The sequence below is a fragment of the Herminiimonas sp. genome, from assembly GCF_030655415.1.
This window is the reverse complement of the sequence record NZ_JAURVN010000015.1, coordinates 55848-113518: the sequence shown is the minus strand read 5'-3', so window position 1 is coordinate 113518 and position 57671 is coordinate 55848. Positions and strand designations below refer to the sequence as shown.

Annotated in this window: 57 protein-coding genes and 1 tRNA gene (2 of these 58 cut by a window edge); 12 read left to right on the top strand and 46 right to left on the bottom strand. The window is 50.9% G+C overall.

Annotation, left to right across the window (positions count from 1 at the left end):
- From Q7T66_RS14850 to Q7T66_RS14865, 4 genes are all read left to right on the top strand, one after another.
- Nucleotides 1-147 carry the 3' portion of a Tex family protein gene (locus Q7T66_RS14850; protein WP_304933874.1) on the top strand. The gene continues 2205 nt to the left of window position 1, outside the view, so 147 of the gene's 2352 nt are visible here — the last part of the coding sequence; the start codon falls outside the window, past its left edge; the stop codon is at nt 145-147.
- 59 nt (nt 148-206) lie between these two features.
- Entirely contained in the window at nt 207-521 is a 315-nt protein-coding gene (gene grxD / locus Q7T66_RS14855; RefSeq protein WP_304933873.1) for a Grx4 family monothiol glutaredoxin, read from the top strand.
- Between the two features lies 1 nt (nt 522).
- A complete protein-coding gene (locus tag Q7T66_RS14860) occupies nt 523-1158 on the top strand; it encodes a UbiX family flavin prenyltransferase (protein WP_304933872.1) in 636 nt (211 codons plus the stop codon).
- 146 nt (nt 1159-1304) lie between these two features.
- Nucleotides 1305-2513, top strand: coding sequence for a PA0069 family radical SAM protein (locus Q7T66_RS14865; protein ID WP_304933871.1), 1209 nt, complete (start codon nt 1305-1307; stop codon nt 2511-2513).
- 263 nt (nt 2514-2776) lie between these two features.
- On the opposite strand, the gene Q7T66_RS14870 is transcribed toward Q7T66_RS14865, so the two are convergent.
- Nucleotides 2777-3742 carry a tripartite tricarboxylate transporter substrate binding protein gene (locus Q7T66_RS14870; RefSeq protein ID WP_304933992.1) on the bottom strand — a complete coding sequence of 322 codons (966 nt, stop codon included), beginning with the start codon at nt 3740-3742 and terminating at the stop codon, nt 2777-2779.
- Nucleotides 3743-4036: 294 nt separating this feature from the next.
- Between Q7T66_RS14870 and msrB the strand changes: the two genes are divergently transcribed.
- Nucleotides 4037-4651, top strand: a complete 615-nt coding sequence (gene msrB, locus Q7T66_RS18040) for a peptide-methionine (R)-S-oxide reductase MsrB (protein ID WP_370691652.1) — start codon at nt 4037-4039, stop codon at nt 4649-4651.
- A 42-nt stretch (nt 4652-4693) separates the two neighbouring features.
- Nucleotides 4694-5416: a peptide-methionine (S)-S-oxide reductase MsrA gene (msrA, locus tag Q7T66_RS14880; protein WP_304933870.1), complete on the top strand. Its 723-nt coding sequence runs from the start codon at nt 4694-4696 to the stop codon at nt 5414-5416.
- 47 nt (nt 5417-5463) lie between these two features.
- On the opposite strand, the gene Q7T66_RS14885 is transcribed toward msrA, so the two are convergent.
- The 7 genes from Q7T66_RS14885 to petA form a co-directional block, all read right to left on the bottom strand.
- Nucleotides 5464-6663 carry a cation:proton antiporter gene (locus Q7T66_RS14885; RefSeq protein ID WP_370691651.1) on the bottom strand — a complete coding sequence of 400 codons (1200 nt, stop codon included), beginning with the start codon at nt 6661-6663 and terminating at the stop codon, nt 5464-5466.
- A 202-nt stretch (nt 6664-6865) separates the two neighbouring features.
- Nucleotides 6866-6941: transfer RNA gene (locus tag Q7T66_RS14890), tRNA-Thr, on the bottom strand.
- A gap of 28 nt (nt 6942-6969) precedes the next feature.
- A complete protein-coding gene (locus Q7T66_RS14895; RefSeq protein ID WP_304933868.1) occupies nt 6970-7479 on the bottom strand; it encodes a ClpXP protease specificity-enhancing factor in 510 nt (169 codons plus the stop codon).
- Between the two features lie 119 nt (nt 7480-7598).
- Nucleotides 7599-8210: a glutathione S-transferase N-terminal domain-containing protein gene (locus Q7T66_RS14900; protein WP_011872413.1), complete on the bottom strand. Its 612-nt coding sequence runs from the start codon at nt 8208-8210 to the stop codon at nt 7599-7601.
- Nucleotides 8211-8291: 81 nt separating this feature from the next.
- Nucleotides 8292-9056: a cytochrome c1 gene (locus Q7T66_RS14905; RefSeq protein ID WP_304933867.1), complete on the bottom strand. Its 765-nt coding sequence runs from the start codon at nt 9054-9056 to the stop codon at nt 8292-8294.
- A gap of 22 nt (nt 9057-9078) precedes the next feature.
- The gene (locus tag Q7T66_RS14910; RefSeq protein ID WP_304933990.1) at nt 9079-10485 is read right to left on the bottom strand and encodes a cytochrome bc complex cytochrome b subunit; all 1407 of its coding nucleotides are present in this window, start codon (nt 10483-10485) and stop codon (nt 9079-9081) included.
- A complete protein-coding gene (gene petA / locus Q7T66_RS14915) occupies nt 10485-11093 on the bottom strand; it encodes a ubiquinol-cytochrome c reductase iron-sulfur subunit (RefSeq protein WP_304933866.1) in 609 nt (202 codons plus the stop codon). The genes Q7T66_RS14910 and petA overlap by 1 nt, the downstream gene beginning before the upstream one ends.
- A 274-nt stretch (nt 11094-11367) precedes the next feature.
- Here petA and mscL point away from each other — a divergent pair, with 274 nt between their 5' ends.
- Entirely contained in the window at nt 11368-11778 is a 411-nt protein-coding gene (gene mscL, locus Q7T66_RS14920; RefSeq protein WP_304933865.1) for a large conductance mechanosensitive channel protein MscL, read from the top strand.
- Nucleotides 11779-11824: 46 nt separating this feature from the next.
- On the opposite strand, the gene Q7T66_RS14925 is transcribed toward mscL, so the two are convergent.
- Together Q7T66_RS14925 and Q7T66_RS14930 are read right to left on the bottom strand one after the other, a co-directional pair.
- The gene (locus Q7T66_RS14925; RefSeq protein WP_304933864.1) at nt 11825-12556 is read right to left on the bottom strand and encodes a response regulator transcription factor; all 732 of its coding nucleotides are present in this window, start codon (nt 12554-12556) and stop codon (nt 11825-11827) included.
- Between the two features lie 159 nt (nt 12557-12715).
- Nucleotides 12716-13483 carry a Nif3-like dinuclear metal center hexameric protein gene (locus Q7T66_RS14930; protein WP_304933863.1) on the bottom strand — a complete coding sequence of 256 codons (768 nt, stop codon included), beginning with the start codon at nt 13481-13483 and terminating at the stop codon, nt 12716-12718.
- 13 nt (nt 13484-13496) lie between these two features.
- Between Q7T66_RS14930 and Q7T66_RS14935 the strand changes: the two genes are divergently transcribed.
- Together Q7T66_RS14935 and Q7T66_RS14940 are read left to right on the top strand one after the other, a co-directional pair.
- Nucleotides 13497-14672 carry a Do family serine endopeptidase gene (locus Q7T66_RS14935; protein ID WP_304933862.1) on the top strand — a complete coding sequence of 392 codons (1176 nt, stop codon included), beginning with the start codon at nt 13497-13499 and terminating at the stop codon, nt 14670-14672.
- Between the two features lie 39 nt (nt 14673-14711).
- Nucleotides 14712-15374 (top strand): DUF2461 domain-containing protein, encoded by a 663-nt coding sequence (locus tag Q7T66_RS14940; protein ID WP_304933861.1) that lies wholly within the window; start codon nt 14712-14714, stop codon nt 15372-15374.
- Nucleotides 15375-15378: 4 nt separating this feature from the next.
- On the opposite strand, the gene tatC is transcribed toward Q7T66_RS14940, so the two are convergent.
- From tatC to Q7T66_RS15095, 31 genes are all read right to left on the bottom strand, one after another.
- Nucleotides 15379-16125: a twin-arginine translocase subunit TatC gene (gene tatC, locus Q7T66_RS14945; RefSeq protein ID WP_304933860.1), complete on the bottom strand. Its 747-nt coding sequence runs from the start codon at nt 16123-16125 to the stop codon at nt 15379-15381.
- Nucleotides 16126-16242: 117 nt separating this feature from the next.
- Nucleotides 16243-16743 carry a Sec-independent protein translocase protein TatB gene (gene tatB / locus Q7T66_RS14950; RefSeq protein ID WP_304933859.1) on the bottom strand — a complete coding sequence of 167 codons (501 nt, stop codon included), beginning with the start codon at nt 16741-16743 and terminating at the stop codon, nt 16243-16245.
- 70 nt (nt 16744-16813) lie between these two features.
- Complete coding sequence (tatA, locus tag Q7T66_RS14955; protein WP_304933858.1) at nt 16814-17044, bottom strand: Sec-independent protein translocase subunit TatA; 231 nt, start codon at nt 17042-17044, stop codon at nt 16814-16816.
- A 47-nt stretch (nt 17045-17091) separates the two neighbouring features.
- Complete coding sequence (locus Q7T66_RS14960; RefSeq protein ID WP_304933857.1) at nt 17092-17466, bottom strand: histidine triad nucleotide-binding protein; 375 nt, start codon at nt 17464-17466, stop codon at nt 17092-17094.
- Nucleotides 17467-17520: 54 nt separating this feature from the next.
- Nucleotides 17521-17862, bottom strand: a complete 342-nt coding sequence (locus Q7T66_RS14965) for a phosphoribosyl-ATP diphosphatase (protein WP_304933856.1) — start codon at nt 17860-17862, stop codon at nt 17521-17523.
- Nucleotides 17863-17904: 42 nt separating this feature from the next.
- Nucleotides 17905-18309 (bottom strand): phosphoribosyl-AMP cyclohydrolase, encoded by a 405-nt coding sequence (gene hisI, locus Q7T66_RS14970; RefSeq protein ID WP_304933855.1) that lies wholly within the window; start codon nt 18307-18309, stop codon nt 17905-17907.
- On the bottom strand, nt 18306-19070 hold the full coding sequence (gene hisF, locus Q7T66_RS14975; protein ID WP_304933854.1) for an imidazole glycerol phosphate synthase subunit HisF: 765 nt from the start codon (nt 19068-19070) through the stop codon (nt 18306-18308). The genes hisI and hisF overlap by 4 nt, the downstream gene beginning before the upstream one ends.
- On the bottom strand, nt 19067-19852 hold the full coding sequence (gene hisA, locus Q7T66_RS14980; RefSeq protein ID WP_304933853.1) for a 1-(5-phosphoribosyl)-5-[(5-phosphoribosylamino)methylideneamino]imidazole-4-carboxamide isomerase: 786 nt from the start codon (nt 19850-19852) through the stop codon (nt 19067-19069). The genes hisF and hisA overlap by 4 nt, the downstream gene beginning before the upstream one ends.
- Before the next feature lie 54 nt (nt 19853-19906).
- Nucleotides 19907-20545, bottom strand: coding sequence for an imidazole glycerol phosphate synthase subunit HisH (gene hisH / locus Q7T66_RS14985; protein ID WP_304933852.1), 639 nt, complete (start codon nt 20543-20545; stop codon nt 19907-19909).
- 53 nt (nt 20546-20598) lie between these two features.
- Nucleotides 20599-21195 (bottom strand): imidazoleglycerol-phosphate dehydratase HisB, encoded by a 597-nt coding sequence (gene hisB, locus Q7T66_RS14990; protein ID WP_304933851.1) that lies wholly within the window; start codon nt 21193-21195, stop codon nt 20599-20601.
- 264 nt (nt 21196-21459) lie between these two features.
- Nucleotides 21460-22278, bottom strand: a complete 819-nt coding sequence (locus tag Q7T66_RS14995) for a site-specific DNA-methyltransferase (protein WP_304933850.1) — start codon at nt 22276-22278, stop codon at nt 21460-21462.
- Between the two features lie 19 nt (nt 22279-22297).
- The gene (hisD, locus tag Q7T66_RS15000) at nt 22298-23614 is read right to left on the bottom strand and encodes a histidinol dehydrogenase (RefSeq protein WP_304933849.1); all 1317 of its coding nucleotides are present in this window, start codon (nt 23612-23614) and stop codon (nt 22298-22300) included.
- Between the two features lie 49 nt (nt 23615-23663).
- On the bottom strand, nt 23664-24353 hold the full coding sequence (gene hisG, locus Q7T66_RS15005) for an ATP phosphoribosyltransferase (RefSeq protein WP_304933848.1): 690 nt from the start codon (nt 24351-24353) through the stop codon (nt 23664-23666).
- Nucleotides 24353-25603, bottom strand: coding sequence for a UDP-N-acetylglucosamine 1-carboxyvinyltransferase (murA, locus tag Q7T66_RS15010; protein ID WP_304933847.1), 1251 nt, complete (start codon nt 25601-25603; stop codon nt 24353-24355). Before murA ends, hisG begins: the two co-directional genes overlap by 1 nt.
- A 58-nt stretch (nt 25604-25661) precedes the next feature.
- A complete protein-coding gene (locus tag Q7T66_RS15015) occupies nt 25662-25898 on the bottom strand; it encodes a BolA family protein (protein WP_304933846.1) in 237 nt (78 codons plus the stop codon).
- Between the two features lie 57 nt (nt 25899-25955).
- On the bottom strand, nt 25956-26711 hold the full coding sequence (locus Q7T66_RS15020; protein ID WP_112990669.1) for an ABC transporter permease: 756 nt from the start codon (nt 26709-26711) through the stop codon (nt 25956-25958).
- Nucleotides 26708-27619 carry an ABC transporter ATP-binding protein gene (locus tag Q7T66_RS15025; protein WP_304933845.1) on the bottom strand — a complete coding sequence of 304 codons (912 nt, stop codon included), beginning with the start codon at nt 27617-27619 and terminating at the stop codon, nt 26708-26710. Before Q7T66_RS15025 ends, Q7T66_RS15020 begins: the two co-directional genes overlap by 4 nt.
- Nucleotides 27620-27797: 178 nt before the next feature.
- Nucleotides 27798-28085 (bottom strand): lipid asymmetry maintenance protein MlaB, encoded by a 288-nt coding sequence (locus Q7T66_RS15030; protein WP_304933844.1) that lies wholly within the window; start codon nt 28083-28085, stop codon nt 27798-27800.
- A 6-nt stretch (nt 28086-28091) separates the two neighbouring features.
- On the bottom strand, nt 28092-28739 hold the full coding sequence (locus tag Q7T66_RS15035) for a phospholipid-binding protein MlaC (protein ID WP_304933843.1): 648 nt from the start codon (nt 28737-28739) through the stop codon (nt 28092-28094).
- A gap of 145 nt (nt 28740-28884) precedes the next feature.
- Entirely contained in the window at nt 28885-29679 is a 795-nt protein-coding gene (locus tag Q7T66_RS15040) for a VacJ family lipoprotein (RefSeq protein ID WP_304933842.1), read from the bottom strand.
- Nucleotides 29676-30149: an outer membrane lipid asymmetry maintenance protein MlaD gene (gene mlaD, locus Q7T66_RS15045; RefSeq protein WP_304933989.1), complete on the bottom strand. Its 474-nt coding sequence runs from the start codon at nt 30147-30149 to the stop codon at nt 29676-29678. Before mlaD ends, Q7T66_RS15040 begins: the two co-directional genes overlap by 4 nt.
- 144 nt (nt 30150-30293) lie before the next feature.
- A complete protein-coding gene (gene mlaE, locus Q7T66_RS15050) occupies nt 30294-31073 on the bottom strand; it encodes a lipid asymmetry maintenance ABC transporter permease subunit MlaE (RefSeq protein WP_304933841.1) in 780 nt (259 codons plus the stop codon).
- Nucleotides 31070-31873, bottom strand: coding sequence for an ABC transporter ATP-binding protein (locus tag Q7T66_RS15055; protein ID WP_304933840.1), 804 nt, complete (start codon nt 31871-31873; stop codon nt 31070-31072). The genes mlaE and Q7T66_RS15055 overlap by 4 nt, the downstream gene beginning before the upstream one ends.
- A 154-nt stretch (nt 31874-32027) precedes the next feature.
- Nucleotides 32028-33491, bottom strand: a complete 1464-nt coding sequence (locus Q7T66_RS15060; RefSeq protein WP_304933839.1) for a glutamate synthase subunit beta — start codon at nt 33489-33491, stop codon at nt 32028-32030.
- Between the two features lie 78 nt (nt 33492-33569).
- Nucleotides 33570-38258 (bottom strand): glutamate synthase-related protein, encoded by a 4689-nt coding sequence (locus Q7T66_RS15065; protein WP_304933988.1) that lies wholly within the window; start codon nt 38256-38258, stop codon nt 33570-33572.
- A 174-nt stretch (nt 38259-38432) separates the two neighbouring features.
- The gene (locus Q7T66_RS15070) at nt 38433-39146 is read right to left on the bottom strand and encodes a transposase (RefSeq protein WP_304933838.1); all 714 of its coding nucleotides are present in this window, start codon (nt 39144-39146) and stop codon (nt 38433-38435) included.
- Between the two features lie 74 nt (nt 39147-39220).
- Nucleotides 39221-40738, bottom strand: a complete 1518-nt coding sequence (locus Q7T66_RS15075; RefSeq protein ID WP_304933837.1) for an HDOD domain-containing protein — start codon at nt 40736-40738, stop codon at nt 39221-39223.
- Between the two features lie 23 nt (nt 40739-40761).
- A complete protein-coding gene (locus Q7T66_RS15080) occupies nt 40762-42456 on the bottom strand; it encodes a bifunctional diguanylate cyclase/phosphodiesterase (protein WP_304933836.1) in 1695 nt (564 codons plus the stop codon).
- A 479-nt stretch (nt 42457-42935) separates the two neighbouring features.
- The gene (locus tag Q7T66_RS15085; protein ID WP_304933835.1) at nt 42936-44630 is read right to left on the bottom strand and encodes a methyl-accepting chemotaxis protein; all 1695 of its coding nucleotides are present in this window, start codon (nt 44628-44630) and stop codon (nt 42936-42938) included.
- 398 nt (nt 44631-45028) lie between these two features.
- Nucleotides 45029-45520, bottom strand: coding sequence for a single-stranded DNA-binding protein (gene ssb, locus Q7T66_RS15090; RefSeq protein WP_304933834.1), 492 nt, complete (start codon nt 45518-45520; stop codon nt 45029-45031).
- A gap of 14 nt (nt 45521-45534) precedes the next feature.
- The gene (locus tag Q7T66_RS15095; protein WP_304933987.1) at nt 45535-46728 is read right to left on the bottom strand and encodes an MFS transporter; all 1194 of its coding nucleotides are present in this window, start codon (nt 46726-46728) and stop codon (nt 45535-45537) included.
- A gap of 172 nt (nt 46729-46900) precedes the next feature.
- On the opposite strand from Q7T66_RS15095, the gene uvrA reads away from it, so the two are divergent.
- The gene (uvrA, locus tag Q7T66_RS15100) at nt 46901-49765 is read left to right on the top strand and encodes an excinuclease ABC subunit UvrA (RefSeq protein ID WP_304933833.1); all 2865 of its coding nucleotides are present in this window, start codon (nt 46901-46903) and stop codon (nt 49763-49765) included.
- Nucleotides 49766-49832: 67 nt separating this feature from the next.
- Here uvrA and Q7T66_RS15105 read toward each other — a convergent pair whose 3' ends face one another.
- From Q7T66_RS15105 to Q7T66_RS15125, 5 genes are all read right to left on the bottom strand, one after another.
- Nucleotides 49833-50750 (bottom strand): AEC family transporter, encoded by a 918-nt coding sequence (locus tag Q7T66_RS15105; RefSeq protein ID WP_304933832.1) that lies wholly within the window; start codon nt 50748-50750, stop codon nt 49833-49835.
- Between the two features lie 140 nt (nt 50751-50890).
- Entirely contained in the window at nt 50891-52417 is a 1527-nt protein-coding gene (locus tag Q7T66_RS15110) for a glycosyltransferase family 39 protein (protein ID WP_304933831.1), read from the bottom strand.
- A gap of 9 nt (nt 52418-52426) precedes the next feature.
- Nucleotides 52427-52804 (bottom strand): EamA family transporter, encoded by a 378-nt coding sequence (locus Q7T66_RS15115; RefSeq protein ID WP_304933830.1) that lies wholly within the window; start codon nt 52802-52804, stop codon nt 52427-52429.
- Nucleotides 52801-54315, bottom strand: a complete 1515-nt coding sequence (locus Q7T66_RS15120; protein ID WP_304933829.1) for a UbiA family prenyltransferase — start codon at nt 54313-54315, stop codon at nt 52801-52803. The genes Q7T66_RS15115 and Q7T66_RS15120 overlap by 4 nt, the downstream gene beginning before the upstream one ends.
- A gap of 181 nt (nt 54316-54496) precedes the next feature.
- Nucleotides 54497-56485, bottom strand: coding sequence for a monovalent cation:proton antiporter family protein (locus tag Q7T66_RS15125; RefSeq protein WP_304933828.1), 1989 nt, complete (start codon nt 56483-56485; stop codon nt 54497-54499).
- 126 nt (nt 56486-56611) lie between these two features.
- Between Q7T66_RS15125 and Q7T66_RS15130 the strand changes: the two genes are divergently transcribed.
- Nucleotides 56612-57640 carry an SIS domain-containing protein gene (locus Q7T66_RS15130; protein WP_304933827.1) on the top strand — a complete coding sequence of 343 codons (1029 nt, stop codon included), beginning with the start codon at nt 56612-56614 and terminating at the stop codon, nt 57638-57640.
- Nucleotides 57640-57671 carry the 5' end (the start) of an HAD family hydrolase gene (locus tag Q7T66_RS15135; protein WP_304933826.1) on the top strand. It continues 529 nt past the right edge of the window, so only the first 32 of its 561 coding nucleotides appear in the window; it begins with the start codon at nt 57640-57642; the stop codon falls past the right edge of the window. Before Q7T66_RS15130 ends, Q7T66_RS15135 begins: the two co-directional genes overlap by 1 nt.

Sequence of the window (57671 nt, the reverse complement as noted above, 5' to 3'; positions counted from 1 at the left end):
GCCGCACCAGTGGCTGGCAGCAAACCTGAGCAACGCGCAGATCGTAACGATAGCAAGCGCCTGTCGCAGCATCAGAACCAACAAGGACGGCAAGCGGAGTCCGGTAGTAGCGCGATGGCAGCGGCTTTTGCCAAACTCAAGGGATAAGCAGCAGAAGCGGCCGGTTTTTCTTATAATGACGCATTAACTTACACAGCGAGGCAGTAATGAGCGACGACGTACAATCCTGGATCAAAGAAACCGTAACCCAAAATGAGGTTGTTTTATTCATGAAGGGCACGGCACAATTTCCACAGTGTGGCTTCTCAGGCAAAGCGATTGCATTGCTGAAAGAAAGCGGCGTAACGGATCTGATCACCGTCAACGTATTGGATGACGCAGAAGTTCGCCAGGGCATCAAGGATTACTCCCAATGGCCTACCGTTCCTCAGTTGTATGTCAAAGGTGAATTCATCGGCGGCTCCGACATCATGAACGAGATGTTCGCGTCCGGCGAACTGCAAACTTTGTTGAAAGCTTAATGTGACTGCGTCTGCTGACGCACTCTCATTAGCGCAGCCGCAAGCACCGCGCCGGAAGCGATTAATCATCGCGATCACCGGTGCGACCGGTGTCATCTATGGCGTGCGGCTGCTGCAAGTTTTACGCGATCATGCAGAGGTAGAAACGCATCTGCTGATCTCTGAAGCTGGCATGCTGAATCTGCATCAAGAACTCGACATGAAGCGCAAAGACGTCGAAGCGTTGGCAGATGTCGTGCATAACGTGCGTGATGTGGGCGCATCGATTGCCAGCGGCTCTTTTCAATCTGACGGCATGATCGTCGCGCCCTGCTCGATGAAAACGCTGGCTGCCGTCGCGCATGGCTTGTCCGACAATCTGATCACGCGCGCGGCTGATGTGGTTTTAAAAGAGCGCCGCCGTTTGGTCTTGATGGTGCGTGAAACCCCATTCAATCTGGCGCATCTACGCAATATGACTGCTGTTACCGAAATGGGCGGCATCATTTTTCCACCTCTCCCCGGTTTTTATCATCGCCCTGCATCGATTGCAGATATGGTCGATCACACCGTTGGTCGCGTACTGGATTTATTCGAGATACAGCATGCGTTGACGCCACGCTGGCAAGGCTTGAAAGTTAAGCCGGACGCGCAATAATCTGCGTGTTTTTTTCTAAACTTCCTCAGTTTCATTCCGCAATTTAAATCTACCAAGCATCCGCAAACGATTGGGATTTCCTGATTGATCGCATGGCTTCCTGCGCATAATATACTGTACATAAACACAGTATTTATGAGGAAGAAATGTCCGATGACGACTTCAGTAATGAAACGCAGCCGCTGGTGCAGATGCCCACAGCGCGTAAAGGTCGCGGTGCTGTTTCCAACCTGCAAGGCCGTTATGAAATGCAGGCGCGCGAACGGTTTGATGACGGCTGGCTGAATGATAGTTGCGGCAATGGATCTGATGAGAATGGTGATCACCTATTCAACGAAGATGGAAGCAATAACACTGCGCCGCCTACCTGGAAAACTTATGTCACTGAAGAAAAAGCGAAAAGCATCCTGACGCGCAATGCGTCACCTGATATTCCGTTCAGCGTTTCGCTTAATCCGTATCGCGGGTGCGAACATGGTTGTATCTACTGCTTTGCGCGGCCCACGCATAGTTATCTGGGACTTTCGCCCGGCCTGGATTTTGAAAGTCGAATTTTTGCGAAGATCAACGCCCCAGAATTATTGCGTCAGGAGCTAGCCAAATTTTCGTATGTCGCGCAGCCCATCGCGCTCGGCGTCAACACCGATGCCTATCAACCTTGCGAGCGTGAATACCAATTGACCCGACGCGTGCTCGAGGTATTGCACGAGTGCGAACATCCGGTGGGCTTGATCACCAAATCATCATTGATCGAGCGCGACATCGACCTGTTATCCGCAATGGCCGCCAAGCGACAAGCGGCCGTAGCGATCACCATCACAACGCTCGATCCCGCCATCGCACGCACGCTGGAACCCAGAGCCGCGGCACCAGTGCGACGCTTGCGCACGATACGCACGCTGACAGATGCCGGCATTCCGGTCAGCGTCAGTATCGCGCCCGTGATCCCCTTTATTACCGAACCGGATCTGGAACGCGTACTAGCCGCAGTCGCGGAGGCAGGTGCCATCAGTGCGCATTACATCGTGCTACGTTTGCCGTGGGAAGTTAGTCCCTTGTTCCAGCAATGGTTGCAGACGCATTTCCCGGATCGCGCGCAACGCGTCATGAATCACGTGCGGGAAATGCGTGGCGGCAAAGATTACGATGCCAATTTTGGTACCCGCATGCGCGGCGAAGGGATTTGGGCCGACCTGATTCGGCAACGCTTTGAGAAAGCGGCAAAGCGGTTAGGCCTCACTGGACATTCACATCGTTTTCACGCGCTCGATGCTTCACGCTTTCGCCGGCCCTTGCATATTCCGGCGCAGGCAAAATCAAATGGCAAGGCTTGCGATCAGCAAGATCTTTTCTAAACAGAGAATGCCGCGCGCAAGAAAAAACCCTCCGCAACTTTCGTGGCTGAGGGTTTTTAGTGTGGAGCCGGCCGTCTGTTTCGAGCTGGCTAGCTGCTGATTACATCAGCACAAGCATCCATTCCGAAACGTTCATGCCGATATGAACAACCTCCCGACACCTATAAAAATATGCCCTTAAAGCTTTTTCCTGCATAAATTATTTCCAGGGCGACGATGCGCACAGCCGGCATCTCATGCTCAGTCGGCAGTGTGCTCTTGCCCTATTCCAGCTTGACGCCGGAGCTCTTGACAACCTCCGCCCAGCGCGCCATTTCGGACGAGATCATCGCGGTGAATTCCGCCTGTGACATGTTCGGAATATCCGAGCCGGCACTCGTCCAGTTTCGCTGGATCTCCGGGGACGCCAGCGCTTTCTTCACTTCTTCGGTCATGCGCTCGACCACCTCGGGTGGGGTGCCCTTGATTGCCCACAGACCGTACCAAGTGGATACTTCATAGCCTGGCACACCGGCTTCCGCAGCCGTCGGAACGTCGGGAAAGCCAGGTGCGCGCTTGGCAGATGCGACGGCAAGTGCCTTGATGCGGCCGCTCTTTACATGACTGGCCGAGGAACCGAGTCCGTCGAACATGAGATCGAGCTGCCCCCCGATCAAGTCCTGTAGCGCCGGACCTGCGCCGCGGTATGGAATATGGGTAATGAAGGTCTTGGTTTGGATCTTGAATAGCTCACCCGCCAAATGATGCGAGGTGCCGTTACCGGCCGAGCCGAAATTCAGCTTGCCAGGATTCTTTCTTACGTACTCCAGCAAACCTTTTAGATCCTGCACCGGAACGCGCTGCGTGTTGACCACGATCACCTGTGGCGGTGTGGCAATGACGGTAATCGGGATGAAATCTTTTTGGAGATCGTAAGCGAGCTTTGAATACAGCGCCGGTGCAATCGCATGATGCGCTGCGCCAACGAAAAACGTGTAGCCATCAGGTGCTGACTTCGCTGCTACGCCCGCACCAAGAGTGCCACCTGCGCCACCGCGATTATCGATGATGACCGCCTTTCCGAGCTGTTTGGTCAGCTGCGCCGCCAACGGGCGTGCAAAGGCGTCGGTTCCGCCACCCGGAGGGAACGGCACGATCAACGTCACCGGTCTCGTGGGCCAGGTCTGCGCAAATGCACTGACGGATAGGCAAAGTCCAGCGATCACCAAGAGGGGGATTCTAAGTTTCATCATCTTGTCTCCAAAATTGTATTTTTTATATTAAAGAGTATTCTGCATACAATATAACCATTTTTTGTATACAAGCACCTCTTAATGCGCAGGATTATATTTATGGAAACGTTTGTCAAGCTAATTCGCCATAAATCCGGCACACCCATATACCAGCGACTATTTATCGTTGACCATCCGTAACCTTTTTCGCTGTACGACGAAATAACAGGTGAAAGCGAATCCGTTGATGCTCGCGGAACGTATACATCCATACGAGCGCGAATTTTTCGCATGCTTTATCAAGGAGACAAGATGATCAAAGATGGACCTAGCGTCAGCGGGACTAAGAAGCCTGATGATGAAACCAGTTCGCGCCGTACTTTATTGAAAGGCGGCATCGCGGCTTTGTTCAGCGGCATCTTTTCACGCGAAGTTGTTGCTGCGAGCACTGCGAAGGAATCTGCAGCCAAACCAAGTGAAGTATCGGTGGAGATTTTTTCAGCGTCCGGCAAGAGCGAAAAAATTGTGACGATCCCAAAAGTCATCAAGGCCGATGAGCAATGGAGCAAGCAGTTGTCTGTGCAAGCGTTCAAAGTCGCACGCAGAGCCGGCACTGAACGCGCATTCAGCGGCGAGTATGCGAAGAGTCATGGCGACGGCTTGTATCGGTGCATTTGCTGCGCCAACGCCTTGTTCGATTCCAAAACCAAGTTTGAATCTGGCACCGGCTGGCCTAGCTTCTGGCAGCCGATCTCTGCGTTAAATGTGAGCAAGAGTTCTGATCGCAGCTTCGGCATGCAGCGCGATGAAATTTCTTGCTCGCTGTGTGACGCACATTTGGGCCACGTCTTTAACGATGGTCCGAAACCTACTGGTTTGCGTTATTGCATGAATTCCGTGTCGCTGAATTTTGTGCCTCGCGGATAAATAACAGATCGTTTTTGTACGCTGTATCTTCAGGAGCATTCAATGAAATCAAGCAACAGAATACTCAGCGCTAAAATTGCTTTTCTATCCTTGCTGACACTAGGGGGTTTCGCATCCCCAATACTGCAAGCGGCCGAAGCACCGGTAGTAATCGCGCGCCCGGCAATCGACAATGCCAAAGCCAAGGGCGCTTTGCAAACGGCGGTGTTTGCAGGTGGATGTTTTTGGGGAGTGGAAGGCGTATTCGAACATGTGCGCGGCGTGCGCAATGTGGTGTCGGGCTATGCGGGCGGTGACAAGGCGAATGCAAATTACAATCTGGTGAGTCGCGGCAGCACCGGCCATGCCGAGGCAGTGCAAATCACTTTTGACCCAGCGGAAGTATCGTACGGTGAGTTATTGCAGATATTCTTCTCTGTCGCGCACGACCCAACGCAATTGAATCGTCAAGGGCCAGACAGCGGAACACAGTATCGCTCTGCGGTTTTTTATACTGATGACGCACAGCAAAAAGTAACGGATGCGTACGTCGCGCAATTGAATCAGGCGCATGTTTTTCGCAGCAACATCGTTACGCAAATCACGCCGCTGAAAGAGTTCTATCCAGCGGAGGAATATCATCAGAACTTCTTACAGCGTAATCCGCGGCATCCTTATATCGTCTATAACGATCTGCCGAAAATCAGCAACTTGAAGCGGATATTCCCTGCTGTATATGTGGACGAGCCGGTAGCCTCGAACAAGGCACAGCAAATGAAATTCTGATTTTGATGAAATGCGAGCACATGCTATGTGCTCGCATCGTAAGCAGCTCAGTTCGACTTGAAAATCAGTGACTTCAATTTTTGCAATTTTGGATACACGATAGGTACCGTAAGCATCGTGCTAGCCACCGCCATCAGTAACAATGCGGTAAATGTTTCATTGGTGATGATCTGCTTATCCAGCAGAATATTAGCGAAGATGATCATGATCAGCGCTTTGGTCTGCAACAACCATCCGATAATCGAAGCTTCACCTTTTTCCCACTTAAGAATTTTACCGGCGGCATGAATGCCCGCCAGCTTGCCGAATACGGAGGCAATCAGCAATACTGCCGCCGCCGCAAATACCGCGATCCCACCGACATCCCAGTTTGTTCTCAAGCCTGTGCTCAGAAAGAATACCGGCATAATGGTCAGCAGCACGTGATGTCGCAACAGGTCCATCTTCTCCTGATTAAACCAGTGCGCGTCCATCACTGCGCCAGCGAGGAAGGCGCCAACCATGAAGTGCAAGCCAGCCCAATCAGCCGCAAAACTGCAGACCGCTAACCAGATCAAGCTTACATACCAGCGGTCACTTTCTTCCAGCTTGACCATGAGCCGGCGAAACAGGAATGTAGCCACTGCAAATGCCAGCAAAAATCCGACCTGCCTGCCGACGCGTGTCCAGTCTAGCAAGATGATTGCGAGGACGCCCCATATCGCGATGTCGTCCAAGCTGGCGTAACGCAAGATGCGTTGGCCGATCGGCTGCCGCAAAATATTGAGTTTTTCCATCAGCAAAATAAGAATCGGCAATGCTGTTACCGCGCATGCCATGCCTACGCCCAACACAAATTGCCAGGTCATTGCTTTGGGACCGATCCAACCGCTGTACATCAGCATGCCCGCAGCAGCGATGCAGCCGAAGAACAAGGGACTACCTAATGCCAAGCCAGCTGTAATACAGCTTTCGCGTCGATGCTCCCAAGCCTTTTTCAAATCAAGCTCGATACCGGCAATCATGACAAACAACATGACCGCCCACCAGGCAATGCCGTTCAGCGATTGAATAACCGGTGGCGTAAATACGAATTTGTAATAGTCAGGGAAAACTGCGCCGAGGATGCCGGGCCCGAGCAAAATGCCGGCAATGATTTGCACCACGACGAGAGGCGCGTAGTAATCGGTTTTGAAAATGCGCCAGATCAGGTACGGCACACTGAAAATCAGCAGCATCGCGATCAGGAAAATTTCAGTAGTGGTCATTGCATGCATATAAGTCTGCCTTAGTGGGTAGATAGTCCGTTGCAACCGCGCTAACAGTCAAAACCCAGCGAGTGTAAATAACTTCCCTAGTCTAGCCAAGCCTATTCGCTTGCGACCGAATTAGGGCTGTCGCAAATTGCAGACGCGATGCGAGCAGGCAAGAAAAAACCCTCTGCAACTTTCGTTACAGAGGGTTTTTATTTGGTGCCGACTGCCGGTTTCGAACTGGCCACCTGATGATTACAAATCAACTGCTCTACCAAATGAGCTAAGTCGGCGAAACTTTTTCGCAGCGCGTATTCTACGCTATTTAATCCGAGTTAGTGTAGGTCTTCCACCTTTTTTTGGTGGATCAGGCTCATCGTCCGATTCAACCGCCACATTTTTTTCATTTGGCTTGGGTGCGGTAGGCACCGAAGTCAATGCAGGCCCTGATGAAGACTGGATAGGCTGGGCTGAAGAATCTTCAGCTTGCTCGTCCGCGCCCTCTGCATCGTCTGACTTGACAGTCGCCTCGAACGCCATGCCCTGCCCGTTTTCGCGTGCATAGATGGCAACAACATTATCGACAGGAACCGAAATGTCGCGAGAGACGCCGCCAAAACGCGCACTGAAACGAACCAGATCGTTGTCCATCTTCAAGCCACTCGTGGCGCTGAAGCTGATGTTGAGGACGATCTCGCCGTTCTTGACGAATTCCATAGGCACGCGTGTGCCCGCGTCGACTACCGCGGCCATGTACGGTGTATAGCCGTTGTCCGTGCACCATTCGTAAATGGCACGTAACAGATAAGGTTTGGTAGAAGTTTCAGACATGATGCCTATCGATGCGATGCAGGTAAAAAGTGTGCCATGAAATGTAGACAATGTCGTTGAATGAAGTACAAGATAGAAATCAGGCTTTCACTCAACGACCTTGATGCATGGCGCAAATTTTAACGACGCATGACCTTTTCAGATGGGGTCAACGCTTCGATGTAAGCAGGACGCGAGAAGATGCGTTCTGCGTACTTCATCAACGGTGCAGCAGTTTTCGACAATTCGATACCGTAGTGATCCAAACGCCACAGCAATGGAGCGATCGCGACATCCAGCATCGAGAATTCATCGCCCAGCATGTATTTGTTTTTCAGGAACAATGGTGCCAGCGTGGTCAGGCGATCGCGGATTTCATTGCGTGCTTTTTCCTGCGCTTTTTCACCGCTGCGGCCTTTGTCGTTTTCCAACACGTGGACGTGGATGAACAATTCTTTTTCAAAATTGAACAACATCAAACGAGCACGAGCACGCATCAATGGGTCAGCCGGCATCAATTGTGGATGCGGGAAACGCTCATCGATGTATTCATTGATGATATTGGATTCGTACAAAATCAAATCGCGCTCAACCAGAATCGGCACTTGGCCGTACGGGTTCATTGTCGAGATGTCTTCTGGTTTGTTAAACAGATCCACATCGCGTACTTCAAAGTCCATGCCTTTTTCAAACAGGACCAGGCGGCAGCGTTGCGAAAATGGGCAAGTGGTGCCCGAATAGAGAACCATCATTTTTATAGTTCCTTAGAAACAAAGGGGTGAGACGCAGGCGGCTCACCCCAAAACAAATGCCCGCAGAGTACGGGCAACAAATTACTTGATATCTTTCCAGTAGGAAGCGTTCAAGCGCCAGGTGATTACGATAAATACACCCAGGAACATCAATACCCAAGCGCCTAGGCGTTTGCGGGTATTTTGAGCAGGCTCAGCCATCCAGGTCATGAATGACACCAGATCAGCAACGGATTTATCGTATTCAAGTGCAGTCAGCGTGCCAGGAGTAATTTGCTCAAAACCAGCAAATTTATGGATCACCTTGCTCGCATCATGCGGATCTTTTTCGTCGACGAACTTGGCTGCACGTGTACCTTGCAACTCCCACAATACGTGCGGCATTGCCACGTTAGGGTAAGTCAGGTTATTCCAGCCAGTCGCGCGCGTATCGTCTTTATAGTAGGTACGCAGATAGGTATAGAGCCAATCCGGTCCCGAACCTGCGCTGGATGCTTTGGCACGGGCGATCACCGATAAATCCGGTGGCGCTGCGCCAAACCATTCCTTCGCATCTTTCGCCGTCATCGCAATCGTCATCATGCTGCCGACCTTGTCGGACGTGAACAGCAAATTGGTCTTGATTTGTTCTTCGGTCAGACCCAAGTCTTGCAACTTGTTGTAGCGCAAAGAGGATGCCGAATGACAGTTCAAGCAATAGTTAACAAAGAGCTTGGCGCCGTTCTGCAAAGCCGCGAGGTCTTTGGTGTGGTCTGGCGCTTTATCCAGTGGGAAGCCACCTTCCGCGGCCAATGCCAAGCCTGGTAAAAGTACTAGCGTCGCAATCAGTTTTTTCATCAAGTTCATGATTCTATTATCCCTTTGCGGCTTAGTGCGGATGGAAAACGACGCGATCCGGCACAGGCTTGAACGTTCCCATCGAACTCCACCATGGCATCAGCAGGAAGAAGCCGAAGTAGATGAAGGTACCAATCTGCGAAACCGCAGTACCGATAGGTGTAGGCGCTTGCACACCAAGATAACCGAGGACGACGAACATAATGCCGAAAACGATATAAATGTATTTGTGCCAGCTTGGGCGATAGCGTATCGATTTAACCGGCGACACATCAAACCATGGCAGACCGAACATGATCATGACCGATACGCCCATCAACACCACGCCCCAGAATTTTGCATCGGTAACAAACATCGCTACGATGACAAGCAGACCGATTACCGCAGCGGCAGCTTTGAACTTGGTCGCCAAACGCGTTTTCAAAATGATCAGCGCGACGTATGCGGCGACACCTGCAGCCAGCCACACCATGAAGTCTGAAGTAACCGCACGCAGAATCGAATAGAAAGGCGTGAAGTACCAGACCGGAGCAATATGCGGCGGCGTTTTCAGCGGGTCAGCTGGAACGAAGTTGTTGTACTCGAGGAAGTAACCACCCATTTCCGGCGCGAAGAACACCACACTGGTGAACACGAACAGGAAAATCGTCACGATGAAAATATCGTGCACCGAGTAGTAAGGATGGAAAGGAATGCCGTCGCGCGGAACGCCTTTTTCATCCAATGTTTCCTTGATTTCAACGCCATCCGGATTGTTCGAACCTACTTCGTGCAAGGCAACGATGTGCGCCACAACCAGGCCGATCAACACTAATGGAATCGCGATCACGTGGAACGCGAAGAAGCGGTTCAAGGTTGCATCGGAAACGACATAGTCACCACGAATCCACAGCGACAGATCAGGGCCGATGAAAGGAATCGCGCCGAACAAGTTAACAATAACCTGCGCACCCCAATACGACATTTGGCCCCAAGGCAGCAAGTAACCGAAGAACGCTTCAGCCATCAGGCACAAGAAAATACCGACGCCGAACAACCAGACCAATTCACGTGGCTTGCGATACGAGCCGTACAACAGGCCGCGCAACATATGAATATAGACCACCACGAAAAACGCTGAAGCACCAGTCGAATGCATGTAGCGCACCAACCAGCCCCAAGGCACATCACGCATGATGTATTCAACCGAAGCGAATGCCAGAGCGGCGTCCGGTTTGTAATGCATCACGAGGAAAATACCGGTAACGATTTGAATCACCAGCACCAACAATGCCAGCGAACCGAATACGTACAGGAAGTTGAAGTTTTTCGGCGCGTAGTACTCGGACAGATGCGCTTTATAAGTAGACGACAGCGGGAAACGCGCGTCGACCCAGTTCAATGCTTTTTCTGCAATAGGTGCGTCGGCAGGAAGTTGTTTTTCGTGGAAAGCCATGATTACGCCTCGCCTTTCTCGTCTTTACCGATGACCAGTTTGGAATCACCCACAAACATGTGACGTGGTACTTCGAGATTGTCGGGCGCAGGTTTGTTTTTGAATACACGACCAGCCAGATCGAAGGTCGATCCGTGGCATGGGCACAAGAAGCCGCCATGCCAATCATCTGGCAGCGAAGGCTGTGCGCCGGTCTGGAAGCGGGTTACAGGCGAGCAGCCGAGATGAGTACAGATACCAACCGCAACCAGGATTTCTGGCTTGATGGAGCGATATTCATTGCGAGCATATTCCGGTGTCAATTCATCCGGCTTGCGTTCCGAGTTCGGATCGGCCACTTCACCGTCAACCTGTTTGATACCTGCCAGCATTTCGGGCGAACGTTTCAAGATCCAGACTGGCTTACCGCGCCATTCCACGGTCTTGAGTTCGCCTGGTACCAGAGAACTGATGTCAACTTCGACAGGTGCACCGGCAGCTTTCGCACGTTCCGAAGGCTGAAATGTAGATACTAAAACGCCTGTTGTAGCCAACCCAGCCACACCGCCTGCTGCGCACGTGGCGACGAGCAAGCCACGTCGACCGGAATCGACCTGCTTTTCGTTACTCATACCAACCCCAATCGTCAAAATGCGAAATCTGTACGAAACTTCTAGCAACCTTTGATTATATCGAAGGCAACGTCCGTTTTGAAGAGAATCGCTGTCTCAAAGCCCATTTTGCTGAACTTTTATAATAATTCTGTTGTTGTATCTACTTATTTGCGACGCATTATCCATCGAATTTGCCTGAAATAGCGGAAATTTAATTTGACGTTTAAGCCCCCTAAATCTAGGATACGCTGGCGCATTGCACTTTTACAAACATGTTAAACGGAGAATTGCCATGGGCATGATGCAGGAATTTAAAGCTTTTGCAATAAAAGGAAACGTTGTTGATTTGGCAGTTGCGGTCATTATCGGCGGAGCATTCGGCAAAATTGTCGATTCGGCGGTTAAGGACATCATCATGCCTATCGTCGGCAAAATTTTCGGCGGACTCGATTTCGCCAATTATTATTTACCATTGAATAATCAAGATCCAAGCCTGCCGTTGGTAGAGGCGCAGAAGCTTGGCGCTGTTTTCGCATACGGTAACTTCATCACGATTTCGATCAACTTCCTTATTTTGGCATTCATCATTTTTCAGATGGTACGCATTCTGAATAAATTGAAAAAAGATGAGCCTGTAGTGGAAGCTGCAACACCAGAAGATATTGTGTTGCTGCGCGAAATTCGCGACTCACTGAAAAAATAAATAAAAAGCCGCCAGATTTGGCGGCTTTTTATTTGATACCTCTACATCAAGCATCACGCTTGGATTTAAGCTGATCCATCTGCAGCAAACCACGACGATTGGCTTCATACACGGCTTCGCCGCGCGAATGCACAGACAGCTTGTCGTAAATATTTTTAATATGCGTCTGCACGGTGCCGACTGACAAGGTCAGCTGTTTGGCGACATCACCGTAACTATCGCCACATGCGATCAAATCAAGAATAGCCGCTTCACGCTTGGTCAAAAATACTTGCGGACCGGTTTCCTTATCGACTTGCTCAGACGCCGCATCGGTCACTTTTTTATCATCGCGCATGCGTGACAAAAGCTTGCGGGCAATCGTTGGACTAATAGGCGAACCGCCGGTATGCAGTTCCAGCAAAGAACGTCCGATATCAAGTTGACCCGCATCTTTTAAAACATATCCGGATGCGCCGGCTTCTATGCTGTCGACTACGCTGTCTTGATCGCTGGAGGTGGTGATAACCATGATGTTGCAGTCGGGATAGCGCTCGGCGCAAAAACGTATGATGTCTATCCCCGAGCCGTCTGGCAAACCCAGATCAACCAGCAAGACATCTGGCTGTTGTTGCAGTAACCAGCTCAATGCTGACTTCACACTATCGAGTGCGTCCAGCAATTTGAATGCAGGTTCTTTTTCTATCCCTAAACACAATGCGCGCCGTGTTACCGCGTCGTCTTCAACAACTAAAACTGTGATGGGCTTAGACGGCGTATCCGTTATCGGTTGCGACATGATTATCGGTATCCCTGTCTCTGGCACGCATACGATGCGCGCTCTGTCTATTTTCGAATTGGTAGTTATACCATAGCAATTTATAGATTTGTCATACGTACCGTGTTGAAACGAATCAATGCGCGAATTAATAAACACATCTATATACACGTCAATAAATCACACTGGATTATCAATGTCGATAAAGTGATGGGCGATGCCGAATTGTGCAGCCAGATGTTCGCCCAAAGCCTGCACGCCATAACGCTCGGTGGCGTGATGCCCGCATGCAAGATAAGCGACGCCACTCTCACGCGCCAAATGTACTGTTGGTTCGGAAATTTCACCGCTTAAATATACGTTGGCACCAGCGGCAATCGCATCGCCCAACAAACTTTGCGCAGCGCCCGTGCACCAGGCAATCTTGCCTAGCTTTTGTGCGGGATCGCCAATCACCAGCGGCCTGCGGCCTAATTGGCGTTCGACTTGCTGCGCCAAATCCGCTACCGATGTAATCGAGGCATCGTTCATTGCGCCCAACCAGCCCAGATCATCTTCACCAAAACGGGATTCAGCTTGCAAGCCCAGGCGTCGCGCGAGCTGTGCATTGTTGCCAAACTCTGCATGCATATCGAGCGGCAAATGATAGGCGAATAAATTGACGTCATTTGCCAGCAACAATTTCAAACGCTTGTGTTTTTGTCCGATCACGCGGGCATCTTCGCCGCGCCAGAAATAACCGTGATGCACCAGAATTGCATCGGCACCGTTTTCAATCGCTGCCTCAAGCAAAGCCTGACTCGCAGTCACGCCACTCACCAGTTTTTTAATTTCTTTACGACCTTCAACCTGCAAGCCGTTTGGGCAAAAATCTCGAAAACGAGTAATATCAAGCGTTCTCGCCAGATATTTGGCAAGATCATCTCTATCTATCATTTTCTGACTCATTTTCCCTACCTTTATGCGACGTCTCTGGCTGTTGTTTGCGCAAACCGTAACTGTCGGTTTAGCAATTTTGTTTATTGTAACGACCTTGAAGCCCGAGTGGGCAGGTGGCGTATTAGGCGGCGGGCAAAAAATCCGCAGCGCGACATCGGTGCCGATGCTGGAGGCGCCGCCAAATGCCGCAGCAACGCAAGGCTCATTTCGCGATGCTGCCAAAATAGCGATGCCGTCGGTAGTTAACATTTTCACCAGCAAAACTGCCGCGCCTTCGCAAAATCCATTCATGGACGATCCGTTTTTCCGGAAGTTTTTCGGTGATCGTTTTGATGATCAACAAGAAAAACAAGTCAGCCTCGGCTCAGGCGTGATCGTCAGTGCACAAGGTTACATCCTCACCAACAATCACGTGGTTGAAGCGGCGGATGAAATCGAAGTTGCGCTGGCTGACGGCCGCAAAGCAATTGCCAAAGTGGTTGGCGCCGATCCAGAAACTGATCTGGCCGTCGTCAAAATCGATCTGGATAATCTACCTGCCATCACGCTTGGTCATGTAGAAGATGCGCGCGTCGGCGATGCAGTACTGGCAATCGGCAATCCATTCGGCGTGGGCCAAACGGTCACGATGGGTATTATTTCTGCCCTGGGCCGCAATCATCTGGGCATTCTGGATGCGTTTGAAAACTTCATTCAAACCGACGCGGCGATCAATCCGGGCAACTCTGGCGGTGCATTGATCGATGCCAACGGCAATCTGCTCGGCATCAACACCGCAATCTATTCACGTAGTGGAGGCTCGCTAGGCATAGGCTTCGCGATCCCAGTCACCACCGTCAAATCGGTGATGGATGCAATCATCAAGAACGGTCAGGTAGTCCGCGGGTATATCGGCGTCGAGCCGCAAGACATCACACCTGAACTGGCAGAAAGCTTTGGCCTGAAGAAAACCAATGGCGCCATTATTGCCGGCGTATTGAAAGGCGGCCCAGCAGATAAAGCGGGGATGCAGCCGGGAGATATTCTGGTTTCCGTGGAAGACAAAGCGGTAACGGATATGGCGGATATGCTGAACCAAATCGCGCAACTTTCGCCAGGCAAAAAAGCCAAAATGGTCGTGTTGCGCAGGAATCAGGAAACTACGCTAAACATCACAATTGGTATGCGTCCGAAAGCGCCGCCACGCACCGCTGAATAATATCCAAAAAGATAGACGCACTTAATCAGACACACCTTTATGCATATTCGCGACCTCACACAATTCCTGGCCGAGTTATCGGAAAACAATAATCGCGCATGGTTTGTCATGAACAAACCACGCTACGATATTTTGCGCGCTGAATTTTTGGAGTTGGTAACTGGCTTGATCGCGGACATTAGCAAGTTTGATCCAGCAGTTGCAGGCTGCAATCCAAAGAAAGCCTTGTTCCGCATCAATCGCGATATGCGTTTTTCGAAAGAGAAGATTCCGTACAAGACGCACTTCTCTGCAGCGATCAATGCCAGCGGCTTGAAGAAGCCCAGTCAAGGCGGCGGCCCGACTTATTACTTCCACATTGATCAAACTGGAACATTGCTGATTGCAGGTGGCGAATGGATGCCGCCAGCTGAGCGCTTGCGCGCGATACGTGAATACGTCATCGCCGATGCAACGGGATTTTCAAAGCTATTGAAAAACAAGAAGTTGAAAGAGACTTACGGCGATTTGCAGCAGGAAGGGAAATTGACGCGCCCACCAAAAGGTTTTGACGCCGATGTGCCGCATCTTGAATACATCAAGTTGAAAAGCTTCATCGTATGGAAAGAAGTCGACATCAAGAAAGTGACGGACCTGGAAAAGACCTTGGCATCCGAATTCAAGGATGCCTATCCGCTGATTACCTGGCTGCGCCAGGCTTAGTGATTCAGGTCGATTCGGATTCTTTAGGCGCCTGCGTGATCTTCACGAACAGCGGCGCCAACAGCAAACCTACTTCGTACAAAATACACAAAGGAACGGCCAGCAATAACTGGCTCATCACGTCCGGCGGCGTCACCACCGCTGCGATCACAAATGCACCGACAATCACGTAAGGACGTATCTGTTTGAGTTTCTCCACAGAGACCAGTCCCATGCGCACCAGCACGATCACAATCACCGGCACTTCAAACGTCAGGCCGAAGGCGATGAACATCGTCATCACAAAGCCGAAGTAGCTATCGATATCCGGCGCGACAGAAATCGACTTAGGTGCAAAGTTATTGATGAAATGAAAAATGACGCCGAACACAAAGAAATAACAGAAGGCAACGCCGATCATGAACAAGGCTGACGACGATATCACCAGCGGGGCGATCAACTTCTTTTCGTGCGTATACAAACCTGGCGCAACGAAAGCCCATAGCTGATACAGCACCCACGGCAACGAGATAATAAAGGCCACCAGCATCGTGACCTTGACCGGGATCAGGAATGGTGTGATCACGCCGGTCGCGATCATCTTGCTACCTTCGGGCAATGCCAACATCATCGGACGCGCGAGGAAGTCGTAAATGTCGCCGGCCCAAGGCATCAGGCAAAGAAAAATCACAATCACGACGATAGACGCCTTCATCAAGCGACTGCGCAACTCGACTAAATGTGAAATGAATGAATCTTCGTTACCTAGCATGTCTTTATCTTCATTCAGTGTGCTGCAGCGTTGCAAGCACCGGAGAGAATAATTAATTATTCAAATTAAACGGCTGCGCAAACATATTTGCTGCGACCGTTTATTTTTATCGGTGCATCAATTGAAAAAAGGCGTGGACTTGCGCGCACTCGCCGGACGAAATTTTGCCATGCGTGCCGCACCAGAAATGACGCGCGATTTTTGTCCGCTTTGACGTTTGTACCAGGAAGGCACTGCAGAAGTCGCAGCCAGTTTTTTCTTGCGAAAATTTTTCGATTTGTCTGATGACTGATCGTAGGTCGGCGGCTCCATCAAAGGATTGATGTCGGTATCCGAACCTTCCCACGCAGAATGCAAACCACTGTCTGCTGCGGATATATTTTTCGTAATACTGCGCTCAACATCGCTGGCCGCATCCTGCACATCCTTGTGCATCTTGCGCAGCTCATCCAGCTCCATCTCGCGACTTACTTCGGATTTGACGTCATTGATATAGCGTTGCGCACGACCAAACAAAGTGCCGGCCATGCGCGCTACTTTAGGCAATTTTTCCGGCCCGATGAACACCAGTGCCGCAACACCAATGATCGCAAGTTTGGAGAAGGCAATATCGATCATAGGATGGACGATAGGCTAAATGATTTGTGAGCAGCGTCATGGCGATAGCCGTTACGCAACGCACAAGACATCAGCTGTTCGACTTCTCTTTCACTTCAACATCAACAGTACCTTTGTCTACAACTTGTGTAGGCGCAGCGTTCTGGGCAGTAGGTTTTTCATCTTCACCTTTCATGCCATCCTTGAATCCTTTGACTGCTTTGCCGACGTCGGTACCCATGCTGCCGATTTTTTTGGTGCCGAAAACCAGTGCAACAATAACCAGTACGATCAACCAGTGCCAGATACTAAATGAACCCATTATTTTCTCCTCAAAGGACGCTGTCGTCCGGAATTCAGAATCGTTCGTTAAGCCAGTGAGCGCTGCCACGGACGCGGACCGCCTATCACATGCATATGCAGATGGTACACCTCTTGCCCACCATCAGGCCCGGTATTGAATAGTGTTTTAAAACCACCTTGCGGCGCACCGTTCGCATCCACGCTGTAACCGCAACCAAGCTCTTTTGCCAACTTGGGAGCAAGCAAGGATATTTTACCCAACAAAGCGGCATCGCTTTCATTGCAATCTGCCAAAGTTGCCAGATGTTTTTTTGGAATGATCAGGAAGTGAATAGGCGCAGCCGGATTGATGTCGTTGAATGCGAGCACATCGTCGTCTTCGTAAATAATTTGCGCAGGAATTTGTTTGGCGGCAATTTTACAAAAAATACAATTATCCAAATGAATCTCCGTGGGGGCTATGATCAAATCAGGCGCAAGTAAATGCAACGCATGTCAGTCGGCTTTGCGACTGGCCTTTTCGGCTATACCGGAAATGCCTTCGCGGCGCGCCAGTTCGTTGAGTACATCTTGTGGCTTCAGATCAAATTGCGCGAGCAACACTGCGGTGTGAAACCAGAGGTCGGCACATTCATACAGCACATGCGATTTATCGCCATCAACACGCGCATCTTTTGCTGCCATGACCAACTCTGTCGCTTCTTCGCCGATTTTTTTTAAAATCGCGTCGTCGCCTTTGACGAACAGTTTGGCCACATACGATTTTTCCGGGTCACCACCATTCGCTGGTTTGCGCGACTCTAGTACATCGGACAAACGTTTCAGTGTTTCACTCATGACGAGTTTGCCTTGTTTTATTTTTAAACTTATTTTTAAATTTTATTTGTAAAACGTCTTCGGGTCTTTCAGCACCGGCTCTACCGTTTGCCATTCGCCCTCTTTTACATCGCCTTCAAATTTCTGGAAGAAGCACGAGTGACGTCCGGTGTGGCAAGCAATCTCACCGACCTGCTCCACTTTTAGCAAGACCACATCTTCGTCGCAATCGAGGCGCACTTCATGCACTTTTTGTGTGTGACCGGATTCCTCACCCTTGTGCCACAACTTCTTGCGCGAGCGGCTCCAGTAAATTGCTTCGCCGGAGGTGATGGTTTTTTCCAATGCTTCGCGATTCATCCACGCAAACATCAATACATCGTTAGTACCAACTTCTTGTGCGATGACCGGCACTAGGCCGTGCTCATCCCACTTCACTTTATTCAACCATTTTGCGCTGCCGCTCATACCAACCTCATCGCAATACCTTGTTCGGCCATGAAGCGCTTGGCTTCCTGCACTGTGTGCTGACCGTAATGAAAAATACTCGCTGCCAATACAGCATCGGCACGACCTATTTTTACACCGTCTGCCAAATCCTGCAGACCACCGACGCCGCCCGATGCGATCACCGGAATACTGATCGCATCCGATACCGAACGCGTCAAGTCAAGATCAAAACCAATCTTGGTGCCGTCTCTGTCCATGCTGGTCAGCAGGATTTCACCCGCGCCCAGGCTTTCCATTTTCTTGGCCCATTCGATCGCATCCAGACCGGTTGCCTTGCGGCCGCCATGTGTAAAAACTTCCCAACGGCCATCCGATGCTTTCTTCGCATCGATGGCGACGACTATGCATTGCGAACCATACTTTTGCGACGCGTCGAATACCAGTTGTGGATTGCTGATCGCTGAACTGTTAATACCAACTTTGTCTGCGCCGGCATTCAACAAACGCCGCACATCGTCGACGGCGCGCACGCCACCACCAACCGTCAATGGAATAAATACCTTCGATGCGACAGCTTCGATAATGTCGAGTATCAGGTCGCGGCCATCCGAGGTCGCGGTGATGTCGAGAAAAGTAATTTCGTCCGCGCCCTGATCATCGTAACGTTTGGCGATTTCTACCGGATCACCGGCGTCGCGCAATTCCAGAAAATTGACACCCTTGACGACGCGACCAGCAGTCACATCCAGACAAGGGATGATGCGTTTTGCCAATGTCATTCGTCTGCTTCCGGTTCGAAACCGCTCAATTCGTCTGCCCTGTCCTGCGCTGAGCGCAGATCCAATGTGCCTTCGTAAATCGAACGGCCACAGATCACGCCTTCAATGCCTTCGTCCTGCACTGCACACAAGGATTCAACGTCCTTGATATTGTGCACGCCGCCGGATGCGATCACCGGAATTGTCATGCTTTGCGCCAGCTTGACCGTCGCTTCGATGTTTACGCCGCCCATCATGCCGTCGCGGCCGATGTCGGTGTAGATGATCGATTCGCAACCGTAATCTTCAAATTTTTTCGCCAGGTCGATCACTTCGTGACCGGACAATTTGCTCCAGCCGTCAGTTGCGACTTTGCCGTCCTTGGCATCGAGGCCGACAATGATCTGGCCCGGGAAAGCGCTGCATGCATCGTGCAAAAAGCCAGGATTCTTGACCGCAGCGGTGCCGATGATGATGTAGCTCAAACCATCGTCGAGGTAACGTTCTATCGTATCCAAATCACGGATCCCACCGCCGAGCTGAACCGGGATTTCTTCAATCCCGTTTTTCTCTGCGTATTCGCGGACTGCTTGCAGAATGGCTTTGACTGCGGGCTCATTCTTAGGCTTGCCGGCGAACGCGCCGTTCAAATCAACCAGATGCAGGCGACGTGCACCTTGCTCCAGCCAGTGGCGCGCCATATCGGCTGGGTCTTCGGAGAATACGGTAGCTTGTTCCATATCGCCTTGTTTCAGGCGAACGCAGTGACCGTCTTTGAGATCGATGGCAGGTATGAGCAGCATGGATGCGTTGAGTTTAAAAAGTTAGTTAGAGAAATGAAGCTTGCCGATGAGTGCTTAAGGCTTCCAGTGAACAAAGTTTTTATACAGTTGCAAACCGGCGCTTGCGCTTTTTTCCGGATGGAATTGCGTTGCAAAAATATTGTCGCGAGCAATCGCACTACAAAACGGTGCGCCATATGGCGTTTCACCAACGATGTGCGCACGATCTGTAGGGACTGCGTAATAACTATGCACGAAATAAAAATAGCTGTCATCGGCAATCCCGTTCCACAAAGGATGGGACAAGGATTGATGCACGCGGTTCCAACCCATTTGCGGGACTTTGAAGCGCGAGCCGTCTTCCTGCAGGCGATCTTCGAAACGGAACTTGATGACCTTGCCGGGGAATAGACCCAAGCCTGGCGTATCGCCTTCTTCGCTCCAGTCGAACATCAATTGTTCGCCTACGCAGACGCCGAATAATGGTTTATTGGCAGCCGCTTCCAGCACCGCCTCTTTCAAACCGGATTCCTGCAGCGAACGCATGCAATCCGGGATTGCGCCTTGCCCTGGCAACACAATGCGGTCAGCAGAACGGATATCGGCAACCTCGCCAGAAATACGTACATCTGCTTCCGGCGCGACTTGGCGCAGGGCCTGCGCCACTGAACGCAAATTGCCCATTCCGTAATCCACTACAACTATTTTGTTCATACCGATGATTCAGATTTCAGTGAATTGAAACATTCTTGTTCGCAAACAACAGCTTACAGGCTGCCTTTGGTCGATGGAATCGTGCCAGCGGAACGCGGATCCAGCTCTGCAGCCATGCGCAATGCGCGGCCGAATGCCTTGAATACGGTTTCACACTGATGATGCGCGTTTACGCCGCGCAGATTATCAATGTGCACGGTCGCCAACGCGTGGTTTACGAAGCCATGAAAGAATTCGCTGGTCAGATCGACGTCGAATGCACCGATCATCGAGCGCGTAAATGGCACGTTGAATTCCAAGCCTGGACGACCGGAGAAATCGATAACGACGCGTGACAGCGCTTCATCCAGCGGTACATAGGCATGGCCGTAGCGACGGATGCCTTTTTTATCGCCTAGCGCTTTGGCAAAAGCCTGGCCGAGCGTGATGCCGACGTCTTCCACCGTGTGATGCGCATCGATATGCAAATCGCCTTTGGCTTCAATATCCAGATCGATCAGACCGTGACGTGCAATTTGATCCAGCATGTGATCGAGGAAAGGCACGCCGGTGTTCAGATTTTGTTTACCTGTACCGTCGAGATTGATCGCAACGCGGATTTGCGTTTCGTTGGTATTACGGGTGATTTCTGCGGTGCGTGGCGTAGACATATTCGATTGACCGTTACGATGAGAATGAGGTTTTAAAACCGTCGAGGTGTAGATATTTCCTGATGTTGCTAGGCCAAACCGAAAGCGTTTTCTGACAATACATGCATTTTACCCATATTTTCAGCAAGCACTTTGCGTTCCAGCGACTGAATCTGCCTATCTCCGCATTTTTTACATTTGCGAGTGGTAATGCGGATGCAAAAACAGCGTTAAACGACTCGTGGCTCTTCTTCAGAGCAACTAATGAATCCGATAAGAAGCTTGTCAGATCTCTTCTGGGACAGATTTTCCTTGATCGTCGAGGATGACCACCGCTTCGTCATCTTTTACATCAAGCGCTGCCAGCCGTTTTGCTATCAAATCGCAATATTCGGTATTCAGTTCGAAACCAACAAAATGGCGGCCGCAGCGTTTGGCCGCCACCGCCGTGGTTCCGCTGCCCATGAAAGGATCCAGTACCACGCCGTCTGGCGGACACGATGCTTTCAACATGCGCTCGATAATTTCCAGCGGCTTTTGGGTTGGATGATCGGCGCGTTCTTTATGCTCTTTATGCAGACGCGAAACGCTCCACACATCTTTCGGGTTGTAACCCAGTTCCAGCCATTTTGCGCCAACGAAAATCGAACGCGAACGGGCTTTCTTGGTTACCGCGTCGTAGGGAATGCGTATCGCGTCGAGGTCGAAGTAATAATCCTTGGCTTTGGCAAAGAATCCGACTGTGTCGTGCACCGATGAAAATCGGCGTGTACTGCCGCCCATCGATGGCACGCGTCTGTCCCAGATAATTTCATTGACCATCGTCATGCGCTTCTTCAGCATGACAAATACTTCCGGCGAATAGCGCCACGTCAGGAAAATATACAGGCTGCCGTTGGGCTTAAGCTTGGGCAATGCTGCATCGACCCATTGCTCCATCCATAACAGATAAGCATCGGCATCGAGCTTATCTGAATCGTTACCGTAATCCTTGCCCAAACCGTAAGGCGGATCCGCGATGATCAAATCGATAGCGCCATCGGGAATACGCGCCAGGCCTGCCAGCGCATCTTCGCAAAAAATGCGATCGCGCCATTCCGTCATTGCGGGGCCTGGAAGCACGTCATTTTTTCAGCCGATATTCAGCTGAACGAGCGTGTGCCTGCAAACCTTCACCGTAGGCAAGTTCTGCTGCGACTTTGCCTAAAGTCTGTGCCCCGCCTTCACTTACTTGCAACATACTGGAACGCTTTTGAAAATCATAAACGCCGAGAGGGGATGAGAAACGCGCAGTGCGCGAAGTAGGCAACACGTGATTTGGACCCGCGCAATAATCGCCTAAAGATTCGGACGAAAAACGACCAAGGAACATCGCGCCTGCGTGACGAATCTTGTCTGCCCAATGTTGTGGATTTTCTGTAGAAATTTCCAGATGTTCAGCAGCAATCGAATTCGCGATCTCGCACGCTTCATCCATATCGCGTACTTTGATCATCGCACCGCGATTGGTCAGCGAAGTCGCGATCACATCCTTGCGCGGCATCCCGGCCAATTGGCGATTGATACTATCTGCAACGGCCTCGATGTAAGCAGCATCAGGGCAAATCAAAATCGATTGCGCCAATTCATCGTGCTCGGCTTGCGAAAAAAGATCCATCGCGATCCAATCAGGATCCGTGGTGCCATCGCAGATCACCAAAATTTCCGATGGACCTGCAATCATGTCGATACCGACTGTGCCAAACACGCGACGTTTAGCGGCTGCCACATATGCGTTGCCAGGACCGACGATTTTATCGACTTGCGGAATCGTTGCGGTGCCGTACGCGAGTGCGCCTACGGCCTGCGCGCCACCAATCGTGAACACGCGATCAACGCCCGACATCGCAGCGGCGGCCAACACCAATTCATTCTTCACCCCATTCGGCGTCGGCACTACCATGATGACTTCTTGCACGCCTGCCACTTTGGCGGGAATCGCATTCATCAATACCGATGATGGATACGCAGCTTTACCACCAGGAACGTAAATGCCGACGCGATCCAGCGGCGTAACTTTTTGTCCCAATACTGTGCCGTCCGCCTCGGTATAACTAAAACCGTTAGAACCGATTTCAGCCTTTTGACGTTCGTGATACGCACGCACGCGATCTGCTGCGGTTTGTAACGCAGCGCGACGGACTGGCGACAGGTTATTCAGCGCAGCTTGCAATTCGTCTTGTGAAATTTCCAGCGCGCTCATATCCGCAGCGGCTACATGATCGAACTGCTGTGTATATCGCAATACCGCTGCATCACCTTCGCGCTTTACATGATCCAGAATCAGCATGACGCCGCGATCTATCGCTTCGTCTTCGCTCGCCTCGAATGCCAACACATCGGCGAGTTGCGCCTTGAAGTTAGGATGAGTGGAATCAAATTTTCGGATTTGTATGGACATCATTGTTCTCTATCTAGTCATGTAGAAATGAAGTTGCTGGTTCATTATTTCAAGACTGGCGTTTCGACGCCTTTTCAAATGCTTCAAGTATGGGCTGCAAACGTTCACGCTTCAATTTCAATGCGGCCTGATTCACGACCAGGCGCGATGAAATTTCCATGATGTGCTCGACTTCAACCAGATGATTCGCGCGCAAGGTGCTGCCAGTGCTGACCAGATCGACGATCGCGTCAGCAAGACCAACCAGCGGGCCGAGCTCCATCGAGCCGTACAGTTTAATCAAATCAACGTGCACACCTTTAGCGGCGAAATGTTCCCGCGCAGTCTGTACATATTTAGTCACGACGCGCAAACGTGCGCCTTGACGCACTGCACTGGCGTAATCAAAGCCGTCTTCCACCGCGACTGACATACGGCATTTTGCGATATTCAAATCGATGGGCTGATACAAACCTTCGCCGCCGTGCTCAAGCAAGACATCCTTGCCTGCCACGCCGAAGTCGGCAGCACCGTATTGCACGTAAGTCGGCACGTCGGATGCCCGCACGATAATCACGCGCACATTTGCGTCGTTGGTTTGCAAAATCAATTTGCGCGAAGTTTCTGGATCTTCGGTGACCTTGATGCCGGCAGCTTCCAGCAGCGGCAAGGTTTCTTCAAAGATGCGGCCCTTCGACAAAGCCAGCGTCAGTTGCTGCGGATTATTTTGTGCATCCACTTTTAAATCTGATTGCGTCATTATTTCACTCGCTGAATATGTGCACCGACTGCGGACAGTTTGACTTCCATGCGATCGTAACCGCGATCCAGATGATAAATCCTGTCGATCAAGGTTTCGCCTTCGGCTGCCAATGCAGCAATCACCAGCGAAGCGGAGGCACGCAAATCAGTCGCCATCACAGGCGCACCCACCAATTTTTCGACGCCATTCACAATCGCTGTATGGCCTTCAATCGTAATCGATGCGCCCAGACGATTCATTTCCTGCACATGCATGAAGCGATTTTCGAAAATCGTTTCGATCACGCGGCTGCTACCTTCGGCGATACAGTTCATCGCCATGAATTGCGCCTGCATGTCGGTCGGAAAACCCGGGTATTCGGTGGTACGGAAACTCACTGCTTTAGGACGCGACGACATTTGCACGCGTATCCAATCATCCGCCGAAGTCAAAATTGCACCCGCTTCACGCAACTTGTCGAATGCCACATCCAGCGTATCGGTGCGCGCCTTGCGCAAGGTAACGTCGCCACCAACCGCGGCCACCGCACACAGGAAAGTCGCGGTTTCGATCCGATCAGGAATCACTGCATGCGATGCGCCGTGCAAACGTTCTACACCTTGAATCACTAAGCGATCGGTACCGATGCCGGCAATTTGTGCGCCCATCGCCACCAGCAGATTCGCAAGATCAGTGACTTCTGGTTCGCGTGCAGCGTTTTCCAAAATCGTTTCGCCATCTGCCAGCACAGCCGCCATCAACAGATTCTCAGTACCAGTGACGGTAATCATGTCGGTGACGATACGTGCGCCTTTCAGACGCTTTGCTTTTGCATGAATGTAGCCAGCTTCGATCGTGATCTCTGCGCCCATCGCCTGCAAACCTTTGATGTGCTGATCGACAGGACGCGAACCAATCGCGCAACCGCCAGGCAAAGATACTTTAGCTTCGCCGAAACGTGTCAGCAATGGACCGAGCACCAAGATAGATGCGCGCATGGTTTTCACCATTTCGTACGGTGCTTCCAGCTTGTCGATGCCGCTGCCATTCAAGGTGACGTTCTCGCCATCTTGCTCGATCTGCAAACCCATTTGGCGCAGCAACTTCAACATCGTCGCCACGTCTTGCAGCAAAGGTACATTGCTGAGCTGAACAGAGTCAGCAGTCAACAGGCCTGCGCACAAAATAGGCAAAGCAGCGTTCTTCGCACCGGAGATGTCGATGTCGCCGGAAAGACGATGACCGCCTTGAATTAAAAGCTTATCCATTTAAAGCTTGTCCATTAATGAGTTGGTTTAAGTAATGCATGCAAACTCTGCAAGCGTATTACTTTTGGAATTCTTCCGGCGTCATTGTCTTCATCGACAAGGCGTGGATTTCTTCACGCATGCGATCGCCGAGCGCGGCGTAGACCAATTGATGACGCTGGATCAAACGCTTGCCGGCAAATGCATTCGATACGATTACCGCTTCGAAATGCGCGCCGTCGCCACTTACTTCTACGTGCGTGCAATCCATGCCTGCAGCGATATAACTTTTAACTAATTCTGGTGTGGGCAACATGATTTTGCCTTTTAATATTGAATGATAAGTGAATAAATAAAAGCGTCACGCGAACGATCAATGACGCAGCTTGTAACCATTTTTCAGCAACTGAACTGCCAAACCTGAAAGCAGCAACAGAAAGAACGCAACAGCCAGACAGCTGATTAAAGGATCAACGTCTGATTGACCGAAGAAGCCATAACGGAAGCCATCGATCATGTAAAAGAATGGATTGAGGTGCGACACGGTTTGCCAAAACGGCGGCAAGGAATGTACCGAATAAAAAACGCCAGACAAGAAAGTCGCCGGCATGATCAAGAAGTTCTGGAACGCTGCCAGCTGATCAAATTTTTCTGCCCAAATGCCAGCGATCAAACCCATGGTACCCAGCATGCTCGCGCCGAGAATACCGAAGATCAAAATCCACCACGGCGCCGCGAACGACATATCCGCAAACCATGCAGTGACGAGGAACACACCGCTGCCGACCACCACACCGCGTACCACCGCAGCCAATACGTAAGCACCGAACAATTCCCAGTGCGACAAAGGCGTCAGCAACACGAACACCAGATTGCCGGTGATCTTGGATTGAATCAGCGATGATGACGAATTGGCAAACGCGTTTTGCAACACGCTCATCATCACCAAGCCAGGCACCAAAAAGGCTGTGTATTTCACGCCGGGATAAACCTGCACATGATCTTCCAGCACGTGACCAAAAATCAGCAGGTACAACACAGCAGTCAAAATCGGTGCGGCAACAGTTTGCGTCGCCACTTTCCAGAAGCGCAGCATCTCTTTATAGAACAGCGTTTGGAAGCCGGTCATTTTTCACCTTCCATGATCTGAATAAATACATCTTCCAGATCGGCTTGCTGCAATTGCATATCTTCTATGACGGCACCGGACAAACGCAGCTTGGCGAGTATCGGCTCGACGTCTTTGTATTCGCTAACGCGCAAAGTATATTTATTGCCCAGCACCAGTTCTTCAGGATGCGAAACCAAATCCTTCAGCTCATCCGGCAAAGATCCTGATGCGAGTTGCACCACAAGTTGCGAGCCGGAGATGCGTTTGATCAGCGCAGAGGTTGAATCAAGCGCGACCACTTGGCCGGCTTTCAACATCGCAACGCGATTGCACAAGGCTTGTGCTTCTTCCAGATAATGCGTGGTCAGTACAACGGTGTGCCCTTCGCGATTCAGACGCGAAATGAACTTCCACAAGGTCTGGCGCAACTCGACATCGACACCAGCCGTCGGCTCATCCAGCACGATCACAGGTGGCTTGTGCACCAGCGCTTGCGCGACCAACACGCGACGCTTCATGCCACCAGACAAAGCGCGCATATTCGCATCGGCCTTGTTGGTCAGATCAAGGTGATGCATGACCTCGTCTATCCACGGATCGTTATTCTTCAAGCCGTAATAACCGGACTGCATGCGCAGGGTTTCACGAACCGTGAAGAAAGGATCGAATACCAATTCTTGCGGTACGACTCCGAGCAACTTGCGCGCTTGGCGATAGTCGGTCACGACATCGTGACCGTGCACTTCTACCGTGCCGGAATCTGCGCGATTCAAGCCGGCAATGATGGAGATCAAGGTGGTTTTGCCCGCGCCGTTAGGGCCGAGCAAGCCGAAAAATTCACCTTCTTCGATAGAAAGTGAAATGCCATTCACCGCTTTCAGCGCGCGATAGCTTTTTTCGACATTGTTTATTTGAATTGCAGCCATGGTGGCTAATCGCACTTTACGGAAAATGAAACGCTGATACCGCTGTTCGTTGCGCAAACACGCTGACCGAACGGCGAAACCCTTGATTATATTGGATTTTCGCTACACGCCGCCGTTTTAGGGCACTTATACAGCGAGTGGCGAAGGAGTCTTCAGAGAATTGACCGCGAAAAAAAGGTCAATGATGCGGCAGATCGGCGCGAGCAATATTCGGCGCTATCAAGGCAGTCACGTCATACAGGGAAATCAGGCTGAGCAAATTTGCAGGGATATTGCGAAAAGATAAAGAAACAGCCTTGGCTGAAGCCACGCGTTGCCAAGCCAATATCGTCGCTACGGCAGCCGAATCAACCGTGACCAAATTGGAAAAATCAATGTCGGTCTGACCACCGGCGATCGCCTGCAAGCCCGCATCCAATGCCGTTTTGGCATTGTCGAAGGTGAGCGATGCGCCGGGTTGGAACATGATTAATTACTGCGCAGGAGCAGGGGTTTTACCGGTTTTAGCAATGCTGCCGGCAAGTTTCTTGTTTCTGTCGGACAGGGCTTTAATCAAACCATCGATGCCGCCTTTGCTGATTTCCGCAGCAAAACTACCTTTATATGTCTCAACCAACCATGCGCCGAGTACATTGATATCGTAGATTTTCCAGCCATTAGCCGACTTCGCAAGACGATAGCTGAGTTGAATTGGCTCGCCACGTGGTTGCAACACTTGCGTATTTACGATCACGTCTGTGTCCGCAGGATCGGCACGCAATGGACGATATTCCAGTTTTTGATCGCGGATTTGCGAAATCGCGCCGGAATATGTGTACACCAGCAAGCTGCGGAATTCAGTCGTCAATTGCTTTTGTTGATCAGGCGTCGCTTCGCGCCAGTGACGGCCCGCAGCCAACGAAGTCATACGTTGAAAATCGACATGCGGCAGAATTTTTTCTTCGACGACTTGCTGCACACGACGAGGATTTCCTGCCTGGATATCTTTGTCGGATTTGGCCAGCGCCATGACTTCTTCACTGATGCGTTTGACTAATACGTCAGGCGCTTCTTGCGCGGCTGCGTATGCGGTGAAAGCCATCGCCGCAAACGCCAACATGAATTTTTGCAATAATTTCATCTTTTCCCAATTCGGTTTATAGCTAGCTATTTAAATAGCCCAAGACTTGCGGATGCCATACGCGCCGGATTAACACTATCCTATCCAACGCGCCTTTACGCTACATGAGTGCGACTGGCTCTTTTGCAAGGCTTTCGACAGTTTCTTAACCTTGTGGTTCCAAAGCTTTATCTACAGCAACGGCAGCATCGGATGCTGGCTGCGATGGTGCTGCATCACTTTGTGGGCTAACAGCCTTGTCTGCTTTCGGCTTGACCGACTCTTCGCCGTCATTTACCTGACTCTCACGACGTTGCAAATAAGCGCCGCGGATAAAGGTATAACGATCGAGAGCAACATCTTCCAGCAAATTGGTAGCGTTCAATGCCGATGCACGCGCATCGATCACACGAACCACAGCGCCGACATTACGCACATCAACCGGTGTTGTGTAAGTCCACAAGTCGCCGTAGATGTCGACCGGCAATGCAGCGGTGTCGCGCACTGTCGATGGGCCAAACAAAGGCAGGACGACGTACGGACCTGGAGCTACGCCCCATTTACCCAAGGTTTGACCGAAATCTTCTTTGTGTTTTGGAATGCCGGCTTCTGATGCGATATCAAGCAAACCACCCAGACCGAAGGTCGTGTTAAACGTCACGCGCATCACGTCTGAAAAACCTTGATCTGCTTTCCCTTGCAGGAAATTATTAACCATGGTCCATACGTCGCCAATATTGCCGAAGAAGTTATTCACGCCGGTTTGCACAAACGATGGCAACACTTCCTGGTAGGCAGTCGCAGCTGGCTTCAAGGCGACGCGATCCAGTCCGTCGTTGAAGTCAAACATCGTGCGATTGAAACCTTCGAGAGGATCATCCGTATTGCTGCCGTTAGTGGTTGCACAGCCGCTCAGGAATACTGCTGAGGCGAATAGAATGGCTTTATTCATGTTTTTCATTTTGGCTCTTCTTTCCCTTCGGTTGCTTTACTGAAGAGGAATTGACTAATCAAATTCTCCAGCACCATCGCCGATTGTGTCATTGTAATTCTGTCACCTGCAACCAGATTGGCGGTATCGCCACCGGCCTCAAGCCCTATATATTGCTCACCTAACAAACCCGAAGTCAAAATCTTGGCTGACGTATCTTTTGGAAATTGATAACGGCTTTCAATATCCAGCGTCACCGATGCCTGATAGCTCTTGTCGTCGAATTTAATATCTGCAACTCGACCAACCACAACGCCTGCGCTTTTAACCGGCGCACGTGGTTTCAAACCACCAATATTGTCAAAACGAGTCACTACCGTGTAGTTTTTCTCGAACGACAGCGAACTCATGTTGCCAGCCTTCATCGCCAGAAAGAACAAGGCGGCTGCACCCAGCAGCACAAAGAGGCCAACCCATAAGTCTAATGATTTTCTTTGCATAAACAGATACCTCAAATATGGGAGAAAGCGCTTTTTATCGACATAAAACTCAATATAAATCGCCTTACCCTGCGCCACAATCAAAGTATCGAGGGGGCGCACATTTTAATCGAAAAGCACAATAAGCGCTTCGTACTCGTGCGCTTAACTGAACATCAAGGCCGTTAACAAAAAGTCCAGTCCCAGCACGGATAAAGACGCGATGACCACGGTGCGGGTTGTCGCTCTTGCAACACCTTCCGGCGTCGGCTGCGCTTGATAGCCCTGATACAAAGCGACAAAGGTCACAGCAAAACCAAACACAATACTTTTAATCACACCGTTCGCGACATCATTCCAAACGTCAACGCCGCCTTGCATTTGTGACCAGAACGCACCCTCATCGACCCCGATCATTTTCACGCCGACGATGTAACCACCGATGATGCCGACAGCACTGAAAATTGCCGCCAGTACCGGCATAGCAATCACGCCTGCCCAGAAACGCGGCGCCAACACACGTTGTATCGGATTGACCGCCATCATTTCCATTGCTGATAACTGCTCGCCGGCTTTCATCAAACCGATTTCCGCGGTCAACGAAGTCCCAGCACGGCCGGCAAACAAGAGTGCAGTTACAACCGGGCCAAGTTCACGTGTCAGTGATAAAGCAACAAGCAAGCCTAGAGCTTGCTCTGAGCCGTATTTATTCAGTGTGTAATAACCCTGCAAACCGAGAACAAAGCCAACAAACAAACCGGCAACCGCAATCAATACCAGCGAATAGTTGCCGATAAAGTGAATCTGGCTAACCACTAAACGCGGCCTACGCAGCAGGCCACCAGATGCAGCAATCACACTGAAAAAAATACGTGTAGCAAAACCGAGATTCGTAACGAATTCACGTACACCTCGCCCTATCGACGTCAGAAACGCAGCAATCATGCGCGCGCCCCCAAACCGAGATCATCTGCAAGCGACGTACCAGGATAGTGAAACGGTACCGGGCCATCAGGCTCAGCATTCACAAACTGCTTCACATACGGATCAGTAGAAACCATCATTTCTGCCGGCGTACCCTGCGCCACGACTTTGCCGCTGGACAAGAAGTAGACGTAATCGGCAATCAAAAACGATTCATGCACATCGTGCGACACCAGGATCGTGGTCGAACCCAGTGCATCATTTAATTTACGGATCAGATTGGCAGTCATGCCCATAGAAATCGGGTCGAGGCCGGCAAACGGCTCGTCATACATGATCAACTGCGGATCAAGTGCAATCGTGCGTGCCAATGCAACACGACGCGCCATACCACCAGAGATTTCAGCTGGCTTCAATTGCGCAGCGTTACGCAAACCGACTGTGTGCAATTTCATCAAGACCAGATCGTGTATCAGTTCTTCCGACAGATTGGTATGTTCACGCAAAGGGAAAGCGACATTGTCGAATACCGACATATCGGTGAACAATGCGCCGTGCTGAAACAGCATGCCCATTTTGCGGCGCATCTGATACAGCGCCTTGGTTTCCATCTCGTGCACGATGTTGCCATCAACCGTTACTTTGCCCGACTGCGGCTGCAACTGCCCGCCTATCAGACGCAAAACGGTGGTTTTACCCGAGCCCGAACCGCCCATGACAGCAATGACTTTTCCACGCGGGAAATCCATGTTGAGCGTCGACAGAATCGAACGTTCATCATAGCTAAAATGGAGATCACGGATTTCAACGAGATTAGACACAGCGGCGTATTTCTATTGCAATGCCGTAATTGTAGTTCAGAACGAGAAATCACTCTTGTTCATACGATTTTTGAATAACTGCATTTTCGTAAAGCGTTGTAAAAAAGCCCGCTACTTCGTAAAAAGTAGCGGGCTTTTATTCAAGCGATACTAATTAACGTGGCAGAACCGAATCGCCCATTAAGAAAATATCGACTTCACGTGCGCATTGACGACCCTCACGAATTGCCCAAACGACCAGAGATTGACCGCGGCGCATATCGCCGGCAGCAAAAACTTTATCGACTGAAGTGCGATAGCAATTTTCGCCATCGGTAGTTGCCTTGGCGTTGCCGCGTGCATCTTTCTCGACGCCGAATGCTTCCAGAACCTGTGCGACTGGCGAAACAAAGCCCATCGCCAACAAGACCAAATCGGCTTTCATTTCGAATTCCGAATTTGGCACTTCCTGCATGCGGCCGTCTTTCCATTCAACGCGTGCAGCAATCAGTTTTTCAACCTTGCCGTTTTTACCTTCCAGGCGTTTGGTCGCAACCGCCCAATCACGCTCACAACCCTCTTCATGCGAAGACGAGGTGCGCAATTTGGTTGGCCAGTAAGGCCAGACCATCGGTTTGTTTTCTTCTTCCGGTGGTTGCGGCAGCAATTCGAATTGTGCAATCGATGCAGCGCCATGACGATTCGAGGTACCGACACAATCAGAACCTGTATCGCCGCCACCAATCACGATCACGTGCTTGCCAGTTGCGACCAACTGATCCTTGACCTTGTCGCCGGCGTTGACCTTGTTTTGCAAAGGCAAAAAGTCCATCGCGAAATGTACGCCTTTCAACTCGCGACCAGGAACTGGCAAATCGCGTGGTTGTTCTGCGCCGCCGCTGATGATCACTGCGTCGAAATCCTTGTTCAACTGTTCTGGCGAAATCGTTTCTTTTGCCCAGTTGATAATGTTCGATGGGAAATCCTTGCCAACTAAAACGCTGGTGCGGAATTTCACGCCTTCGGCCTCCATCTGCTTGACGCGCAAGTCGATGTGCGATTTTTCCATCTTGAAGTCAGGGATGCCATAACGCAGCAAGCCGCCAACGCGATCGTTCTTTTCGAATACGGTTACATCGTGACCAACGCGCGCCAATTGCTGCGCTGCTGCCATACCTGCAGGACCAGCGCCGACCACAGCAACTTTTTTGCCGGTTTTAACTGTTGCTGGTTGCGGCACAACCCAACCGCTTTCCCAACCTTTGTCGATGATGAAATGCTCGATTGATTTGATGCCGACTGGATCGTTGTTGATACCGAGCGTGCATGCGGATTCGCATGGTGCCGGGCAAATGCGACCGGTAAATTCCGGGAAATTATTTGTCGAGTGCAAAGTGTCCAGCGCTTGCTTGTAAGCGCCGCTGTACACCAGGTCATTCCAGTCAGGGATGATGTTATTGACCGGGCAGCCGTTATTGCAAAACGGGATGCCGCAATCCATACAACGTGTTGCTTGAATTTTTGCTTCGGAATCGCTCAAATGCAGCGTGAATTCCTTGTAATGCGCGGTGCGTTTTTCCGGTTCTTCGCTCGCTTCACGCAAGCGCTGAAATTCCATAAAGCCGGTAATCTTTCCCATGTTTCTCTCGCCTTCTAAACCATTCGTTGCGGCCAGCTCTGTGCGAGCTGGCCATGTCATCGTTTGTTGACAGCAGTCTTACACTGCGACCTTGGTGGACACTGCCTGCTCAGCCTTGGCCGCGTGCATTTCAGCCAGCGCGCGTTTGTATTCCGATGGGAATACTTTGACGAACTTGCTGCGTGCGCTGCTCCACTCATCCAACAATGCGCGGGCGCGTGTGCTGCCGGTGTACTTGAAGTGACGTTCGATCAAACCTTTGAGAATTGCTTCATCGGTTTGCGCGTCGGCGCCACGTACATGGCTGTGCCAGGAGTTGTGCTCTGCCTTGTCTTCTTGCTCAGCTGCGGACATCACAGGGTGCAGTGAAACCATGGACATATTGCACTTGCCAGCGAAGTCACCTTTTGGATCGTAGACATACGCGATACCGCCCGACATACCTGCAGCAAAGTTACGACCGGTTTCGCCCAATACAACAACGGTGCCACCTGTCATGTATTCGCAACCATGATCGCCAGTACCTTCGACAACCGTTACCGCGCCTGAGTTACGAACAGCGAAACGTTCGCCTGCAACGCCGTTGAAGAATGCTTCGCCAGCAACCGCGCCGTACAACAGCGTGTTCCCGCTGATGATGTTTTCTACTGCGCGACCGCGGAACTCGGTGTTTGGACGCACGATGATGCGACCGCCCGACAAGCCCTTACCAACGTAATCGTTACCTTCACCGACCAGATCCAAAGTAATGCCATGTGCGAGGAAAGCGCCAGCCGATTGGCCTGCGGTACCTTGCAACTGGATGTGGATCGTGTCGTCAGGTAGGCCTTCATGACCGTATTTCTTCGCGACCTGACCCGACAACATTGCGCCCACTGTACGGTTGACGTTTTTGATCGTCGAAATGAACGAGACTTTTTCGCCATTGTCGATTGCGGCTTTTGCTTGCGCGATCAACTTGTTGTCCAGCGCTTTTTCCAAAGCGTGATCCTGGCCTTCGGTGTGATAACGCGCCACGCCTTCTGCCACTGGTGGTTGATAGAACATGCGGCTGAAATCCAGACCTTTCGCTTTCCAATGCGAGATCGCTCTCGACTTGTCGAGCAAATCAGCACGACCGATCAGTTCGTCGAATGTACGGATACCCAATTGCGCCATGATCTGACGTGCTTCTTCTGCGATGAAGAAGAAATAGTTAACGATGTGCTCAGGCTTGCCGGAGAACTTCGCACGCAAGACAGGATCTTGTGTCGCAACGCCGACTGGGCAAGTGTTCAGATGGCATTTGCGCATCATGATGCAGCCTTCAACGACCAGCGGTGCTGTCGAGAAGCCCATTTCGTCTGCGCCCAACAAAGCAGCGATGATGACGTCACGACCGGTTTTCATTTGACCGTCAGCTTGTACGCGAATACGTGTACGCAAGCCGTTCAAGATCAGTGTCTGCTGTGTTTCAGCCAGACCCAATTCCCAAGGTGAACCAGCATATTTGACCGATGACAATGGCGAGGCACCTGTGCCGCCGTCATGACCAGCGATCACAACGTGATCGGCCTTCGCTTTAGCGACACCAGTTGCAACTGTACCAACGCCGACTTCAGCAACCAGCTTGACCGAGATCGATGCTGTTGGATTGACGTTTTTCAGATCATGAATCAGCTGCGCCAAATCTTCGATCGAATAAATATCATGATGCGGTGGTGGTGAAATCAAACCAACGCCAGGTACCGAGAAACGCAAACGTGCGATGTACTCGGATACTTTATGGCCAGGCAACTGACCGCCTTCGCCAGGTTTTGCACCTTGCGCCATCTTGATCTGAATCTGTTCAGCCGATGTCAGGTATTCGGTAGTGACACCAAAACGACCTGATGCGACTTGCTTGATCTTCGAGCGCAGCGAATCGCCAGGCATCAAAGGCATGTCGACTTCAACCACGTCGTGACCAATCACCGATGCCAAGGTCGAACCATCCTTGATAGGAATGCCGCGCAGTTCCGAACGATAACGCTTGGTATCTTCGCCGCCTTCGCCGGTATTCGATTTACCACCGATGCGGTTCATCGCAATCGCGAGCGTCGCATGCGCTTCGGTCGAAATCGAACCGAGCGACATCGCGCCAGACGCGAAACGCTTGACGATTTCTTTTGCTGGCTCGACTTCATCCAACGGAATCGCACTGGCTGGATCGAATTTGAATTCGAACAAACCACGCAAAGTCATGTGACGCTTCGATTGATCGTTGATGATCTGCGCGTACTCTTTATAGGTGCTGAAGTTATTGGCGCGTGTAGAGTGCTGCAATTTCGCAATCGCATCCGGCGTCCACATGTGCTCTTCACCGCGTACGCGGTACGCATATTCGCCACCTGCATCGAGTGCATTTGCCAACACTGGATCAGCGCTGAATGCAGATTTATGCAAGCGCAACGCTTCTTCAGCAACTTCAAATACACCGATACCTTCAACGTTGGACGAAGTGCCTTTAAAGTATTTTTGGATCAGCGATCGGTTGAGGCCGATGGCTTCAAAAATCTGCGCGCCGCAATACGACATATAGGTAGAGATACCCATTTTCGACATGACTTTCATCAAGCCTTTGCCGACTGCTTTCTGGAAATTGGCGATGGCTTTTTCAGGCGACAATTCGCCTGGCAAACCTTTTGCCATGGCGCTGACGGTATCCATCGCGAGGTAAGGATGGATCGCTTCTGCGCCGTAACCTGCGAGCAATGCAAAGTGATGCGTTTCACGTGCAGAACCTGTTTCCACAACCAAGCCGGTCGAGGTGCGCATACCTTTGCTAACCAGGTGCAAATGGATAGCCGAGGTTGCCAGCAACGCAGGAATCGCAACATGGTTTTCATCGATCTTGCGATCGGAAATAATCAAGATGTTGTGACCTGATTGCACTGCATCGACAGCTTGCGCGCACAGCGATGCCAGACGCGCTTCAATACCTTCTTTGCCCCAAGCGGTTGGGTAGCAAATGTTCAGCTCATGCGATTTGAATTTGCTACCGGTATGGGCGCCGATGTTGCGCAACTTCGCGATATCCGCGTAGTCGAGCACAGGCTGCGACACTTCCAAACGCATCGGTGGATTGATGTTGTTCGTGTCTAGCAAGTTAGGCTTAGGTCCGATGAAAGACACCAGCGACATCACCATCGCTTCACGAATCGGATCGATAGGCGGATTGGTTACTTGCGCAAACAATTGGCGGAAGTAGTTGTACAGCGTCTTGTCTTTATTCGACATGACAGCCAGCGGCGAATCGTTACCCATGGAACCGGTTGCTTCTTCAGCCGTGCTTGCCATAGGCGACATCAGGAATTTCAAATCTTCCTGCGTATAACCGAACGCCTGCTGCAAATCGAGCAATGGTGTCGTTGGCTTGGCTTCTGCCGCTTCTTTGTTCAGTTCATCTAGCTTAATGCGTACCGATTCAATCCATTGTTTATATGGCTTGGCGTTCGCGTAAGTATCTTTCAACTCTTTGTCGTCAATGATGCGACCAGCGTCCAGATCGATCAGGAACATTTTGCCTGGTTGCAAACGCCATTTCTGAATGATCTTCGATTCTGGAATTGGCAACACGCCGGATTCCGATGCCATCACGACCAGATCGTCGTCAGTCACGATGTAACGCGCTGGACGCAAACCGTTACGATCCAAAGTGCCGCCGATATGACGACCATCGGTGAATGCCATCGCAGCTGGGCCATCCCATGGTTCCATCATTGCAGCGTGATATTCATAAAAGGCGCGACGATTGTCATCCATCAACGTATGGTTTTCCCATGCTTCTGGAATCATCATCATCATCGCTTGCGCGATTGGATAACCAGCCATCACCAACAGTTCGAGCGCATTGTCGAAGCATGCAGTATCAGATTGGCCTTCATAAATCAGCGGGAACAATTTTTTCAAATCGTCGCCCAACACAGCCGACTTCATCACGCCTTCGCGTGCGCGCATCCAGTTGAAGTTGCCTTTAACTGTATTGATCTCGCCGTTATGCGCGAGCAAGCGATATGGATGAGCCAGCGGCCATTCAGGGAAAGTATTGGTAGAGAAGCGTTGATGCACCAGCGCCAGCGCGGATACGCAACGTGGATCTTGCAGATCTTTATAGTATTCGCCGACTTGATCAGCCAGCAGCAAACCTTTGTAGACAACGGTACGTGCCGACATCGATGGCACGAAGAATTCTTGACCGTGCAACAGATTCAAAGCCTGAATCGCGTGACCGGATGCTTTGCGGATAACGTACAGCTTACGTTCCAGCGCATCGGTGACCATGATGTCGCGGCCGCGACCGACAAAAATCTGACGAATAATCGGTTCTTTTTCGCGCACGGTTGGCGACATAGGCATGTCTTTGTCGACCAGCACATCGCGCCAGCCGAGAACGACCTGGCCTTCAGCCAATACCGAGCGCTCAAGCTCTTGTTCGCAAGCGATGCGGGATGCGTTTTCCTTAGGCAGGAAAACCATACCAACGCCGTATTCGCCTGCTGGCGGCAAGGTTACGCCCTGCTTCGCCATCTCTTCGCGATAATACTGGTCCGGGATCTGAATCAGAATACCGGCACCGTCGCCCATCAGCTTGTCGGCACCGACAGCGCCGCGATGGTCGATATTTTTGAGGATGAGCAAACCTTGCTCAACGATGGAATGGCTTTTCTTACCTTTGATGTGGGCGACAAAACCTACGCCACAAGCATCATGTTCATTAGCCGGATCGTACAAACCTTGCGCATGCATAGACTTCTCCACTACTTTTCAAGTTGAGGCTGAAGGATAGTGCACAGCAACAGTAAATTCAACCTCAAAAAATGGGGTCAGAGTAAATTAAAATAACCACAAATTTTGACTAGGAATTAAATAGGGACAGAGTAGAGGATTTTGCACCAGATTGCGCCGGAGACAGCATGCAGACTAGTATATTTTGGTGCGCGCTTCGCCCATTTTGGTCGCGGGACGACCACGTTTTGCAGGCCTGACGCGTCGCGCCAACTGCTTTTCCAACGAAGTTTGAAATTGCTCAGAGCCAAAAGCCCAGCCTTTTAAGGTCGCTTCGGTCAAGCGACTTACCTCGTCTTCATTAACACCATTTTCAACGAGAGCCTTGTAAGCTGCTTCACGTTCAAACGGCGTATTGCCCAAAGACCAATATAAAGGGTGATCGGAAATAATCGGATCAGGTCGGATGCCGATGTGGTGTTGATAACTAGACCAGGGATATTCGCCTGCGGTGTGCGCCATTCCGCCGCGCACCGGATTCAGCTCGATGTAGGCGGAACAGGTCATGAAGTAGCGCTCAGGATCAATAACCGTCGCTTTATAACGACCTTGCCAGAGCGTGCCGCTGCGCTCATGTTTTTGATTGAAGTAAGGAACGTAAGAGCGTCCTATCCACTGCATCATTTTTCCCAAACCTTCAGCATCGCTGGGCGTGACCAACAGATGCAAATGCGTGGGCATTAAAACGTAGGCATGGATAGCGACCTTGAACTGCCTGGATGCATCTTTCAAGCGACTTAGAAATGCGGTGTGATCTGCGATGTCGCGAAAAATGACGAGGCCGTCATTGCCGCTTTGAATAACGTGATGTGCTTGGTTTGGAATTACGAGACGGGGAAGTCGGGCCATAAGTTATATTGGACCACAAGAATCGCAAACGGGCGCAGACATCGCACCCGTTTGACTGAATCAGTTATAACGCGTCATTGCATTGCGCGTGCCCATGATGGCTCGGAATGACAGCGACGTTCGATCGCCTTGACCATCAGTGCGCGCAACTCATCCAATAGAACAGCCTCATTCGGAGCAATGCCTACTGACGGCAAATCCAGAGGCCAGTCGCCGTATATAAATCCAACCGGATGAAAATTCAGCATCAGCGGCAAGATCAGAAATCTACGTGAAGTGCTCAACTCATCACGCCACCAGCGCGGCAATTTATTGATGAAGCCCGGTGCTTGCGCATCTTCAACAAAAATCATTTTGTCGTTGGCGAGCGCAGCGTGAAACACGTCAGGCTGATACGCATCATTGAATCGCAAGCGCGGCAACAACTCTTCTGCGCCTTCGCCAAACGACATGCGCGCGACATATTTTCCTTCATCATGATTGCGTAAAAATGCAATGGCACGCCCCAAGCCCAAGCCTTGATAAACCGTTTCCAACGCTACCGTCATCAACTGCCCGGTGTTATTGCTGGCCGTCGTGCCGCCACCCATATCGCCGACGCCGCGCTGCAGAATCTGTATCGAATCGACCGGCTTGCCGAATGGTAGTGCCGATTGTTTTTTCTCATTGCTAGCGGTGGCATCTTCGCTTTCCAGCAAGATCTCGTTGGCAGCAACTTTCTGCGCATCTTCTATCGCTTGCATGACAAACGCTGGATCCAGACCAAGCATGTCCGCATAGTTCTCCGCGATGATCGTCAAATCAGCGAGTACCGCATCGCCATCCACGCTCAATACGCCGGCGCAGCGTGTTGACATGGTGGACACTGCTGCCAACCAATCAGAATGACCTAACGGTTCTTCTGAATTATCAAGTTCAGTTCGCGGCGGTATGTCTTTCAAACTTTCAACCAGACCACTTGGCAAACCCCAACGCTTGCCTATCGCACGACCAACTTCGTCCAGCCCCAGACCGAGGACTTCTCGCGTCGCGTCACTTTCTGGAATATTTTTTTGTACAACCAGAGCCTGCACTTGCGTCCATTGTTCAGGCAGATAGAACGTCACCATCAGTCGGCCAAGGGAATGCAGGATGGAGCAAACAACGGCTTCTTCCGTATCGCGCTGCGTCGATGAAGAAGCAACTTGTCGCGCGATCTGTCCTGCCAATACAGCCCGGCCCATTTCGTTGCGCGTATTCGAAGTCCCTGTCGATGCCGCAGCCAATCCATCGATCAGCTTCAAGCCCAACGCCAAATGTCCGATGGTTTCAGTGCCCAGCACAATCACTGCTTTTGAAACTGTGTTGATACCTTGTCCGAACGCGGAATACATCGCGCTATTTGCCAGACGCAACACGCGTTGTGTCAGCGTCGGATCGGACAACACGGTTCTGGTCATGTTGAATTCACGATCGTCATCGCCGTGCATGGCGCCGACAATCGCTGTTACGACTTTGGAAAAACCAGGCATGTCGCCGCGTTGGCGCACCTGTGCCCACAGGAGCTCCAGTGTTTTGTCGGCTAACGAAGCGGGGCTAGGTTGTGTTGTCATGAGTTGATCTTGTGCGTAGCAGATTAGTGTTGCAGTGCAGCGGCATCTGCTTTCAAAATATCGATCAAGGTCGCCGGCAACTCAGGAAAACCGGTATGAAAACCTTGAATCAGAGAACAACCTTGTTCAGATAAAAATTCCAATTGCTGTTCGTTTTCTACGCCTTCCGCAACGGTCAGTAAACTCAAGTGACTCGCCAAACTCAAAATAACGTTGCAGATCGCCGCATCCTTGATGGAGTTCGGCAAATCCTTGATAAAGGTGCGATCAATCTTGAGCGCCGCAATCGGAAAGCGCTTCAAATAAATCAGCGATGAATAACCGGTACCGAAGTCATCGATCGCAATGCGAACACCACGCGATGCGATTTTTGTCAGAAGTTGTTCTGCATGCTCAGGATCGGACATCAAAATGCCTTCGGTGATCTCAAGCAAAAGCTGATCGCCTTTCACACCCGACAACTTGAGCGCGTCGTCCATCATTTTAAGAAACTGATCATTGCGGAATTGGCGCGGACTGACATTGACCGAGACATAGAGCTTGCGGCCAGCGACTTCTTCAAAACGTTTGAGTTGCACACAAGCTGATTTCAAAGCCCATGCGCCCAGCAAATTGATCAAGCCATTGTCTTCTGCCATCGCGATGAACTGACTAGGCGGCACCAACCCGATATCAGGACGCATCCAGCGCATCAATGCTTCGAAGCCCATGATCTGGCGGGTGCGCGCATCAACGATAGGTTGATAGTGCAGCAGGAATTCGCCATTTCTGACGGCTTCAAACATCGCGGCTTCCATCGACACATCATGTTCAATGTGGTTGAAAGCAGCTTCGTTATAAACGATGCAGCGTGCTTTGCCGGTTTCCTTCGCGCGGTACATCGCGGTATCGGCGTGCGCCAGCAATTTCACTTCGCTATCGCCATGTATCGGATAAACCGCGGCACCAATTGATGTGCTCACATACAAGGCATTGCCATTGATTTCAAACGGCAATTGGATGGCTGAAATCATGCGACGTGCAACGTTTTGAATTTCGACTTCATCGACTGCGCCTGGCAATACGGCGACAAATTCATCACCGCCTACGCGCGCCAACGTATCGACATCGCGCAAGGTTTCGCGCAAACGTTTCGCGGCAATACGCAGCAATGCGTCACCGACCGGATGACCCAAGGCATCGTTTACTTTTTTGAAGCCATCGAGATCCAGCGCAATGACAGTAAAGCCGATATTGGTGCGACGCGATTGCGCGATTGTCATGCGCAATCGATCTGCGAGCAATGTTCTATTCGGTAAATTGGTCAGTTCGTCGTGCGTGGCCATGTGGCGCAGACGTTCTTCGGTTTTCTGCTGACTGGAAATATCGCGCCCAACCACCACCACTTCCAGCTCGGTTGTTTCGGTTGAGTAGGCAATCATTTGCAGCTCGAACCACAGTACTGAAGCCTGCGTCGACATTCGCACACTAACGCGTGTGACTTCAAGGGATTGCACAGTTTGACGGAATGCGGCTTCGATCGCGTGCCGATCAGACAGGCGCACCATCTCAAACAGGTTTCTACCAAGTAGTTGAATGTCGTGACCGAGTGCCTCGGCCGCACGTGCACTGGCAAACAGAATTTCGCCGCGCGTGTTGAGGCGCAGCACAACCTCCCCAGCGACCTCCATCAAACTGGCGAGCTGGGTACTCTGAGTGTCGTTACGCTTTGGCAACATACTGAAGGCGGCTAGGGTTTGACTAAGGTTAAGCAAATGACTTTGCGCTTTTCATTAATTGTTTTTATAACAAAAATGCTTTTAAACAATAATTTCAATTGATAAATTCCGCCAATCAAATTGTAAAATTACATTACATTAAGCTTCAAATCTTAATGCAGCAAAAAAGAAATGAATAGAAAAGATTGCAGTTAAAAAAATAAAAAATCACATTTGCACTGTTTTCATGCGGCTTGCTATTAGTGGCATCAAAAATGGGTGTTAAATAACAACATTTCCTAAACGAAATTTCAACTTTAAAAATAAAACTCTACGTAAGGCCAATGGTGGCAAGCCTTCAAATTGGGAAAACTGGCCCGATTTAGCAACTCTGCTGAATACACAAATAGGCAATTTGGATGTTCGCTCACAAAAGCTATAGTTCCTGCTGAGGTAAAAAAGCCCGCTTACGCAGCGGGCTTTTACAAAACTATCAATACTTAAAATTCTTCCCAATCGTCAGATCCGCCAGCGCGGGGTTCATTAGTGATTTTCTTGGGTGTCGGCGCCGTGGCAACCTGACGTTTAGGTGGCGCTTTTGCAGCAGGTGCAACTCTTTGCGGCGCGGCGGCTGAGGAACTACTCTTCAAGCCATCAAGTTTAAAGACGCTGACTGCTTGTGCCAAACGACCTGCTTGCTCATTCAAGGATTCCGCTGCTGCGGCAGCTTCTTCTACCAAGGCCGCATTTTGTTGCGTCACTTGATCCATTTGCGAAATCGCTTGATTCACTTGCTCGATACCGGCACTTTGTTCCTGGCTCGCGGCCATGATCTCGGACATGATATCGGTGACGTGTCGGACGCTATCGACCACTTCCACCATGGTCGTACCGGCTTCTGCTACCAGACGGCTACCTGTGTCGGCTTTGCTGACTGAATCGTCGATCAATGTTTTGATTTCTTTCGCGGCAGCTGCTGAGCGTTGCGCCAAACTGCGCACTTCCGATGCGACCACTGCAAAACCGCGACCCTGTTCGCCAGCACGCGCCGCTTCAACTGCCGCATTCAACGCGAGAATATTGGTTTGGAATGCGATGCCATCAATCACGCCAATGATGTCGACAATTTTCTTGGCCGATGCATTGATGCCATCCATCGTGTCAACCACTTGCGATACCACTGCGCCGCCTTTCACCGCAACACTAGAAGCCGTTACTGCCAATTGATTAGCCTGGCGTGCGTTGTCTGCATTTTGCTTGACGGTAGAGGTCAACTCTTCCATCGACGATGCGGTTTCTTCCAGCGAACTTGCTTGCTCTTCTGTACGCGAAGACAAATCCAGATTGCCGGATGCAATCTCGTTGGCGGCGGTCGCAATCGTATCAATGCCGGTGCGAACCTGGCTAACACTATTGACCAGACTATCGTTCATGTCCTTCAGAGCCTGCAGCAATTGTCCGGTTTCATCCTTCGAATCAACCACAATTTGGCTACGCAAATCGCCGGAAGCAACAATGCGCGCCACATTCACGGCGTAGTCCAACGGCTTGGTAATACTGCGAGTGAGGAAGAATGCCAGCATCACGCCCAACGCTGTCGCAATAATGCCGAGCACGATCAGCAAATTGCGACCGGCTTCATAAATTGCATCAACTTGTTTTTTGGAGTCCGCAAAAATTTTTTCCTGGAAGTCCGCTACATCTCTGACCGATTGAATGTAGCTCTTCGCAACAGGAGCCATCTTGGTATCGATCATCGTCTTCAACTCAGGACCTTCGCCTTTTTCTTCTTTCAGTTTGAAAGTTGCGTCGCGGATCGCGCTATATGTTTTACGTTGGTCCACCACCAAAGCGAGCAATTTCTTACCGTCGTCACTATGTATCAGCGGCTCCAACTCTTTTTGCACCTTGCTGACCTCAGCGCTCACAACAGTCATTTCTGCTTGCAGCGCTTTTGCGTCCTCAGGATCATCGGTGTTCACGCGCGCGAAGGTGCGCACTGTATTCGTCGCAATCCCCTCTACCCATTTTTGAGAAAGTCTTTCTTTGATAGTCGCTTCTTCCATCAAGGAAGTTGCATTCGCAACATCCTGCAATCTTGCAATTCCCATCACGGTCATGAATCCCATCAGTATCAATATCAGCGCGAAAGCGATACCCAGTCGTACGCCTATTTTTAAATTTTTCATATTCACTTCTTTCGCTGTTAATTTATTAAATACTGGTGATTAGGGAATCACCACGACTACCTCTAGACAATACTATCGCTACAGACTGTTAAACCTTATTGCTCGTAACAAAGAAATCACATCCATTCGTACAAGCACGCGAATTACAGCCTGTCGCTCTATAACGACTGTAATTATTACAAACTTGAGTTGCCACCAAGAAAATAAATTGACGTGTCGGCATTAATTTCAGAGAGATATTTGGCGTATGCATCACGATCAAGTGCAAATGACTTTAAAAGCCATCAACATGCGCGCAGCACTTCCATAAAAATAATGTGCAAAAAAATAAAAAGCCCGACGATCCAAAAAAGATCGCCGGGCTTTCTGTATAAAACTAGATGACTAGTTTTTAAATTCAGTAATTAAAACGGAATGTCGTCATCCATATCATTGAAATTGGATGCCGCAGGTTTAGCTGCAGGACGCGGTGCGCTGCTACCGCCACCCGAACTTTGGCGCGGCGCTGGTGAACTGCCGCCGTATTCATCATCCATGGATGCACTGCCGCCGCCAGCACCAGGCTTGCCGCCCAACATTTGCATCGTATCGGCGATGATTTCGGTGGTGTAGCGCTCGACGCCGTCTTTATCTGTCCATTTGCGTGTTTGCAAACGGCCTTCGATATAAACCGATGAGCCTTTTTTCAAATACTGACCGGCGATTTCTGCCAGTTTGCGATAGAAGGTGATGCGATGCCATTCAGTGACTTCTTTTTTGTCACCGCTGTTTTTATCTTTCCAGCTTTCCGTTGTGGCAACGGCCACATTGGTCACGGCTTCGCCGTTTGGCATGTAGCGTGTTTCAGGATCGCGACCCAGATTGCCGACGATGATGACTTTATTAACTGATGCCATTAAATTTTCTCCGATTAAACTACGGCAGCCTGAACCTGGCTGCGGCGCGGTACGTTTTTCATATTGGCAGCAATTATAAGCCACGCTACCGTTAATGCTGCACCCAAAACAAAGACAGACGCGCCACCTAGGTGTTGCGTCAACCAACCGCCCAATGCGCCACCGCAAAACAAACCAAGCGCTTGAAGAGTGTTATAGACACCCAAAGCTGCACCTTTGCTGGCAGGTGGCGCAATGCGCGACACCAAAGAAGGCTGGCTAGCTTCGAGGATATTGAAGGCAACAAAAAATGCCAGCAACAGCGCCACCAACCACGAGCTGTGCACTTGCGTTTGCGATAGCACCAGCCACATACCGATCTGAACCAGCAATAGTAAAGCAATCGCGCCGACAAAAACCTGTTTCGACTTGCCACGCTTTTCACCTATGAAAATTGGCGGCAGCATGAAGATGAAAGACGCGATCACGACAGGTAGATAGATTTTCCAATGCTCGGCCAGCGGCAAATTACCAAACTTGATCAGCGTAGATGGCACCACAACAAACATCGCCATTTGCGTGACATGCAAAGCAAACACGCCATAGTTAAGGCGCATCAATTCGCTATTCGCCAACACTTCTCTTATTGATGAACGTCCCGGCGGCAATGCAGGCGCGGCAGGGACTATATATATAACCACCAGAATCGCCAGCACCGACAAGATGCCGGTCAGCGCAAAAATGCCGCCCATACCAATCGCCTGATACAACAAAGGGGAAATTACCAGCGAACCAGCAAACGTTAGCCCGATGGAGCCACCGACCATCGCCATCGCTTTGGTGCGATGTTCTTCTCTGGTCGAATCTGCGATGAAAGCTGTCACTGCTGCAGAAATCGCACCTGCGCCCTGCACCGCGCGGCCAATGATGACCCAGACAATATCGTCTGCGGCAGCTGCAATGAATGAACCAAGCGCAAACACAATCAAGCCGATCACAATCACACGCTTGCGACCGTATTTATCCGAAGCGATCCCAAACGGGATTTGCCCGAAGGATTGCGTCAGGCCGTAAATCCCCAAAGCCAGCCCGACCAAGGTCGCACTGTCGCCACCAGGCAAGCCTTTTGCATGCACTGAAAATACCGGCAAGATCAAGAAAAGACCCAGCATCCGCAAACCAAAAATCGACGCAAGCGACGTGCTGGCGCGGATTTCATCGCGGCTCATGCCGCTACTGACGTCGTTTGAAGGGTTGGATGACATGGCAAACAGGAAATAGAGTAAAGCGGTTTTACGACCAGCTTTAAAACCCGTTATAGTAGCAGGTTGACCCGTTTTAACCCGCTCCAAACCTTCAAAAAAGGCCTGGGGCACCGGAAAAGCCTAGCTGAAAGAGTGAATGGACGAAATTCGTATCCGAGGTGCGCGCACGCACAACCTCAAAAACATCAATCTGGATTTGCCACGCAATAAACTGATCGTGATTACCGGTTTGTCCGGCTCTGGCAAATCCTCGCTCGCCTTCGATACGCTATATGCAGAAGGTCAGCGCCGCTACGTCGAGTCGCTGTCTTCATATGCGCGCCAGTTTTTGCAATTGATGGAAAAGCCCGATGTCGATTTGATCGAAGGCTTGTCGCCAGCGATCTCCATCGAGCAAAAAGCCACCTCGCATAATCCGCGTTCGACGGTCGGCACAGTCACCGAGATTCACGATTATCTGCGTTTGTTATACGCACGCGTCGGCACGCCGTATTGTCCCGACCATCCGGAAAATCCGCTGGCCGCGCAATCGGTTTCGCAAATGGTCGACGCCGTTCTCGCCATGCCGGAAGACACCAAGCTGATGATCATGGCGCCAGTCGTCGCGAATCGCAAAGGCGAACATGTCGATCTGTTCGAGCAAATGCAGGCGCAAGGTTTTGTACGCTTCCGCGTGCAAAGCGGTACTGGCGACGCAAAGATTTATGACGTCGATGATCTGCCGAAACTGAAAAAAGCAGAGAAGCACACGATCGCGGTTGTCATCGATCGTGTCAAGGTCAAGGCCGATATCAAGCAACGTCTGGCAGAAAGTTTCGAGACCGCATTGCGTCTGGCCGAAGGTCGCGCATTGGTTTTGGAAATGGATAGCGTCGTCGAACATGTGTATTCCAACAAATTCGCCTGCCCGGTCTGCGGCTACTCGCTGCAAGAACTCGAACCGCGTTTGTTCTCGTTCAACAATCCTATGGGCGCGTGCCCGGAGTGCGATGGTCTCGGCCATATCGAATTCTTCGATCCAAAACGCATCGTCGCCTTCCCTAATTTGTCTCTCGCGAGCGGTGCAGTCAAAGGCTGGGACAGACGTAATCAGTTTTACTTCCAGATGCTGTCGAACCTCGCCGAATTCTACGGTTTTGATCTCGATCTGCCATTTGAAAAACTGCCGGAAGCCGCGCAGCAAGCTGTGTTGTTCGGCTCAGGCAAACAAAAAATTCCGTTCAGTTATGTGAATGAAAAAGGCCGCACCGTTATTCGTGAACATGAGTTCGAAGGCGTCGTCAATAATCTGCAACGCCGCTATCGCGAAACCGATTCGATGGCAGTCAAAGAAGAACTCGCCAAATTCATCAACGAAAAAGAATGTCCAAGCTGCCACGGCGCACGTCTGCGTGTTGAAGCACGCAATGTGCTGGTTGGTAATGGCGTACAAAAACGCGCCATCTACGAAGTTGCGGCAACACCTTTACGTCAAACGCTGGAGTTTTTTGAAACACTGACTCTAGTCGGTGCCAAGAAAGAAATCGCCGATCGCATCGTCAAGGAAATCGTCTCGCGCCTAAAGTTTTTGAACAACGTTGGACTCGATTATTTATCACTTGATCGCAGCGCCGACACCTTGTCGGGTGGCGAAGCGCAACGCATTCGCCTTGCATCGCAAATCGGTTCCGGCCTGACCGGCGTCATGTATGTGCTGGATGAACCATCGATCGGTTTGCATCAACGCGACAACGATCGATTGATCGAAACGCTCAAGCATTTGCGCGATATCGGCAATAGCGTTCTGGTCGTTGAACATGATGAAGACGCGATTCGCTGCGCCGATTATGTCGTCGACATGGGCATAGGCGCAGGCGTACATGGCGGGGAAGTGATTGCCGAAGGTACGCTGAAGGACATCCTGAAAAGCAAAACTTCGCTGACCGCACAATATCTGAACGGCACACTCGGTATTGCCGTGCCTAAGAAGCGCACACCAGTCAATCCAAAGAAACAATTTGTGATTACTGGAGCTACGGGCAACAACCTGAAGAACGTCACACTGGAATTGCCAGTCGGCTTGCTGACCTGCGTTACCGGTGTGTCGGGCTCGGGCAAATCGACATTGGTCAACGACACGCTGTACCACGCAGCGTCGCGTCATCTGTACGGCTCGCAAGCAGAACCCGCAGCGCATGAATCGATCAGCGGCTTTGAACATTTCGACAAAGTAATCTCTGTCGATCAAGCGCCTATCGGTCGTACACCACGTTCGAATCCCGCAACCTACACGGGCTTGTTCACACCGATACGCGATTTGTTTGCAACAGTGCCGACCTCGAAAGAACGCGGCTACTCGGCTGGACGTTTTTCATTCAACGTCAAAGGCGGTCGTTGCGAAGCATGCCAGGGCGATGGCGTCATCAAGGTCGAAATGCACTTTTTGCCCGACGTATATGTGCCGTGTGATGTCTGCCACGGCAATCGCTACAACCGCGAAACGCTGGAGATTCAATACAAGGGCAAGAACATCACCGAAGTGCTCGGCATGACGGTGGAAGAAGCGCATGTCTTCTTCAAACCAGTGCCACTGATTGCGCGCAAATTGCAAACACTGCTGGATGTCGGTCTCGGCTATATCCGCCTCGGCCAAAGTGCAACAACGCTATCGGGCGGCGAAGCACAACGCGTCAAACTGTCGCTGGAATTATCAAAACGCGATACCGGCCGTACGCTGTATATCCTGGATGAACCGACCACCGGTTTGCATTTTCACGATATCGATTTGCTGCTGAAAGTGATCCATCGCTTACGCGACCAAGGCAACACAGTCGTCATCATCGAACACAATCTGGACGTCATTAAAACGGCTGACTGGTTAGTCGATATGGGGCCGGAAGGTGGCGCGGGTGGCGGTCAAGTGATTGGTGCCGGCACGCCAGAAGATCTGGCGAAGAATCCGGCTAGCTTTACCGGCAAGTATCTGGCACCGCTGCTTAAGCAAAAGAAATCGGCTGCTTAAAATTCGTATCTGCTAAAAACAAAAATGGCGACCCTCGGGTCGCCATTTTTTATTTATCTTTGCAAATTTATTTCGGAAGTCCCATCCACAAACCAACAGGTACAAATAACAGCGCAGCCAGATTACCCAGCAAAACGATCGATGCGACTTTGTCCGGTTCCTGTTTGTATTGTTCGGCCACCATGAAGCAAAACACGGCAGGTGGTAACGATGCGAACAAGAACATTTGTCCACGTTGCTCGGCCGTCAAACTAATGAATTGATCCAGCAACAACGCAACTGCCAGACCGGCGATAGGACAAACGATGGCTCCCATCAAACCGATATTCCAGCTTTTCAAACTCACATCCAGCATGCGTACGCCGAGTGCAAACAACATCAATGGTATGCAGGCATCGCCCAACATTTTCATCGCGATAAACAAAGGCATCGGCAAAGGCACGTGGACGATCGCGAATGCCATGCCGACGATCATTGCGATCATCATTGGATTGGCGAGAAATTTCCATGGCGATGTGCGTACGCCGTTTTTATCTCGGCCGCTCTCGATGATTTTGATACCCACCGAAAAATAAACCAGATTGCAAGCCATGAACAAAGCCACTGCAGAACCCAGGCTGGATGTTCCGAACGCGAGTATCGCCAGCGGCAAACCCATATTGCCGCAATTGTTGTACATCATGGGCGGTACAAAACTGCGTACGTCGTAGCCCAACCAGCGCGCGATCGGCCACGCCAGCAAACCCGAACCTAGCGAGATTATTGCTCCGGCAAGAATCAACATACCGTTGTGTGCCAGATCAAAATCCTTGGCCCCCAACGCTGTGAATACCAGCAAGGGACACAACACATCCATGCTGACGCGATTGACTGCCGTCATATCCGAGCGCACAGCATCGCCGCGCAGGCGGGCGTAGCCGTATCCCAGCGCGATGATGATAAAAACCGGCAGAATAATGCCGAGTATGCGTTCAAATATTTCCATTTATCCAACCATGTTGACCGCAATGAAAAATGCCGAACAGGAGTGCTCCCATTCGGCATAGCTAACTCTGATCACCTTACTATAACAAGCTTATGCGTGGCTTACAGCGGACCGGCAATTTTCGAATCGACGCTCCTATTTTACGGACGCTTGATATCGTAACGTTCCAGGAATTGGCAACCGTACACAGGCAAGAAAGATGGAATGCGGTAATAGCGATCAGCAATCGTTTTGAGAATGCGCTCGCGATAAACCTCGTAATTAAAATCCTTGCCATCGGCGTACCAGAAGGTGACGCCATCCGCTTGCATCGTATGCACAGTCACCGATGAAAAATAAGGTGTCAGTTCGTTTGCATCAATTGCGCGTCTATCAAAAATACGAATCGTCTTGCCCGCGTATTTTTTGAAATCAACATTTAAATCATCCTGACGCGCATGGAATTTTCCTGTGCCGAAAGTCGGCAAGTATTCACCCGCGTGATACGACAACAAAGCAGAAGGTGTGTAAGCGCGCGCCATTATTGCGCCATCCGCTGGCAAACCACGACGTAATGTATTGACGATGGTTTGTGCTTCTTTATGAAACACGATGTCATCGTGCAACGCGTAATCCTTCCACATCGTGGTCGGCAACAAGATAATCGCTGCGAGGAACAAGAAGTGCGGTACTGAAAACAATGCGGTCCATTTTGCATACTTGCGCAAATCGTCTGCGTTCGTGGTCGTGCCGATAAACAAAAAGAGGAAAGGCATGAAGCCCAGCACCCAATGCAGGCCTATGGTTTTTTCCATAGACAAGAACAGGAACAGTGCAAACGGCACCACGAACAACACCACGATCGCGCCGCGCTGAATCATCATGCCGCCAGAACGCAGCAATTTGACGAATATCCATGGCGTAATCAGGTAAATCATCATCAACACATATTCGCCAATGGTATAGAACGAAAATTGCGTGTTCTCATTGCGATTGATCATGTTGAACATGACATTGGTCCAGCAATTATTCGCGTTGAAGGCAACGGTGATCGCAAACAAAGGTGCAGAACAAGCAGCAATGATGATCAGCTTGAGCCAGCCGCGACGCGAACGGCACAGATACACGAAGTAGGCAATTGCGAGCAAGCCGGCGAAGTACTTCGACAACAGTGCAAACCCAAGAAAGATACCTGCGCCGAAAACCCAAACCAGCTTGTCGGACATCGTGCTGCGAATAAAACAGTAGCCACTCAAGAAGATAAAGAAAATCAGCGGCGTATCAGTCGTCACCAAATTCAACAACAGCGTGAACGGCAGCAGCAGGAACAAGGTGCCGAGACGATACGCAGCGCCTTCCTGATACGGTGAAATTCTGCGCAGCAAATCAACCAGCCCCAGCGCAATCAAACTCCACATCAATACCGTGAAAAAGCGTAAAGACAAAGGATGCGCAGAAACGCTATTCAATGCGAACAACAACCAACCCACCATAGGCGGATGATCGGAATAACCCCATGCCGGGAACACGCCCCACTGATAGAAAAACGCCTCATCGCCAGTCATCGGAAAATACGCTGCCAGCCACATCTTGACCATCAGCGTGATCACAAACGTCACTTTGAAAACCCGGCGCGCACGTACCGGATCAGCACCTGCGTACAGTGAACGTGTTGAATTCAAATTCATTCCAATTCCTTAATTCTTTACCGACAGGACGAGCACACCTGCAATGACCAGCGATACGCCCAGCACTTTATAAATGCTGACCGATTCGCCCAAAATAAATATTCCCGCCAGCGTCGTCAGCACGACTCCCAGCGAAATCAATGGATACGCCATACTGACGTCGAGCTTGCCGAGTACCAGCAACCATAATCCCGCGCTTGCGCCGAAACAGACCATGCCGCCCCAGATCAGCGGACTGGTCAACGCCAGCCAATAAACCGAGCGTATGCCGCCCGACATAGCATGCTGAATTGCAGGCGACGACATGCCCATCTTCAGCAGCACTTGCGCCGCGGCGGTCAGGCATACGCAAAATAGTGCCAATCCCAATGCTGCCATCTGACTCATAACATCCACTCCACTGATGCGAGCAACGCAACGCAAGCAACCAGCGCAGCGACGATCCAGCTGGCGCGATCGGTGATCGCAAACAGCAGCGGATCATCGTGAATTTCCATGCGTGAAATTTTCAGCCACAAGCGCATGATCCAGAACAACATCAGCGGCAAAATCAGCCACAGGATTTCTGCATGCGGATACATAGCACCACCGACTTGGCTATCTACATACAGCGCCAGCAGCATCACCGCGACAAAGCCACTGGCAATGCCCATAGAAATCAAATACGACAAATCACTGGTGCGATAACCGCGACCGGCCAGTGATACTTTTCCATCGCCGCTCATGAATTCAAGTTCAGCACAACGTTTGACCAAAGCCAGGCTCAGGAACATGAACAAGGAAACGGCTAGCAGCCAATTCGAAATCACCACTGCGCTAACCAAGCCGCCGGCAAGAATACGATGCGTATATAAAGAAGCAAGCACCAGCACATCAACAATCGCAATCTGTTTCAAACGCGCCGAATACAACAATGTCGCCGCGATATACACCACCATCAAACCAAAAAACGGTAATGAAATCGCCGCCGCCAGCAACAGCGACAAAGGCAGCAATACCAAGACAAGAGCGACGCCGAATTGAATCGTCAATGTGGCCGCAGCAAAAGGTCTAGCTTGCTTGCGCGGATGAGCGCGATCAGATGCCAGATCGAATAAATCATTGATGACGTAAGTCGCCGATGCGCACAGTCCAAATGCGATGAATGCCAACAGCGTTATCAACCAGCTCTCAATACTCAAATCATGTGCTGCCATCAGCGGCACAAACAGCAAAGCATTCTTTGCCCACTGATGCAGACGCAAGGCTTTGATCACCAGACGCAACTTGAACGGACGCGGTGGAATGATCAATCTTGGCGTCTTGATTTTTTGTGCTTGTGCCACGATAGCGGACGGCGCATTGACGACGATAATTTCTGTCGCGCTCTCCCAGACGGGAAGATCGGCCGCACCGTTACCGGCATAAGCAAAACCGTTGACACCAGAATCCGCAATGATCGCTTGCAACTTCGCGCGGGATTTTAAATTGGTGCTTTCATCGCTGCCGAATACCGCATCGAAAATGCCGAGATGATCTGCAACGCGTTGCACCAGCGCGCGATCGGATGCGCTTGCCAATACCAATCGGCGACCAGCTGCGCGTTGTTGCTTAAGGTAAGTCAGCAATGCTTCGTTATATGGCAGCAAGGACACATCAAGTTCAACACACCTGGCGATTTGAAATTTGAGATTGCCACGTCCACGCAGCAACCAAACGAAGCAAAGGAAAAGATAAAGAGGATTGCGTTTGATCAACAGCAAAACCGATTCAAACAAAAGATCGGTATAGGTGAGAGTGCCATCTAGATCGACATACAGTGGCAATGCAGCATAGTCCGGCGCGCTCGTCACCTCTCCACGCTCGGCATCGGGCGTTGAAAATGAAGACCGAGAAAGACTGTCGGGGGAAACGCTCAAATCGCCACCATGGGAACAAGAGAAAAATCAGGGAACTGCAAATAGCGCTGCTGATAATTAGAGGCGCTCATCAATGACACGCATAACGAAGTATCTATAAATGCACACCAATAGCTGCAAGTGCATTACAGGTTGGCAATTTTCCGTCTTCGCATAGCCAGCGTCAACCACAAATGCCGACTTAGGCTTTTAGCAAACGGCCTTCTGCCAACGCGAGCTCTTCGACATCTCCGCGCAAGACCAAAATATCGCCCGCCAGCAGCGTTGTTTCTGGCGTCCAGTCTATGCGTACACCATTGCGTCGCAATGCAGTGACTTCTGCCCCCAGCGCGTCCAGGCTCAATTGTCCCAGCTTTTTACCAAGCGCGTTCGCCCGGTCGGTCAACAACACCGAGCGCAAACGCACTTGCAAATGTTCTGCCGTATCCGACACATCGCTCGCGCCATGGAAGAAACCACGCAAAGATTCGTAACGCTCACCACGCGCCATTTGAATCGTATGGACAACGCGGCGCAAGGGCACGCCCATCGTCAACAAGGCATGTGACGCCAGCATCAGGCTGCCTTCGATAGCTTCCGGCACGACTTCCGACGCACCGGCAGCACGCAACTTATCCAGATCCGTATCGTCGTAGCTGCGCACAATGACCGGCAGCGTAGGCGCCAAATCTTTCATGTTATGCAAAACTTTTAAAGCGGACGGCGTGCTGGCGAAAGTAATCACTACAGCTGCGGCGCGATTGACACCGGCCGCGACCAAACTTTCGCGACGACCTGCATCGCCGTACGAGACGTTGACGCCAGCCGCTTGCGCATCGCGCACGCGATCAGGATCCAGATCCAGCGCTTGATAAGGAATGCCTTCTTCATCCAGCAGCTTCGCCAAACTCTGACCGGTGCGACCGAAGCCGGCAATAATCACATGCTGTTGCGCAGACATCGTGCGCGTCGCGATCTGCGTCAAAGCCAGCGATTGCATCATCCATTCGTTCGATGAAAGCTTCATCACGATGGCATCAGATTTGGCGAGAATCACAGGTGCGGCGAGCATAGACAACACCATCGACGCCAATATCAATTGAATAATCAATGGCTCGATCAAGTTCAAGCTGCCGATCTGATGTAACAACACGAAGCCGAACTCGCCGGCCTGTGCCAGTGCCAATCCTGTACGCAAGGCGACGCCAACTGGTGCGCCAAACCCTTTTGCCAACATTGTCACCAGACCGAATTTCAGCAAAACTGGCCCAGCCAACAAGAGCAGGATCAGCCACCAGTACTCGATCACCAGACGTACATTCAGCAACATGCCGATCGAGATGAAGAACAAACCCAGCAACACATCGCGGAAGGATTTGATGTCTTCTTCCACCTGATGTTTGTATTCAGTTTCAGAAATCAGCATGCCGGCGACGAACGCGCCCAACGCCAGCGACAAGCCAGCCATTTCCGTAATCCAGGCCGCGCCCAAGGTGATCAACAGCAGATTCAGCATGAACAATTCTTGCGAACGCCGTTTGACGACGACGCGGAACCAGCTGCGTATCAGTTTATGTCCGACGAAAAAAAGCAGAAACAACACGATGACCGCTTTGAATGCCGCCCATAAAAGCGTCGCACCTAAATCGCCTTTGGGATTGGCAAGTGCCGGGATCAAAATCAGCAGCGGTACTAGCGCCAAATCCTGAAACAATAGAATGCCGATGATGCGACGACCGTGTTCGCTTTCCAGTTCCAGCCGTTCGGTCAACACTTTGGAAACAATCGCCGTCGACGACATCGCCAGCGCGCCGCCAATTGCAAACGCCGCTTGCCAGCTGATAGAACTCAAGCGGGTAGAGATATGCGCGACCAGCCAGCCGAATATCATCGTCAGAGCTATGGTCAACAATACCTGCGCCATACCAAGCCCAAAAACGGTGCGCCGCATCGATGATAATTTAGCGAGAGAGAATTCCAGGCCGATGGAGAACATCAAGAACACCACGCCGAATTCGCCCAAGGCATGCGTGGTTGCGTTGTCTTCCGCCCAACCCAAGGTGTGCGGGCCGATCAGAATTCCGGCCACTAGATAGCCCAGCATCGGCGGCAAATGCATCATGCGGAAGGCAACCACGCCCAATACCGCAGCAGCAAGCAACAGAAGCGTGAGTTCTAATGGGGAAAACATAATGTGAAGCCGGCTGGGGTTATTCGGGAAAAACGTGCAGAACCATCAAAACATATTTTTGTACGTCTGGCAGGTTTTTTGCTTAGTCAGCCCTTCTTGCCAGATGAATTCGTTTATACTTTCGGCATGAGTGTACCCCATGCCAAAACCGTGCCCGCAACTTTTGATGCGAACAGCGCAACGCGCGCGCTGCAATTTGCCAGCGCAACCCTGCAAATCGAAGCCGATGCGATTCTTGCATTAAAGAAACGAATCAGCGAAGAAACCGGCGCGCAATTCGTCAAAGCAGTTTCCCTATTATTAAATTGCAACGGCCGCGTGGTCGTTTCCGGTATCGGCAAGTCTGGTCATATCGCCCGCAAGATTGCCTCCACCCTCGCCTCGACCGGCACGCCTGCATTTTTCGTGCACGCGGCTGAAGCATCGCATGGCGATCTGGGAATGATCACCGCCAGCGATGCGCTGATCGCAATTTCATACTCAGGTGAAGCCGGCGAATTGCTGGCCATCGTACCGATCATCAAACGCATGGGAGCGACACTGATTGCGATAACCGGCAATGATGCATCAAGTCTGGCGCAGTTTGCTGATGTGCAGTTGAACGTCAAAGTCGACAAAGAAGCTTGTCCATTAAATTTGGCACCGACCTCCAGCACCACCGCCACCTTGGCGCTCGGCGATGCACTTGCGATGGCACTGCTGGATGCGCGCGGTTTTGGTGAAGAAGATTTCGCCCGCTCACATCCAGGTGGCGCACTTGGTCGTCGCTTGCTGACGCATGTGCGCGACGTGATGCGTACCGGCGATGCAGTCCCAGCTGTTGCTGCAGATGCCACTCTCTATGCTGCATTGCTGGAAATCAGTAAAAAAGGCATGGCGATGACCGCTGTGATCGACGCAGATGGCAAAGCCATAGGCGTGTTCACCGACGGCGACTTGCGCAGGCTGATTGAAAACAAACAAGATTTTTCGACGCTGTCGATTGCCGATGTGATGCACGCAAATCCACGTAGCGTGCAACCGGAGCAACTCGCGGTGGATGCGGTCGACATGATGGAAGAATTCCGTATCAATCAACTGCTGGTGACCAATGCCGATGGCAAGCTGGTTGGCGCGTTGCATATTCATGATCTGACTCGCGCGAAAGTAATCTGATGAGTTCATCTACAGATTCCGCCGCAGGCTC

Bases quoted from the DNA above. Each gene is read 5' to 3' on its own strand.
- hisF (WP_304933854.1), bottom strand. From the start codon at position 19,070: ATGACATTGGCAAAACGCATCATCCCTTGTCTGGATGTGACTGCTGGT.
- hisH (WP_304933852.1), bottom strand. From the start codon at position 20,545: ATGAACAAAATAGTTGTAGTGGATTACGGAATGGGCAATTTGCGTTCA.
- murA (WP_304933847.1), bottom strand. From the start codon at position 25,603: ATGGATAAGCTTTTAATTCAAGGCGGTCATCGTCTTTCCGGCGACATC.
- msrB (WP_370691652.1), top strand. From the start codon at position 4,037: ATGATCAAAGATGGACCTAGCGTCAGCGGGACTAAGAAGCCTGATGAT.
- Q7T66_RS15075 (WP_304933837.1), bottom strand. From the start codon at position 40,738: ATGACAACACAACCTAGCCCCGCTTCGTTAGCCGACAAAACACTGGAG.
- Q7T66_RS15125 (WP_304933828.1), bottom strand. From the start codon at position 56,485: ATGTTTTCCCCATTAGAACTCACGCTTCTGTTGCTTGCTGCTGCGGTA.
- mscL (WP_304933865.1), top strand. From the start codon at position 11,368: ATGGGCATGATGCAGGAATTTAAAGCTTTTGCAATAAAAGGAAACGTT.
- Q7T66_RS15060 (WP_304933839.1), bottom strand. From the start codon at position 33,491: ATGGGAAAGATTACCGGCTTTATGGAATTTCAGCGCTTGCGTGAAGCG.
- Q7T66_RS14865 (WP_304933871.1), top strand. From the start codon at position 1,305: ATGTCCGATGACGACTTCAGTAATGAAACGCAGCCGCTGGTGCAGATG.
- Q7T66_RS14870 (WP_304933992.1), bottom strand. From the start codon at position 3,742: ATGAAACTTAGAATCCCCCTCTTGGTGATCGCTGGACTTTGCCTATCC.
- Q7T66_RS15020 (WP_112990669.1), bottom strand. From the start codon at position 26,711: ATGACCGGCTTCCAAACGCTGTTCTATAAAGAGATGCTGCGCTTCTGG.
- mlaD (WP_304933989.1), bottom strand. From the start codon at position 30,149: ATGCAAAGAAAATCATTAGACTTATGGGTTGGCCTCTTTGTGCTGCTG.
- Q7T66_RS15095 (WP_304933987.1), bottom strand. From the start codon at position 46,728: ATGAGCCGCGATGAAATCCGCGCCAGCACGTCGCTTGCGTCGATTTTT.
- Q7T66_RS15080 (WP_304933836.1), bottom strand. From the start codon at position 42,456: ATGTTGCCAAAGCGTAACGACACTCAGAGTACCCAGCTCGCCAGTTTG.
- tatB (WP_304933859.1), bottom strand. From the start codon at position 16,743: ATGATCGATATTGCCTTCTCCAAACTTGCGATCATTGGTGTTGCGGCA.
- Q7T66_RS14995 (WP_304933850.1), bottom strand. From the start codon at position 22,278: ATGACGGAATGGCGCGATCGCATTTTTTGCGAAGATGCGCTGGCAGGC.
- Q7T66_RS14930 (WP_304933863.1), bottom strand. From the start codon at position 13,483: ATGAGTCAGAAAATGATAGATAGAGATGATCTTGCCAAATATCTGGCG.
- hisD (WP_304933849.1), bottom strand. From the start codon at position 23,614: ATGTCCATACAAATCCGAAAATTTGATTCCACTCATCCTAACTTCAAG.
- Q7T66_RS15030 (WP_304933844.1), bottom strand. From the start codon at position 28,085: ATGTTCCAACCCGGCGCATCGCTCACCTTCGACAATGCCAAAACGGCA.
- Q7T66_RS14965 (WP_304933856.1), bottom strand. From the start codon at position 17,862: ATGAGTGAAACACTGAAACGTTTGTCCGATGTACTAGAGTCGCGCAAA.
- Q7T66_RS15110 (WP_304933831.1), bottom strand. From the start codon at position 52,417: ATGAATTTGAATTCAACACGTTCACTGTACGCAGGTGCTGATCCGGTA.
- Q7T66_RS14885 (WP_370691651.1), bottom strand. From the start codon at position 6,663: ATGACCACTACTGAAATTTTCCTGATCGCGATGCTGCTGATTTTCAGT.
- msrA (WP_304933870.1), top strand. From the start codon at position 4,694: ATGAAATCAAGCAACAGAATACTCAGCGCTAAAATTGCTTTTCTATCC.
- hisA (WP_304933853.1), bottom strand. From the start codon at position 19,852: ATGCTGCTCATACCTGCCATCGATCTCAAAGACGGTCACTGCGTTCGC.
- Q7T66_RS14905 (WP_304933867.1), bottom strand. From the start codon at position 9,056: ATGAACTTGATGAAAAAACTGATTGCGACGCTAGTACTTTTACCAGGC.
- Q7T66_RS15025 (WP_304933845.1), bottom strand. From the start codon at position 27,619: ATGGCTGCAATTCAAATAAACAATGTCGAAAAAAGCTATCGCGCGCTG.
- hisI (WP_304933855.1), bottom strand. From the start codon at position 18,309: ATGAGCGGCAGCGCAAAATGGTTGAATAAAGTGAAGTGGGATGAGCAC.
- Q7T66_RS14895 (WP_304933868.1), bottom strand. From the start codon at position 7,479: ATGTCTGAAACTTCTACCAAACCTTATCTGTTACGTGCCATTTACGAA.
- Q7T66_RS15105 (WP_304933832.1), bottom strand. From the start codon at position 50,750: ATGGAAATATTTGAACGCATACTCGGCATTATTCTGCCGGTTTTTATC.
- ssb (WP_304933834.1), bottom strand. From the start codon at position 45,520: ATGGCATCAGTTAATAAAGTCATCATCGTCGGCAATCTGGGTCGCGAT.
- tatC (WP_304933860.1), bottom strand. From the start codon at position 16,125: ATGCTAGGTAACGAAGATTCATTCATTTCACATTTAGTCGAGTTGCGC.
- Q7T66_RS15115 (WP_304933830.1), bottom strand. From the start codon at position 52,804: ATGAGTCAGATGGCAGCATTGGGATTGGCACTATTTTGCGTATGCCTG.
- Q7T66_RS15035 (WP_304933843.1), bottom strand. From the start codon at position 28,739: ATGAAATTATTGCAAAAATTCATGTTGGCGTTTGCGGCGATGGCTTTC.
- Q7T66_RS15130 (WP_304933827.1), top strand. From the start codon at position 56,612: ATGAGTGTACCCCATGCCAAAACCGTGCCCGCAACTTTTGATGCGAAC.
- Q7T66_RS14900 (WP_011872413.1), bottom strand. From the start codon at position 8,210: ATGATGGTTCTCTATTCGGGCACCACTTGCCCATTTTCGCAACGCTGC.
- tatA (WP_304933858.1), bottom strand. From the start codon at position 17,044: ATGGGTTCATTTAGTATCTGGCACTGGTTGATCGTACTGGTTATTGTT.
- hisB (WP_304933851.1), bottom strand. From the start codon at position 21,195: ATGTCTACGCCACGCACCGCAGAAATCACCCGTAATACCAACGAAACG.
- uvrA (WP_304933833.1), top strand. From the start codon at position 46,901: ATGGACGAAATTCGTATCCGAGGTGCGCGCACGCACAACCTCAAAAAC.
- Q7T66_RS14935 (WP_304933862.1), top strand. From the start codon at position 13,497: ATGCGACGTCTCTGGCTGTTGTTTGCGCAAACCGTAACTGTCGGTTTA.
- petA (WP_304933866.1), bottom strand. From the start codon at position 11,093: ATGAGTAACGAAAAGCAGGTCGATTCCGGTCGACGTGGCTTGCTCGTC.
- Q7T66_RS14925 (WP_304933864.1), bottom strand. From the start codon at position 12,556: ATGTCGCAACCGATAACGGATACGCCGTCTAAGCCCATCACAGTTTTA.
- grxD (WP_304933873.1), top strand. From the start codon at position 207: ATGAGCGACGACGTACAATCCTGGATCAAAGAAACCGTAACCCAAAAT.
- Q7T66_RS14940 (WP_304933861.1), top strand. From the start codon at position 14,712: ATGCATATTCGCGACCTCACACAATTCCTGGCCGAGTTATCGGAAAAC.
- hisG (WP_304933848.1), bottom strand. From the start codon at position 24,353: ATGACGCAATCAGATTTAAAAGTGGATGCACAAAATAATCCGCAGCAA.
- Q7T66_RS15065 (WP_304933988.1), bottom strand. From the start codon at position 38,258: ATGCATGCGCAAGGTTTGTACGATCCGGCTAATGAACATGATGCTTGT.
- Q7T66_RS15040 (WP_304933842.1), bottom strand. From the start codon at position 29,679: ATGAAAAACATGAATAAAGCCATTCTATTCGCCTCAGCAGTATTCCTG.
- mlaE (WP_304933841.1), bottom strand. From the start codon at position 31,073: ATGATTGCTGCGTTTCTGACGTCGATAGGGCGAGGTGTACGTGAATTC.
- Q7T66_RS15015 (WP_304933846.1), bottom strand. From the start codon at position 25,898: ATGTTGCCCACACCAGAATTAGTTAAAAGTTATATCGCTGCAGGCATG.
- Q7T66_RS15070 (WP_304933838.1), bottom strand. From the start codon at position 39,146: ATGGCCCGACTTCCCCGTCTCGTAATTCCAAACCAAGCACATCACGTT.